Source organism: Streptomyces sp. LaBMicrA B280, from assembly GCF_049222185.1.
Classification (GTDB): Bacteria; Actinomycetota; Actinomycetes; order Streptomycetales; family Streptomycetaceae; genus Streptomyces; species Streptomyces murinus.
Genome location: NZ_JBMJCT010000062.1, coordinates 54,057 through 110,553, shown reverse-complemented (window position 1 = coordinate 110,553; position 56,497 = coordinate 54,057). Strand labels below are relative to the sequence as shown.

At 71.9% G+C, this 56,497-nt stretch carries 49 protein-coding genes, 2 tRNA genes and 2 pseudogenes (2 of these 53 only partly in view); 33 read left to right on the top strand and 20 right to left on the bottom strand.

Annotated elements, in window-relative coordinates; all coding sequences use genetic code 11:
* Positions 1–705 carry the 3' portion of a phosphatase gene (locus tag ACLF5H_RS33535; RefSeq protein ID WP_421679785.1) on the top strand. The gene continues 90 nt to the left of window position 1, outside the view, so the window shows 705 of its 795 coding nt (coding positions 91–795); its start codon lies beyond the left edge, outside the window; it ends in the stop codon at positions 703–705.
* A 128-nt stretch (positions 706–833) separates the two neighbouring features.
* On the opposite strand, the gene ACLF5H_RS33530 is transcribed toward ACLF5H_RS33535, so the two are convergent.
* The 5 genes from ACLF5H_RS33530 to ACLF5H_RS33510 form a co-directional block, all read right to left on the bottom strand.
* Entirely contained in the window at positions 834–1,217 is a 384-nt protein-coding gene (locus ACLF5H_RS33530) for a hypothetical protein (RefSeq protein WP_421679784.1), read from the bottom strand.
* A 306-nt stretch (positions 1,218–1,523) separates the two neighbouring features.
* A complete protein-coding gene (gene tesB / locus ACLF5H_RS33525) occupies positions 1,524–2,390 on the bottom strand; it encodes an acyl-CoA thioesterase II (protein WP_086808468.1) in 867 nt (288 codons plus the stop codon).
* A gap of 36 nt (positions 2,391–2,426) precedes the next feature.
* On the bottom strand, positions 2,427–3,584 hold the full coding sequence (locus ACLF5H_RS33520; RefSeq protein WP_421679783.1) for an acyl-CoA dehydrogenase family protein: 1,158 nt from the start codon (positions 3,582–3,584) through the stop codon (positions 2,427–2,429).
* Positions 3,585–3,732: 148 nt separating this feature from the next.
* Positions 3,733–4,308: a Uma2 family endonuclease gene (locus ACLF5H_RS33515; RefSeq protein WP_421679782.1), complete on the bottom strand. Its 576-nt coding sequence runs from the start codon at positions 4,306–4,308 to the stop codon at positions 3,733–3,735.
* Positions 4,309–4,330: 22 nt separating this feature from the next.
* Positions 4,331–4,924 carry a TetR/AcrR family transcriptional regulator gene (locus ACLF5H_RS33510; RefSeq protein ID WP_421679781.1) on the bottom strand — a complete coding sequence of 198 codons (594 nt, stop codon included), beginning with the start codon at positions 4,922–4,924 and terminating at the stop codon, positions 4,331–4,333.
* A 97-nt stretch (positions 4,925–5,021) separates the two neighbouring features.
* Between ACLF5H_RS33510 and ACLF5H_RS33505 the strand changes: the two genes are divergently transcribed.
* The 4 genes from ACLF5H_RS33505 to ACLF5H_RS33490 are packed head-to-tail and all read left to right on the top strand — an operon-like array spanning position 5,022 to position 10,670.
* Entirely contained in the window at positions 5,022–6,638 is a 1,617-nt protein-coding gene (locus ACLF5H_RS33505) for a carboxyl transferase domain-containing protein (RefSeq protein WP_421679780.1), read from the top strand.
* A gap of 11 nt (positions 6,639–6,649) precedes the next feature.
* Positions 6,650–8,563, top strand: coding sequence for a biotin carboxylase N-terminal domain-containing protein (locus ACLF5H_RS33500; RefSeq protein ID WP_421679779.1), 1,914 nt, complete (start codon positions 6,650–6,652; stop codon positions 8,561–8,563).
* Positions 8,564–8,580: 17 nt separating this feature from the next.
* The gene (locus tag ACLF5H_RS33495; protein ID WP_421679936.1) at positions 8,581–9,504 is read left to right on the top strand and encodes a hydroxymethylglutaryl-CoA lyase; all 924 of its coding nucleotides are present in this window, start codon (positions 8,581–8,583) and stop codon (positions 9,502–9,504) included.
* 5 nt (positions 9,505–9,509) lie between these two features.
* Positions 9,510–10,670, top strand: coding sequence for an acyl-CoA dehydrogenase family protein (locus tag ACLF5H_RS33490; protein WP_421679778.1), 1,161 nt, complete (start codon positions 9,510–9,512; stop codon positions 10,668–10,670).
* 61 nt (positions 10,671–10,731) lie between these two features.
* On the opposite strand, the gene ACLF5H_RS33485 is transcribed toward ACLF5H_RS33490, so the two are convergent.
* Positions 10,732–11,190, bottom strand: coding sequence for a hypothetical protein (locus ACLF5H_RS33485; RefSeq protein WP_421679777.1), 459 nt, complete (start codon positions 11,188–11,190; stop codon positions 10,732–10,734).
* 139 nt (positions 11,191–11,329) lie between these two features.
* Here ACLF5H_RS33485 and ACLF5H_RS33480 point away from each other — a divergent pair, with 139 nt between their 5' ends.
* The 6 genes from ACLF5H_RS33480 to ACLF5H_RS33455 all read left to right on the top strand — a co-directional run bounded on the left by ACLF5H_RS33480 (position 11,330) and on the right by ACLF5H_RS33455 (position 18,371).
* Positions 11,330–12,376 carry an ABC transporter substrate-binding protein gene (locus tag ACLF5H_RS33480; RefSeq protein ID WP_421679776.1) on the top strand — a complete coding sequence of 349 codons (1,047 nt, stop codon included), beginning with the start codon at positions 11,330–11,332 and terminating at the stop codon, positions 12,374–12,376.
* A 33-nt stretch (positions 12,377–12,409) separates the two neighbouring features.
* Positions 12,410–13,255 (top strand): siderophore-interacting protein, encoded by an 846-nt coding sequence (locus tag ACLF5H_RS33475; RefSeq protein ID WP_421679775.1) that lies wholly within the window; start codon positions 12,410–12,412, stop codon positions 13,253–13,255.
* Between the two features lie 110 nt (positions 13,256–13,365).
* On the top strand, positions 13,366–14,808 hold the full coding sequence (gene desA, locus ACLF5H_RS33470; RefSeq protein WP_421679774.1) for a lysine decarboxylase DesA: 1,443 nt from the start codon (positions 13,366–13,368) through the stop codon (positions 14,806–14,808).
* On the top strand, positions 14,792–16,075 hold the full coding sequence (locus ACLF5H_RS33465) for a lysine N(6)-hydroxylase/L-ornithine N(5)-oxygenase family protein (protein ID WP_421679773.1): 1,284 nt from the start codon (positions 14,792–14,794) through the stop codon (positions 16,073–16,075). The genes desA and ACLF5H_RS33465 overlap by 17 nt, the downstream gene beginning before the upstream one ends.
* Entirely contained in the window at positions 16,072–16,605 is a 534-nt protein-coding gene (locus tag ACLF5H_RS33460) for a GNAT family N-acetyltransferase (RefSeq protein ID WP_421679772.1), read from the top strand. Before ACLF5H_RS33465 ends, ACLF5H_RS33460 begins: the two co-directional genes overlap by 4 nt.
* Positions 16,602–18,371, top strand: a complete 1,770-nt coding sequence (locus tag ACLF5H_RS33455; RefSeq protein WP_421679771.1) for an IucA/IucC family protein — start codon at positions 16,602–16,604, stop codon at positions 18,369–18,371. The genes ACLF5H_RS33460 and ACLF5H_RS33455 overlap by 4 nt, the downstream gene beginning before the upstream one ends.
* 64 nt (positions 18,372–18,435) lie before the next feature.
* Here ACLF5H_RS33455 and ACLF5H_RS33450 read toward each other — a convergent pair whose 3' ends face one another.
* The gene (locus tag ACLF5H_RS33450) at positions 18,436–20,037 is read right to left on the bottom strand and encodes a beta-N-acetylhexosaminidase (RefSeq protein WP_421679770.1); all 1,602 of its coding nucleotides are present in this window, start codon (positions 20,035–20,037) and stop codon (positions 18,436–18,438) included.
* Between the two features lie 54 nt (positions 20,038–20,091).
* Between ACLF5H_RS33450 and ACLF5H_RS33445 the strand changes: the two are divergent.
* Positions 20,092–20,205: pseudogene (locus tag ACLF5H_RS33445) on the top strand (Tat pathway signal sequence domain protein); the annotation flags it as partial.
* A gap of 133 nt (positions 20,206–20,338) precedes the next feature.
* Complete coding sequence (locus ACLF5H_RS33440; RefSeq protein WP_421679769.1) at positions 20,339–21,952, top strand: MFS transporter; 1,614 nt, start codon at positions 20,339–20,341, stop codon at positions 21,950–21,952.
* On the opposite strand, the gene ACLF5H_RS33435 is transcribed toward ACLF5H_RS33440, so the two are convergent.
* Entirely contained in the window at positions 21,939–22,730 is a 792-nt protein-coding gene (locus tag ACLF5H_RS33435) for a helix-turn-helix domain-containing protein (protein ID WP_421679768.1), read from the bottom strand. The two genes, ACLF5H_RS33440 and ACLF5H_RS33435, sit on opposite strands and share 14 nt — an antisense overlap.
* Before the next feature lie 75 nt (positions 22,731–22,805).
* Here ACLF5H_RS33435 and ACLF5H_RS33430 point away from each other — a divergent pair, with 75 nt between their 5' ends.
* The 5 genes from ACLF5H_RS33430 (at position 22,806) to glmS (ending at position 27,963) form a co-directional block, all read left to right on the top strand.
* Positions 22,806–23,459 carry a TetR/AcrR family transcriptional regulator gene (locus tag ACLF5H_RS33430; RefSeq protein ID WP_421679767.1) on the top strand — a complete coding sequence of 218 codons (654 nt, stop codon included), beginning with the start codon at positions 22,806–22,808 and terminating at the stop codon, positions 23,457–23,459.
* A gap of 31 nt (positions 23,460–23,490) precedes the next feature.
* On the top strand, positions 23,491–24,243 hold the full coding sequence (locus ACLF5H_RS33425) for a VC0807 family protein (protein ID WP_421679766.1): 753 nt from the start codon (positions 23,491–23,493) through the stop codon (positions 24,241–24,243).
* Positions 24,244–24,254: 11 nt separating this feature from the next.
* Positions 24,255–25,751, top strand: coding sequence for an FAD-dependent monooxygenase (locus ACLF5H_RS33420; RefSeq protein WP_421679765.1), 1,497 nt, complete (start codon positions 24,255–24,257; stop codon positions 25,749–25,751).
* 124 nt (positions 25,752–25,875) lie between these two features.
* Positions 25,876–26,133, top strand: coding sequence for a hypothetical protein (locus ACLF5H_RS33415; RefSeq protein WP_421679764.1), 258 nt, complete (start codon positions 25,876–25,878; stop codon positions 26,131–26,133).
* A 12-nt stretch (positions 26,134–26,145) separates the two neighbouring features.
* Positions 26,146–27,963, top strand: coding sequence for a glutamine--fructose-6-phosphate transaminase (isomerizing) (glmS, locus tag ACLF5H_RS33410; RefSeq protein ID WP_421679763.1), 1,818 nt, complete (start codon positions 26,146–26,148; stop codon positions 27,961–27,963).
* 142 nt (positions 27,964–28,105) lie between these two features.
* Here glmS and ACLF5H_RS33405 read toward each other — a convergent pair.
* The 4 genes from ACLF5H_RS33405 to ACLF5H_RS33390 all read right to left on the bottom strand — a co-directional run bounded on the left by ACLF5H_RS33405 (position 28,106) and on the right by ACLF5H_RS33390 (position 31,134).
* Positions 28,106–28,178: transfer RNA gene (locus tag ACLF5H_RS33405), tRNA-His, on the bottom strand.
* A gap of 174 nt (positions 28,179–28,352) precedes the next feature.
* Positions 28,353–28,958 carry an oligoribonuclease gene (gene orn / locus ACLF5H_RS33400; RefSeq protein ID WP_182775760.1) on the bottom strand — a complete coding sequence of 202 codons (606 nt, stop codon included), beginning with the start codon at positions 28,956–28,958 and terminating at the stop codon, positions 28,353–28,355.
* A gap of 154 nt (positions 28,959–29,112) precedes the next feature.
* The gene (locus ACLF5H_RS33395; protein WP_421679762.1) at positions 29,113–30,339 is read right to left on the bottom strand and encodes a helix-turn-helix domain-containing protein; all 1,227 of its coding nucleotides are present in this window, start codon (positions 30,337–30,339) and stop codon (positions 29,113–29,115) included.
* Between the two features lie 456 nt (positions 30,340–30,795).
* A complete protein-coding gene (locus ACLF5H_RS33390) occupies positions 30,796–31,134 on the bottom strand; it encodes a hypothetical protein (RefSeq protein ID WP_421679761.1) in 339 nt (112 codons plus the stop codon).
* A gap of 365 nt (positions 31,135–31,499) precedes the next feature.
* Between ACLF5H_RS33390 and ACLF5H_RS33385 the strand changes: the two genes are divergently transcribed.
* Positions 31,500–32,027, top strand: coding sequence for a universal stress protein (locus ACLF5H_RS33385; RefSeq protein ID WP_421679760.1), 528 nt, complete (start codon positions 31,500–31,502; stop codon positions 32,025–32,027).
* A 121-nt stretch (positions 32,028–32,148) separates the two neighbouring features.
* Here the strand turns inward: ACLF5H_RS33385 and ACLF5H_RS33380 are convergent, their stop codons facing one another.
* Positions 32,149–33,204, bottom strand: coding sequence for a LacI family DNA-binding transcriptional regulator (locus ACLF5H_RS33380; protein ID WP_421679759.1), 1,056 nt, complete (start codon positions 33,202–33,204; stop codon positions 32,149–32,151).
* Positions 33,205–33,552: 348 nt separating this feature from the next.
* On the opposite strand from ACLF5H_RS33380, the gene ACLF5H_RS33375 reads away from it, so the two are divergent.
* The 4 genes from ACLF5H_RS33375 (at position 33,553) to ACLF5H_RS33360 (ending at position 38,396) form a co-directional block, all read left to right on the top strand.
* Positions 33,553–34,878 (top strand): ABC transporter substrate-binding protein, encoded by a 1,326-nt coding sequence (locus ACLF5H_RS33375; RefSeq protein ID WP_421679758.1) that lies wholly within the window; start codon positions 33,553–33,555, stop codon positions 34,876–34,878.
* A complete protein-coding gene (locus tag ACLF5H_RS33370) occupies positions 34,875–35,924 on the top strand; it encodes a carbohydrate ABC transporter permease (protein ID WP_421679757.1) in 1,050 nt (349 codons plus the stop codon). Before ACLF5H_RS33375 ends, ACLF5H_RS33370 begins: the two co-directional genes overlap by 4 nt.
* Positions 35,921–36,814: a carbohydrate ABC transporter permease gene (locus tag ACLF5H_RS33365; RefSeq protein WP_421679756.1), complete on the top strand. Its 894-nt coding sequence runs from the start codon at positions 35,921–35,923 to the stop codon at positions 36,812–36,814. Before ACLF5H_RS33370 ends, ACLF5H_RS33365 begins: the two co-directional genes overlap by 4 nt.
* A 154-nt stretch (positions 36,815–36,968) precedes the next feature.
* Entirely contained in the window at positions 36,969–38,396 is a 1,428-nt protein-coding gene (locus ACLF5H_RS33360) for a GH1 family beta-glucosidase (protein WP_421679755.1), read from the top strand.
* A gap of 71 nt (positions 38,397–38,467) precedes the next feature.
* Here ACLF5H_RS33360 and ACLF5H_RS33355 read toward each other — a convergent pair whose 3' ends face one another.
* From ACLF5H_RS33355 to ACLF5H_RS33345, 3 genes are all read right to left on the bottom strand, one after another.
* Entirely contained in the window at positions 38,468–39,916 is a 1,449-nt protein-coding gene (locus ACLF5H_RS33355; protein WP_421679754.1) for a cellulose binding domain-containing protein, read from the bottom strand.
* Between the two features lie 111 nt (positions 39,917–40,027).
* On the bottom strand, positions 40,028–41,431 hold the full coding sequence (locus ACLF5H_RS33350) for an ATP-binding protein (RefSeq protein ID WP_421679753.1): 1,404 nt from the start codon (positions 41,429–41,431) through the stop codon (positions 40,028–40,030).
* Positions 41,428–42,135, bottom strand: a complete 708-nt coding sequence (locus ACLF5H_RS33345; RefSeq protein WP_421679752.1) for a response regulator transcription factor — start codon at positions 42,133–42,135, stop codon at positions 41,428–41,430. The genes ACLF5H_RS33350 and ACLF5H_RS33345 overlap by 4 nt, the downstream gene beginning before the upstream one ends.
* Positions 42,136–42,245: 110 nt before the next feature.
* On the opposite strand from ACLF5H_RS33345, the gene ACLF5H_RS33340 reads away from it, so the two are divergent.
* Positions 42,246–42,779, top strand: a complete 534-nt coding sequence (locus ACLF5H_RS33340) for a hypothetical protein (RefSeq protein WP_421679751.1) — start codon at positions 42,246–42,248, stop codon at positions 42,777–42,779.
* 70 nt (positions 42,780–42,849) lie between these two features.
* On the opposite strand, the gene ACLF5H_RS33335 is transcribed toward ACLF5H_RS33340, so the two are convergent.
* Together ACLF5H_RS33335 and ACLF5H_RS33330 are read right to left on the bottom strand one after the other, a co-directional pair.
* Positions 42,850–43,719, bottom strand: a complete 870-nt coding sequence (locus ACLF5H_RS33335) for a spermidine synthase (RefSeq protein WP_421679750.1) — start codon at positions 43,717–43,719, stop codon at positions 42,850–42,852.
* 34 nt (positions 43,720–43,753) lie between these two features.
* Entirely contained in the window at positions 43,754–44,161 is a 408-nt protein-coding gene (locus tag ACLF5H_RS33330) for a hypothetical protein (protein ID WP_421679749.1), read from the bottom strand.
* A 266-nt stretch (positions 44,162–44,427) separates the two neighbouring features.
* On the opposite strand from ACLF5H_RS33330, the pseudogene ACLF5H_RS33325 reads away from it, so the two are divergent.
* Positions 44,428–45,854 (top strand): annotated as a pseudogene (locus tag ACLF5H_RS33325) (hypothetical protein).
* Between the two features lie 32 nt (positions 45,855–45,886).
* On the opposite strand, the gene ACLF5H_RS33320 reads toward ACLF5H_RS33325, so the two are convergent.
* Positions 45,887–46,483: a histidine phosphatase family protein gene (locus ACLF5H_RS33320; protein WP_421679748.1), complete on the bottom strand. Its 597-nt coding sequence runs from the start codon at positions 46,481–46,483 to the stop codon at positions 45,887–45,889.
* Positions 46,484–46,720: 237 nt separating this feature from the next.
* Here ACLF5H_RS33320 and ACLF5H_RS33315 point away from each other — a divergent pair, with 237 nt between their 5' ends.
* The 7 genes from ACLF5H_RS33315 (at position 46,721) to ACLF5H_RS33285 (ending at position 53,214) form a co-directional block, all read left to right on the top strand.
* On the top strand, positions 46,721–47,653 hold the full coding sequence (locus ACLF5H_RS33315; RefSeq protein WP_421679747.1) for a phosphatase PAP2 family protein: 933 nt from the start codon (positions 46,721–46,723) through the stop codon (positions 47,651–47,653).
* The gene (locus ACLF5H_RS33310) at positions 47,550–48,746 is read left to right on the top strand and encodes a hypothetical protein (protein WP_421679746.1); all 1,197 of its coding nucleotides are present in this window, start codon (positions 47,550–47,552) and stop codon (positions 48,744–48,746) included. The genes ACLF5H_RS33315 and ACLF5H_RS33310 overlap by 104 nt, the downstream gene beginning before the upstream one ends.
* Positions 48,737–50,326, top strand: coding sequence for a hypothetical protein (locus ACLF5H_RS33305; protein ID WP_421679745.1), 1,590 nt, complete (start codon positions 48,737–48,739; stop codon positions 50,324–50,326). The genes ACLF5H_RS33310 and ACLF5H_RS33305 overlap by 10 nt, the downstream gene beginning before the upstream one ends.
* Positions 50,323–51,660, top strand: a complete 1,338-nt coding sequence (locus tag ACLF5H_RS33300; RefSeq protein WP_421679744.1) for an AAA domain-containing protein — start codon at positions 50,323–50,325, stop codon at positions 51,658–51,660. The genes ACLF5H_RS33305 and ACLF5H_RS33300 overlap by 4 nt, the downstream gene beginning before the upstream one ends.
* Positions 51,661–52,114: 454 nt before the next feature.
* Positions 52,115–52,483: a hypothetical protein gene (locus ACLF5H_RS33295; RefSeq protein WP_421679743.1), complete on the top strand. Its 369-nt coding sequence runs from the start codon at positions 52,115–52,117 to the stop codon at positions 52,481–52,483.
* 124 nt (positions 52,484–52,607) lie between these two features.
* Positions 52,608–53,150 carry a hypothetical protein gene (locus ACLF5H_RS33290; protein WP_421679742.1) on the top strand — a complete coding sequence of 181 codons (543 nt, stop codon included), beginning with the start codon at positions 52,608–52,610 and terminating at the stop codon, positions 53,148–53,150.
* Positions 53,141–53,214: transfer RNA gene (locus tag ACLF5H_RS33285), tRNA-Lys, on the top strand. The genes ACLF5H_RS33290 and ACLF5H_RS33285 overlap by 10 nt, the downstream gene beginning before the upstream one ends.
* Before the next feature lie 142 nt (positions 53,215–53,356).
* Here the strand turns inward: ACLF5H_RS33285 and ACLF5H_RS33280 are convergent.
* Positions 53,357–54,616 carry a M6 family metalloprotease domain-containing protein gene (locus tag ACLF5H_RS33280; RefSeq protein WP_421679741.1) on the bottom strand — a complete coding sequence of 420 codons (1,260 nt, stop codon included), beginning with the start codon at positions 54,614–54,616 and terminating at the stop codon, positions 53,357–53,359.
* Between the two features lie 322 nt (positions 54,617–54,938).
* On the opposite strand from ACLF5H_RS33280, the gene ACLF5H_RS33275 reads away from it, so the two are divergent.
* Positions 54,939–56,497: the 5' portion of a putative bifunctional diguanylate cyclase/phosphodiesterase gene (locus ACLF5H_RS33275; protein WP_421679740.1), read on the top strand. The gene runs 244 nt beyond the window's last position; the window shows 1,559 of its 1,803 coding nt (coding positions 1–1,559); it begins with the start codon at positions 54,939–54,941; the stop codon falls past the right edge of the window.

Below are 56,497 nucleotides of genomic sequence, written 5' to 3'. Positions count from 1 at the left end.
AACAACCTCTCCCACTACCGGCTGCTGGCCAACAGCGACCGCAACTTCTGGCTCGGCCTGGAGCTGGGCGACCGCTGGGCGGACGAGCAGGACGTGCTCGCGGTGATGGCCGAGCGGGTGGGGGTCAACGACGACCCCGAGTACCGGTACGGCCAGGACACCATCGACCCGGAACTGACCGTGGACGGCCTGGACCGGCTCGCGGCGCGGCTGCGCAAGGCGGCCGAGGGGCGCGAGCGGGTGCTGTTCGCGACCGGTCACCCGGGCGGGCTGCTGGATGTGCACCGGGCGACGGCCGCCGCGCTGCGCGCCGCCGGATGCGAGATCGTCGTCATCCCGGACGGACTTCAGACGGACGAGGGATACGTCATGCAGTTCGCGGACGTGGCGGTCCTGGAGCACGGCGCCACGCTGTGGCACACGCACTCCGGGGAGCCGATGCGGGCCATCCTCACCGCACTTGAGCAGGCGGGACGGCCGCTGCCCGACCTGGTGGTCGCCGACCACGGCTGGGCGGGATACGCCGCGCAGCACGGCCTGGACTCGGTCGGCTACGCCGACTGCAACGACCCGGCGCTGTTCCTCGCCGAGTCGGAGGGCACCCTCCAGGTCGCCGTGCCGCTGGACGACCATGTGGTCAGCCCGCGCCACTACGACCTGATGACCGCGTATCTGCTGGCCGCGGCGGGTCTGACCGAGGACTGAACGAGGCCGGTCCGGACGAGGGCCGTCCGGACTCCGGATGAGACCGGTCCGAACGAGGCCGGGAACAAAGGGATGTGCGGCCCCGCGCGCGGGGCCGCACATCGTGTCACATCGGGTCGGGACCCGGCTCAGCGACCGTGGCCTCCACCACCGTGGCCGCCACCGCCGTGGCCTCCGCCACCGTGGCCGCCACCGCCGTGGCCGCCGCCGTAGCCTCCATGGCCACCGCCGTAGCCGCCGTGGCCGCCGTAGCCGCCATAGCCACCGTGGCCGTAGCCGCCGTAGCCGCCGTAGCCCCAGTCGTCATCGTCGTTGCCCCACCAGCCGCCGTGTCCTCCGCGACCGTGGTCACCGTGGCCGCCGTGGCCGCCGCCCCAGTCACTGCTGTAGGAGCTGTGAACGTTGGACGGGCTCGCCGAGGCGGTGCCCGCCGCGCCGATCGCGGCTCCGCCTGCCAGCAGCAGGCCGGTGGCGGACATCGCGACGAGGCGCCGCGTGCGTGTTGCTCGCATGGGAATTACCTTCCATCGTCTCTCGCGGCCCCCCAGGGGGACACGGCGAGGTGGATGGCCGCCGCCGCACGGAACGCGGCGCGGTCTTCGGATGTCACCGCGAGATCAATGTGTGGCACACGGTACGTCTGTACGGTCGACGCCTGCGGCCCACCCGGACGCTGGCGCGTCATCAGGTGCCGCGGCTGAGGTCAGAGGTGTCCCGAAACCTCGCCGGCCGCTCATACCGTGCATTCGCGGCTTTCACTCACTGAGCCTAGTACCCCACACGTCACTTGGCACCTCAGGAAACCATTCCACGTCCGGCTACCGCGGGACGCGGACGACGCCCTCCTGGATGACGGTGATGGCCAGCTGTCCGTCCTGGGTGTATATGCGGGCCTGGCCGAGGCCGCGGCCGCCGTGCGCGGAGGGCGACTCCTGGTCGTACAGCAGCCATTCGTCGGCGCGGAAGGGGCGGTGGAACCACATGGCGTGGTCCAGGGACGCGCCCACCACGTCACCGACCGCCCAGCCGCCGCGGCCGTGCGCGAGCAGCACGGAGTCGAGCAGGGTCATGTCGGAGACATAGGTGGCGAGGACGACGTGCAGCAGGGGGTCGTCGTCCAGCTTGCCGTTGGTGCGGAACCACACCTGGCTGTGCGGCTCGCGCGGCTCGCCGAAGCGGCCGTACGGCGGCTCGTCCACGTATCTGAGGTCGACCGCCTCGCGTGCCTCCAGGAAGCGCTCCACCACGTCGGGCGCGAGATGGCCGTAGCCGCGCAGCCGCTCGTGGGAGGTGGGCAGGGTCGCCGGGTCGGGCGCCGAGGGCATCGGCGCCTGGTGTTCGAGCCCCTCCTCGTACGTCTGGAACGACGCCGAGAGATGGAAGATCGGCTTGCCGTGCTGGACGGCGACCACGCGGCGGGTGGTGAAGGACCGGCCGTCGCGGATGCGGTCGACGGTGTAGACGATGGGCGCGCCGGGGTCGCCGGGGCGCAGGAAGTAGGCGTGCAGGGAGTGGGCGGGACGGTCCGCGGGGACCGTGCGCCCGGCGGCGACCAGCGCCTGCGCCGCGACCTGCCCGCCGAAGACGCGGGGGACGACGGCGGAGCGGGACCGGCCGCGGAAGATGTCCTCCTCGATCTGTTCGAGGTCGAGCAGATCGAGGAGGTCCTGGAGTGCCTGGCTCATGGCGATCAGTTGTACCGGGCGGTGATTGCCGGGTCCTTACAGACCCATGTCCTTGGCGATGATCGTCTTCATGATCTCGCTGGTGCCGCCGTAGATGCGGTTGACGCGGTTGTCCGCGTACAGGCGGGCGATCGGGTACTCGTTCATGTACCCGTAGCCGCCGTGCAGCTGGAGGCAGCGGTCGATGACGCGGTGCGCGACCTCGGTGCAGAACAGCTTGGCGGAGGCGGCCTCGGCGGGGGTCAGCTCGCCGGCGTCCAGGGCCTCGGTCGCGCGGTCGGCGACGGCCTCGGCGGCGTCCACCTCGGCCTGGCAGGAGGCCAGCTCGAACTTGGTGTTCTGGAAGTGCGCGACCGGCTTGCCGAAGACGGTGCGCTCCTGGACGTACTGCTTGGCGAACCGGACGGCGGCCTTGGCCTGCGCGTAGGCGCCGAACGCGATGCCCCAGCGCTCGGAGGCCAGGTTGTGGCCGAGGTAAGAGAAGCCCTTGTTCTCCTCGCCCAGCAGGTCCTCGACGGGGACCTTGACGTCCACGAAGGCCAGCTCGGCGGTGTCGGAGGTCTTCAGGCCGAGCTTGTCCAGCTTGCGGCCGACGGAGTAGCCCTCGGACTTGGTGTCCACCGCGAACAGGGAGATGCCGTGGCGGCGGTCCTCGGCGGTGGGCGCGGCGGTGCGGGCGCACACGATCACCCGGTCGGCGTGGACGCCGCCGGTGATGAAGGTCTTGGCGCCGTTGAGGACGTAGTGGGTGCCGTCCTCGCTCAGCTTGGCGGTGGACTTCATGCCCGCGAGGTCGGAACCGGTGCCCGGCTCCGTCATCGCGATGGCCCACATCTCCTCGCCGGTGACGAACTTCGGCAGGTAGCGCTTCTTCTGCTCTTCCGTGGCCAGCATCTTGATGTACGGCAGGGCGAGCAGCACATGCACGCCGGAGCCGCCGAACTGGACGCCCGCGCGGGCGGTCTCCTCGTAGAGGACGGCCTCGAACTTGTGGCTGTCCATGCCCGCGCCGCCGAACTCCTCGGGGACGTTGATGCCGAAGATGCCCAGCTCACCGAGCTTGTAGTAGAAGTCGCGGGGCGCCTGCCCCGCCGCGAACCACTCGTCGTACACCGGTACGACCTCGGCCTCGATGAAGGCGCGCAGGGTCTCCCGGAACGCCTCGTGATCCTCGTTGAACACCGTACGGCGCACGCCGTCCACCTCCACGTACCTCGGGCATGCCGGGAAAGGGCATGTCTAAGCGCTTGCTCAGCTTCGAAGATACCGGCGGGTACGGGAGGCGTCCAGGGTGAGTTGCGCCACGAGGCGAGCGGCACCCGGACAGAGGGGCCGGTTCCGGTCAGTCGCCCGCCTTGCCGTAACGCCGGAAGGCGGAGGTCTCGACCGTCCAGGACCCGAAGGGCACGGAGTCCCCGTAGATGTACGAGTCCTTGCGGGCATAGCGGCCCTTGCACGGGTCGGAGTGGACCTCGATGGTGCCGGTGCGGGGGTCGACGATCAGATAGTGCGCGATGCCCATGGCCGGGTAGTCGGCCAGCTTCTCGATGTAGTCGTTGGTGGGGTTGGACGGCGAGACGATCTCCACCACGGCGAGGACCTGGGTCGCGTCGACGGCGATGCCCTCCTCGTCCAGGACCGCCTCGGGGACGACCATCGCGTCGGGGAGCCGCATGCGGCCGAGCGCCGGGTGTTCGGTCGCCGGGCCGCTCGCGCAGACGTGGCCCGGATGTGTGGTGCGGAGCTGCGCGTCCAGCTGTGCGCGGATCCGGCAGACCGTCCCCGCGTGTCGCTTCGGCCGGCGCCGCATGGCCAGCACAGGGCCCGACGGGCCGATCTCCACGCGCCAGGCCCCTTCGAGGCGCTCGGCACGGGCGTCGAGCTCCTCGGCGATCACGCGCATCCTGGCGTAGTCCACAGCCCGATGCTAGTGGCCCGCGTCACTCCCCCGCCGCCGCGAACGCCCCCCTCGCCATCCGGTGCAGCAGCTCCGACGTCGCCCCCCGGCCGGGGAGGGTGCCCGCTCGGCCCAGGTGGGGGGTGGAGTTGAGGAGGCCGAAGACGGAGTGGACGGCGGAGCGGGCGGTGGGCTCGGTCAGGGTGGGGTAGACCTCGCGGACCACGCCCACCCAGAGCTCCACGTACTGCCGCTGGAGCTGGCGCACCAGCTTGCGGTCGCTGTCGCGCAGCCGGTCCAGCTCGCGGTCGTGCAGGGTGATCAGCGGCCGGTCGTCCAGGGCGAAGTCGATATGGCCCTCGATCAGGGAGTCCAGGACCGCGGTGGCGCGGGCGTCCCCGTCGGCCTCCGCGAGCCGCCGCCTGGCCCCGGTGAGCAGCTGGCCGCTGATGCCCACGAGCAGCTCGGCGAGCATCGCGTCCTTGCCGGGGAAGTGCCGGTACAGGCCGGGGCCGCTGATGCCGACGGCCGCCCCTATCTCGTCCACGCCGACGCCGTGGAAGCCGCGCTCGGCGAAGAGGCGGGCGGCCTCCCTGAGGATCTGCTCGCGGCGGGTCGGGGCGTCGGTTCTGGCCATGAAGACGATTCTAGACAGCGCGGTTAGCGGTCGTTAACCTGAAGGAAATGGTTAACGCTCATTAACCGGTTCGAGCACCGGGTGAGGGGACCGCAGGATGCAGGAGGCACCGGAACTCCGGAGCGCGGCCGAGCCCGCGTCGGAGGCCTGGCGGGCCAATGAAGGGGCCCATCTCGCACTGGTCGAGGAGCTGCGCGGCAAGCTCGCCGCGGCGGCGCTCGGCGGCGGGGAGCGGGCGCGGGCCCGGCACACCGCGCGCGGCAAGCTGCTGCCGAGGGACAGGGTCGACACACTCCTCGATCCGGGCTCACCGTTCCTTGAGCTGGCCCCGCTCGCGGCCGACGGGCTGTACGACGGGCAGGCGCCGGCCGCCGGGGTGATCGCCGGGATCGGCCGGGTCAGCGGGCGCGAGTGCGTGATCGTCGCCAATGACGCGACCGTCAAGGGCGGCACGTACTACCCGATGACGGTGAAGAAGCATCTGCGCGCCCAGGAGGTGGCCCTCGACAACCGGCTGCCCTGCGTCTACCTGGTCGACTCCGGCGGCGCCTTCCTGCCGATGCAGGACGAGGTCTTCCCGGACCGCGAGCACTTCGGGCGGATCTTCTACAACCAGGCCCGTATGTCCGGCGCCGGCATCCCGCAGATCGCGGCCGTCCTCGGCTCCTGCACGGCGGGCGGCGCGTACGTCCCGGCGATGAGCGACGAAGCGGTCATCGTCCGCGACCAGGGCACCATCTTCCTGGGCGGCCCCCCGCTGGTGAAGGCGGCCACCGGCGAGGTGGTCACGGCGGAGGAGCTGGGCGGCGGCGAGGTCCACTCCCGGATCTCCGGCGTCACCGACCACCTCGCGGAGGACGACGCGCACGCCCTGCGCATCGTCCGGAACATCGTCGCCACCCTCCCGGCCCGGCAGTCGCCGCCCTGGGAGGTCACCCCGGCGATCGAGCCGAAGGTGGACCCGGCCGGGCTGTACGGCGCGGTGCCGGTCGACTCCCGCACGCCGTACGACGTCCGGGAGATCATCGCCCGGGTGGTCGACGGCTCCCGGTTCGCCGAGTTCAAGAGCGAATACGGCCAGACACTCATCACCGGTTTCGCGCGCATCCACGGGCACCCGGTCGGGATCGTCGCCAACAACGGCATCCTGTTCGCCGAGTCCGCCCAGAAGGGCGCGCACTTCATCGAGCTGTGCGACCAGCGCGGCATCCCGCTGGTGTTCCTCCAGAACATCTCCGGCTTCATGGTCGGCAAGGACTACGAGGCGGGCGGCATCGCCAAGCACGGCGCCAAGATGGTGACCGCGGTGGCCTGCACCCGGGTGCCCAAGCTGACGGTCGTGGTCGGCGGTTCGTACGGCGCGGGCAACTACTCGATGTGCGGCCGGGCCTACTCCCCCCGCTTCCTGTGGATGTGGCCGAACGCCAAGATCTCCGTCATGGGCGGCGAGCAGGCCGCCAGCGTCCTCGCCACGGTCAAGCGCGACCAGCTGGAGGGCCGCGGCGAGAGCTGGTCCGCCGAGGACGAGGAGACGTTCAAGGCGCCGATCCGCGCGCAGTACGAGACCCAGGGCAACGCCTACTACGCGACCGCCCGGCTGTGGGACGACGGTGTGATCGACCCGATGGAGACCCGTCAGGTGCTCGGACTCGCCCTGACGGCCTGCGCCAACGCGCCACTGGGAGAGCCCCAGTTCGGCGTCTTCCGGATGTGAGGAGGGGAATCGTGTTCGACACAGTGCTGGTCGCCAACCGGGGCGAGATCGCGGTACGGGTCATCCGTACGCTCCGCGAGCTGGGCGTGCGCTCGGTGGCGGTCTTCTCCGACGCCGACGCGGGAGCGCGGCACGTCCGGGAGGCCGACACGGCGGTCCGGATCGGCCCGCCGCCCGCGGCCGAGAGCTATCTGTCGGTGGAGCGGCTGCTGGAGGCCGCGGCCCGCACCGGCGCGCAGGCCGTCCACCCGGGCTACGGCTTCCTCGCCGAGAACGCCGCCTTCGCGCGCGCCTGCGAGGAGGCGGGCCTGGTCTTCATCGGCCCCTCGGCCGACGCCATCGCGCTGATGGGCGACAAGATCCGCGCCAAGGAGACGGTGGCGGCCGCCGGAGTGCCGGTGGTCCCCGGCGGCCGTGACCCCGAACTCGCCGAAGCGGCCCGTGCATTGGGCCCGCCGGTGCTGCTGAAGCCGTCGGCCGGCGGTGGCGGCAAGGGCATGCGCCTGGTGCGGGACCTCGCCGTCCTGGACGAGGAGATCGCCGCCGCCCGCCGCGAGGCCCGCGCCTCCTTCGGTGACGACACCCTGCTGGTGGAGCGGTGGATCGACCGGCCCCGGCACATCGAGATCCAGGTGCTGGCCGACGGCCACGGCAATGTCGTGCACCTCGGCGAGCGCGAGTGCTCGCTCCAGCGCCGCCACCAGAAGATCATCGAGGAGGCGCCGAGCGTCCTCCTGGACGAGGCCACGCGCGCGGCGATGGGCGAGGCGGCCGTGCAGGCGGCCCGCTCCTGCGGCTACCGGGGCGCGGGCACGGTGGAGTTCATCGTGCCGGGCAGCGACCCCTCGCAGTACTACTTCATGGAGATGAACACCCGGCTCCAGGTCGAGCACCCCGTCACCGAGCTGGTGACCGGGCTCGACCTCGTGGAGTGGCAGCTGCGGGTGGCCGCGGGCGAGCCGCTGGGCTTCACCCAGGACGACGTGACGCTGACCGGCCACGCCGTCGAGGCCCGTATCTGCGCCGAGGACCCGGCCCGCGGCTTCCTGCCCTCCGGGGGCACGGTCCTGCTGCTGGACGAGCCGGGGGGCGACGGCGTGCGCACCGACTCCGGGCTCAGCGAGGGCACCGAGGTCGGCAGCCTGTACGACCCGATGCTCTCCAAGGTGATCGCGTACGGCCCCGACCGCGCGACCGCGCTGCGCAGGCTCCGGGCGGCGCTGGCCGGGACGGTCACGCTGGGCGTGCAGACGAACGCGGGCTTCCTGCGCCGGCTGCTCGGCCATCCGGCCGTGGTGGCGGGCGAGTTGGACACCGGTCTGGTGGAGCGGGTGGTGGACGACCTGGTCACCACGGACGTGCCCGAGGAGGTGTACGAGGCGGCGGCGGCCGTACGACTGGAGGAGCTGAAGCCCACCGGCGAGGGCTGGACCGATCCCTTCTCGGTGCCGAGCGGCTGGCGGCTCGGCGGCACTCCGAAGCCGCCCGCCTTCCATCTGAAGGCCCAGGACCCGGTGACGTACACCCCGCGCGGCACCGCCACCGTCACCGGCGACACCGTCGCCGTCACCCTCGACGGGCTGCGGCACACCTTCCGCCGTGCCGGTGACTGGATCGGCCGGGACGGCGACGCCTGGCAGGTGCGCGACCACGACCCGGTGGCCGACTCGCTGTCCCGGGCGGCGCACGCGGGCGCCGACTCGCTGACCGCGCCGATGCCCGGCACGGTGACCGTCGTCAAGGCAGCCGTCGGGGACGAAGTGGCCGCCGGGCAGAGCCTGCTGGTGGTGGAGGCGATGAAGATGGAGCACGTCGTCTCCGCCCCGCACGCGGGCACCGTCGCCGAGCTGGACGTCACACCGGGCAGCACGGTCGCCATGGACCAGGTGCTGGCCGTCATCGCGCCGAAGGAGGAGACGGAGTGAGCGCCGAGCGGCTGCCCATGGTCGTACCGGCCTCGGACCTGCCCGCCCGGGTACGGATCTACGAGGTCGGCGCGCGCGACGGGCTGCAGAACGAGAAGGGTGCCGTACCGACCGAGGTGAAGGCGGAGTTCATCCGCCGCCTCGCAAAGGCGGGCCTGACCACGATCGAGGCGACGAGCTTCGTGCACCCCAAGTGGGTGCCCCAACTCGCCGACGCGGAGGAGCTGTTCCCGCGGGTGCGCGAGCTGCCCGGGGTCGAGCTGCCCGTCCTCGTGCCCAACCAGCGCGGCCTGGACCGGGCGCTGGCCCTCGGCGCGGAGCGGATCGCGGTGTTCGCCAGCGCCACCGAGTCCTTCGCCAAGGCCAACCTCAACCGCACGGTGGACGAGTCCCTCGCGGTGTTCGAGCCGGTGGTGCGCCAGGCCAAGGACGCGGGCGCGCGGGTGCGCGGCTATGTCTCCATGTGCTTCGGCGACCCCTGGGAAGGCGCGGTCCCGCTGCATCAGGTGGCCCGCGTCTGCACCGCCCTGCGGAACATGGGCTGCGACGAGCTGAGCCTCGGCGACACCATCGGCGTGGCCACCCCCGGGCATGTCCAGGAACTCCTGAACCTGCTCAACGAGGAGGGCGTGCCGACCAACGAGATCGGCGTGCACTTCCACGACACCTACGGCCAGGCGCTCGCGAACACCTACGCGGCCCTGGAGCACGGCGTGACGACGGTCGACGCGTCCGCCGGCGGGCTCGGCGGCTGCCCCTACGCCAAGTCCGCCACCGGCAACCTCGCCACCGAGGACCTGGTCTGGATGCTGCACGGCCTCGGCATCGAGACCGGCGTCGACCTCGGCCGGCTGACCGCCACCAGCGTGTGGATGGCCGCCCATCTGGACCGGCCCAGCCCCTCCCGTACCGTCCGCGCTCTCTCCCACAAGGACCAGTGATCAGCATGGACCACCGCCTCAGCCCCGAGCTGGAGGAACTCCGCCGTACGGTGGAGGAGTTCGCGCACGATGTCGTGGCGCCGAAGATCGGCGACTTCTACGAGCGGCACGAGTTCCCGTACGAGATCGTCCGTGAGATGGGCCGGATGGGTCTGTTCGGGCTGCCGTTCCCGGAGGAGTACGGCGGCATGGGCGGCGACTATCTGGCGCTCGGTATCGCCCTGGAGGAGCTGGCCCGGGTGGACTCCTCGGTGGCGATCACCCTGGAGGCCGGTGTCTCGCTCGGCGCGATGCCGATCCACCTCTTCGGCACCGAGGAGCAGAAGCGCGAGTGGCTGCCCCGGCTGTGCGCGGGCGAGATCCTCGGCGGCTTCGGTCTGACCGAGCCGGACTGCGGCTCGGACGCGGGCGGTACGCGGACGACGGCCCGGCTCGACCCCGACACCGGCGAATGGGTGATCAACGGCACCAAGTGCTTCATCACCAACTCGGGTACGGACATCACCGGGCTGGTCACGGTCACCGCGGTCACCGGCCGCAAGCCCGACGGCAAGCCGCTGATCTCCTCCATCCTCGTGCCGTCCGGCACCCCGGGCTTCACGGTGGCCGCGCCGTACTCCAAGGTGGGCTGGAACGCCTCCGACACCCGTGAACTCTCCTTCGTGGACGTCCGCGTGCCCGCCGCCAACCTGGTCGGCCAGGAGGGCCGGGGCTACGCCCAGTTCCTGCGCATCCTGGACGAGGGCCGCATCGCCATCGCCGCCCTCGCGACGGGTCTGGCGCAGGGCTGTGTGGACGAGTCGGTGAAGTACGCCAAGGAGCGGCACGCCTTCGGCCGTCCGATCGGCGCCAACCAGGCGATCCAGTTCAAGATCGCCGACATGGAGATGAAGGCGTACACCGCCCGTCTCGCCTGGCGGGACGCCGCCTACCGGCTGGTCGCGGGCGAGCCCTTCAAGAAGGAAGCGGCGATGGCCAAGCTGTACTCGTCGACGATCGCGGTCGACAACGCCCGCGAGGCCACCCAGGTCCATGGCGGCTACGGCTTCATGAACGAGTACCCGGTGGCCCGGATGTGGCGCGACTCCAAGATCCTGGAGATCGGCGAGGGCACGAGCGAGGTCCAGCGGATGCTCATCGCACGGGAGTTGGGGCTGGCGGGCTGAGCCCGCCGGGACACCGATCGACGGGCACGTCCACGGCAGTCACCGGTGGACGTGCCCGGATTCATGTGCGGCGGGTGAAGCGTACGCCGAGGGCGCAGGGGTCGTCGGCGTCATCGGTGGCGCAGAGGGTCTTGCCCCCGTCCACGAACGCGAGGGTGATGGTGCACCGCCCCTGCGGGGGCCCGTCGAAGGCGAGTCCGATCTCGGAGCCGGAGACGGCGCTGTCGGACGTTCCGTACAGTCCGTCCTGCTCCGCGAAGAACGCCCAGTTGCCGGTGGCCTTCCCACCCGGGCAATGGTCCGCGGCCAGTTTCTCCGCATCGAGGCCGCCGGAAGCGAAGGTGCGATCGGCCGCGAAGGACAACCGCTCGCCGTCCCCCGCCCGCCAGGTGCCGACCACCCGGTCCGCAGACACCTTCGCCGTCTTCTCGACACCCTGCGAACCGCACGACATGACGCACAGCAGAGGCAGGGCGAGCGGAGCGATCCGGCGCAGGGGACGCCACGAGGAATTGAACACGCCGTCACCTTAAGGTCCCCGGGAACGGGCCGGGTGAGTCCGGCCGAGGCCACCCCTAGGGAGACGGCAAAGGTTAGGCTAACCTAAGCCTCGCACTTGTCCGGCGGGCGCTGCGCCCCGTTCGAAAGCGGTTCTCTCCATGTCCCATGCCCGTGCCATCCACCTCTCCCGCCGCGGCCTGCTCGCCGCGGGCGGCGCCGTAGGACTCGGCGTCGCGCTCGCGGCCTGCGGGGACGACAAGGGCAAAGCCAAGGACACCGGCAGCGGGTCGAGCGCGGCGAAGTCGGGCCCCTGGTCGTTCAAGGACGACCGCGGCAAGACCGTGAAGCTGGACAAGGTCCCCGCGAACATCGTCGCCTTCACCGGCGTCGGCGCCGCGCTCTACGACTACGGCGTCCAGGTCAAGGGCGTCTTCGGCCCCACCACGACCACCGGCGGCAAGCCCGACGTCCAGGCCGGCGACATGGACGTCAGCAAGGTGACCGTCCTCGGCAACGCCTGGGGCCAGTTCAACGTCGAGAAGTACGCCGCCCTCGCCCCCGACGTGCTGATCACCACGATGTTCGACGGCGCCGGCACCCTCTGGTACGTCCCCGAGCAGTCCACCAAGCAGATCGCCGAACTCGCGCCCAGCGTCGGCATCTCCGTGTACGACCGGCAGATCACCCAGCCGCTCCAGCGGATGTGGGACCTCGCCGAGTCGCTCGGCGCGGACATGAAGGCCGCCAAGGTCACCGACGCGAAGAAGCGGTTCGAGGCCGCCGCCGCCCGGCTGCGGGCCGCCGCCAAGGCCAAGCCGCACCTCAAGGTGATGGCCGGCAGCGCGAGCGACCAGCTCTTCTACGTCTCGGGCACACATCTCTCCATAGACCTGGAGTACTTCAAGGCCCTCGGCGTGAACTTCGTGGAGCCGCCGGAGAGCGCGAAGAAGCAGGGCGGCGGCTGGTACGAGTCGCTGAGCTGGGAGAACGTCGACAAGTACCAGGCCGACATCATCATGATGGACGACCGCTCGTCGGCGATCCAGCCCGCGGACATCGCCAAGCCGACGTGGAAGAAGCTGCCGGCGGTCAAGGCGGGACAGGTCATCGCCCGCTCCCCCGAGCCGATCCTCTCCTACGACAAGTGCGTGCCGCTGCTGACGAGTCTCGCCGAGGCCCTGGAGAAGGCGAAGAAGGTCAGCTAGCAGCAGCCCCCACCCCTTCCGACAGGAGCCCCCATGGCCACGGCCGCCGTCGAACCCTTCACGCTGTTCTCCCTCCAGGTCACCCGCACCAGAAGGCTCGGGCCTTCCCTGGTGCGGGTCACCTTCGACGGGGCCGAGCTGAGGGGCTTCCACTCCGACGGACGGGATCAGTCGCTCTCCCTGTTCCTGCCGCACCCCGGGCAGCGGGAGCCGGTCGTGCCGCTCGACCTCGGCGAGAGCTGGTGGCAGGAGTACCGCGAACTCCCGGAGGACGTACGGGCCGTGATGCGCTCGTACACCCTGCGGGAGCTGCGGCGGGAGCCGGACGAGATCGACATCGACTTCGCCCTGCACGGGGTCGGACCCGGCGCCGCCACTCCCGCGGGACCCGCCTCCCAGTGGGCCGCGCGGGCCGTCCCCGGGGACCGGGTGCTGGTCCTCGGGCCGGTGCTCGCCGACAACCGGGCCATCCGGTTCCGCCCGCCCGAGGACACCGACCTCGTGGTGATGTGGGGCGACGAGACCGCCGTACCCGCCGCGACCGCGATCCTCGAATCCCTCCCGGCGGGCACCCGGGTGCGCGCCTGGCTCCAGGTGCCGCACGCCGGTGACATCCAGGACGTGCGCACGGACGCCGACGCGGAGATCACCTGGCTGGTGCGCGGCGACGGCGCCCCCGAGCCGCTCGCCGCCCTCCAGGACGCCCGGCTCCCCGACGCGGCGCACCCGTACGTCTGGATCGCCGGTGAGTCCGGTCAGGTGAAGGCGCTGCGGCGGCACTTCGTCAGGGACCTCGGGGTCGACCGGCGCAGGGTGACCTTCGTCGGGTACTGGCGGCGCGGGCTGACCGAGGAACAGCTGCGGGCGACCGGCGAATAGTCACCCGCCCTTCCGCGGGAGTTCCCCGCACACGTGTGTCCCGGTCCAAGAAACTTAGGTTAGGCTAACCTAAGTTAAATCCCCACGGACTTCCCCACGGAGGACCCCCCATGCGCTCCCACCTGCTCAATGGCCTCACCGCGGAGCACTACCGCCGTTCCGTGACCGAAGGAGTCGAGCGGGTGGCGGCCAAACTCGCCGCCACCGAGCGCCCGTTCACCGGCGTCGCCGTGGACGAACTGTCCCCCCGCGTCGACGCCATCGACCTCGACCGCCCGCTCGGCGACACCGCCGCCGTCCTCGACGAGCTGGAGGACGTCTATCTGAAGGACGCGGTCTACTTCCACCACCCGCGCTACCTCGCCCACCTCAACTGCCCGGTCGTCATCCCGGCCGTGCTCGGCGAGGCGGTGCTCTCCGCGGTCAACTCCTCGCTGGACACCTGGGACCAGTCGGCCGGCGGCACGCTCATCGAGCGCAAGCTGATCGACTGGACGACCGCGCGGATCGGCCTCGGCCCCGCCGCCGACGGCGTGTTCACCTCCGGCGGCAGCCAGTCCAACCTCCAGGCGCTGCTGCTGGCCCGCGAGGAGGCCAAGGGCGACGACCTCGGGAAACTGCGGATCTTCGCCTCCGAGGCCGGCCACTTCAGCGTGCAGAAGTCGGCGAAACTGCTCGGGCTCGGCCCCGACGCGGTCGTCACCGTCCCCGTCGACCGCGACAAGCGGATGCAGACCCTCGCGCTGGCCCGTGAGTTGGAGCGCTGCCGCGCCGAGGGCCTGGTGCCCATGGCGGTCGTCGCCACCGCCGGGACCACCGACTTCGGCTCCATCGACCCGCTGCCCGAGATCGCCGAACTCTGCGACCGCCACGGCGCCTGGATGCATGTGGACGCGGCCTACGGCTGCGGGCTGCTCGCCTCGCGCAAGTACCGGCACCGCATCGACGGCATCGAGCGCGCCGACTCGGTCACCGTGGACTACCACAAGTCCTTCTTCCAGCCGGTGAGTTCGTCCGCCCTGCTGGTGCGCGACGGGGCCACGCTGCGGCACGCCACCTACCACGCCGAGTACCTCAACCCGCGCCGTGCGGTGCGCGAGCGCATCCCCAACCAGGTCGACAAGTCCCTCCAGACCACCCGCCGCTTCGACGCCCTCAAGCTGTGGCTGACGCTGCGCGTCATGGGCGCGGACGGCATCGGCGAACTCTTCGACGAGGTCTGCGACCTGGCCGTCCAGGGCTGGCATCTGCTCGCCGCCGACCCGCGCTACGACGTCGTGGTCGAGCCGTCCCTGTCCACGCTCGTCTTCCGCTACATACCGGCCGCCGTCACCGACCCGGCCGAGATCGACCGCGCCAACCTCCATGCCCGCAAGGCCCTGTTCGCCTCCGGCGACGCCGTGGTCGCGGGCACCAAGGTGGGCGGCCGCCACTATCTGAAGTTCACCCTGCTCAACCCCGAGACGACGCCGTCCGACATCGCCGCCGTCCTCGATCTCATCGCCGGCCACGCCGAGCAGTACCTGGGAGAGTCCCTTGACCGCGCTTCCTGAATCCAGCCGCATCCACGACCTCGTGGGCATCGGGCTCGGCCCCTTCAACCTCGGCCTCGCCTGCCTGACCGAGCCGATCGCCGAACTGGACGCCGTCTTCCTGGAGTCGAAGCCCGACTTCGAGTGGCACGCCGGGATGTTCCTGGACGGCGCCCACCTCCAGACCCCGTTCATGTCGGACCTGGTCACCCTCGCCGACCCCACCTCGCCGTACTCCTTCCTCAACTACCTGAAGGAGAAGGGCCGGCTGTACTCCTTCTACATCCGGGAGAACTTCTATCCGCTGCGGGTGGAGTACGACGACTACTGCCGCTGGGCCGCCGGCAAGCTGAGCTGCGTCCGCTTCGGCACGACCGTCACCGAGGTGTCGTACGAGGACGACCTCTACCTCGTGAGGACCGCGGCCGGTGAACTCCTGCGCGCCCGGCACCTCGTGCTCGGCACGGGCACGGTGCCCTACCTCCCCGAGCCCTGCCGGGACCTGGGCGGGGACCTCCTGCACACCTCCCAGTACATGCACCGCAAGGAAGAGTTGCAGGGGAAGAAGTCCATCACGGTGGTCGGCAGCGGGCAGAGCGCGGCCGAGATCTACTACGAGCTGCTGTCCGAGATCGACGTCCACGGCTACCAGCTCAACTGGGTCACCCGCTCCCCGCGGTTCTTCCCGCTGGAGTACACCAAGCTGACCCTGGAGATGACCTCCCCGGACTACATCGACTACTTCCGCGCGCTGCCCGAGGAGACCCGCTACCGGCTGGAGAAGCAGCAGAAGGGCCTGTTCAAGGGCATCAACTCGGACCTCATCGACGCGATCTTCGACCTGCTGTACCAGAAGAACGTGACGAGCGGGGACCGGCCGGTGCCCACCCGGCTGCTCACCAACTCCTCGCTGCACAGCGCGCGTCACGAGGAGGGGGCGTACACCCTCGGCTTCCGCCAGGACGAGCAGGGCAAGGACTTCGAGATCCGCACCGAGGGCCTGGTGCTGGCCACCGGCTACCACTACGCGCCCCCGGCCTTCCTCGCCCCGCTGCGCGAGCGGCTGCGCTTCGACGGCCACGGCCGCTTCGACGTCGCCCGCAACTACGCCATTGACGTCACCGGGCGCGGTGTCTTCCTCCAGAACGCCGGCGTCCACACCCACAGCATCACCAGCCCCGACCTGGGCATGGGCCCCTACCGCAACGCGAGCATCATCCGCGAGGTGCTCGGCAGCGAGTACTACCCGGTCGAGAAGTCCATCGCCTTCCAGGAGTTCGCCGTATGACCGACCTGACCTTCGCCTTCCGGCCCGTCGACCCGATCGAGGACGCCGAGCTGCTGCACTCCTGGGTCACCCACCCGAAGGCCGCCTTCTGGATGATGCAGGGCGCGAGACTGGAGGACGTCGAGCGGACCTACATGGAGATAGCCGCCGACGAGCACCAGCACGCGCTGCTCGGACTCCGGGACGGCGCCCCCGCCTTCCTCATGGAGAAGTACGACCCCGCCCACCGGGAACTGGTCGGCCTCTACGAGCCGCGGCCGGGCGATGTCGGGATGCACTTCCTGACCCCCGCGACCGACACCCCCGAGCACGGGTTCACCAAGGCCGTCATCACCGCCGTCATGGCCCACCTCTTCGAGGACCCGGCCGTCGAGCGCGTCGTCGTGGAGCCGGATGTGCGCAACAAGGCGGTGCACGCGCTGAACGCGGCCGTCGGGTTCGTGGCCGAGCGCGAGATCCAGAAGCCGGAGAAAGAGGCCCTGTTGAGCTTCTGCACCCGCGAGCAGTTCACCAAGGCGGTGACCGCATGACCCCCGCCGAGTCCGTGGCCCATCTGTCCCCCGAGCGCTGGGCGCAGGCCAACCGGCTGCTGATCCGCAAGGCGCTCGCCGAGTTCGCGCACGAGCGCCTGATCACCCCCGAGGAGGACGGCGAGGGCTATGTCGTGCGCGGCGACGACAAGCTCACCGCCTACCGGTTCACCGCCGTGCGCCGCGCCCTGGACCACTGGGAGGTCGACGCCGGCTCGATCACCCGGCACCGCGACGGCGAGGAACTCCCGCTCGCCGCGCTGGACTTCTTCATCGAGCTGAAGAGTTCCCTCGGCCTGAGCGACGCCATCCTGCCCGTGTACCTGGAGGAGATCTCCTCCACCCTCTCCGGCACCTGCTACAAGCTCGCCAAGCACCAGGTCACGTCGGCCGAGCTGGCGTCGAGCGGCTTCCAGGCGATCGAGACCGGGATGACCGAGGGCCACCCCTGCTTCGTCGCGAACAACGGGCGGCTCGGCTTCGGGGTCCACGAGTACCTGTCGTACGCCCCGGAGACCGCGCACCCGGTCCGGCTGGTGTGGCTGGCCGCGCACCGCTCCCGCGCCGCCTTCACCGCGGGCACCGGCATCGAGTACGAAGGCTTCATCCGGGCGGAGCTGGGCGAGGAGACCGTCGAGCGGTTCGGGCGGACGCTGACCGCGCAGGGCCTCGACCCGGCCGACTACCTGCTCATCCCCGTCCACCCCTGGCAGTGGTGGAACAAGCTGTCCGTCACCTTCGCGGCGGAAGTGGCCCGCAGGCACCTCGTGCCGCTCGGCGAGGGCGACGACGAGTACCTCGCCCAGCAGTCCATCCGGACCTTCTTCAACACCAGCGCCCCGCACAAGCACTATGTGAAGACGGCCCTGTCCGTGCTCAACATGGGCTTCATGCGCGGGCTCTCGGCCGCCTACATGGAGGCCACCCCCGCCATCAACGACTGGCTCGCCCAGCTGATCGAGAACGACCCGGTGCTCAAGGGCAGCGGCCTGACGATCATCCGCGAGCGGGCCGCCGTCGGCTACCGGCATCTGGAGTACGAGCGGGCCACCGACCGCTACTCCCCCTACCGCAAGATGCTGGCCGCGCTGTGGCGGGAGAGCCCGGTGCCCTCCCTCGCGGACGGCGAGACGCTCGCCACCATGGCCTCCCTGCTGCATGTCGACCACGAGGGCGCGTCCGTCGCCGGGGTCCTGATCGAGCGGTCGGGGCTCGCGCCCGCCGAGTGGCTGCGCCGGTACCTGCGGGCGTACTACACCCCGCTGCTGCACAGCCTCTACGCCTACGACCTGGCGTTCATGCCGCACGGCGAGAACACCATCCTGGTGCTGCGGGACGGGGTCGTGCAGCGGGCCGTCTACAAGGACATCGCCGAGGAGATCGTGGTGATGGACCCGGACGCCGTGCTGCCGCCGGAGGTCGCCCGGATCCGGGCCGACATCCCGGAGGACCAGAAGCTGCTGTCGATCTTCACCGATGTCTTCGACTGCTTCTTCCGCTTCCTCGCCGCGAACCTCGCCGCCGAGGGCGTCCTCACCGAGGACGAGTTCTGGCGGACGGTCGCGGAGATCTCCCGCGAGTACCAGGAGGCGAACCCCCGACTCGCCGACCGGTTCCGGCAGTACGACCTGTTCGCGCCCGAGTTCGCGCTGTCCTGCCTCAACCGGCTCCAGCTGCGCGACAACCGGCAGATGGTGGACCTCGCGGATCCCTCCGGGGCGCTCCAGCTGGTGGGCACGCTGCGCAATCCGCTGGCCGGCCGCTGACGCCGGACACCGACGGACGGGCGCCCCGGAGTACGGTCCTCCGGGGCGTCCGTTCACCTTCTTCTCAGCCGCTGGGCCAAGGCACCTGCGGCGAGTGGTAGTACCCGATGCCGAGGGCGTCCCAGCGTGGGCCCTGGGCGGCCAGCCGTACCTTGTAGCTGTCCCAGTCATGGGTGGCGGCGGGCGACCAGCCCAGCTCGGCCGCGCCGGGCAGCCGGGGGAAGGCCATGTAGTCGATGTCGGCCGAGGTCTTCAGCGTCTCCGACCACAGGGGCGCCTCCACCCCCTTGACCGCCGACGCGGGCACGCCCGCCAGATAGGCGCCCGGATCCCAGTCGTACGACCGGCGCACCTCGACCAGCCCGGCCCAACTGAGCCCCAGCGGGGTGTCCTTCGTGTACTTCATGTCGAGATAGACCCGGTCGGCCGGGGACAGGATCAGCCCCGTGCCGTTGCGGGCGGCCTGCGCCACCTGCTCCTTCTCGGCCGCACTGGTGCTGTCCAGCCCCCAGTACTGGGCGAGGGCGCCCTGCGCGGGGTGGGCGCCGGTGAGCTGATGCCAGCCGATGATCTTCTTGCCGTACTTGGCGACGATCGGCTGGACGCGGTCCATGAAGGTCACATAGTCGGCGTGGCTGGTGGAGTGCGCCTCGTCGCCGCCGATGTGCAGATAGCGGCCCGGGGTGAGCGCGGCCAGCTCCTTGATGACGTCGTTCACGAAGGTGTACGTGACGTCCTTGGACACGCACAGCGAGCTGAAGCCGACCTCGGTGCCCGTGTAGCGCGGGGGTGCCACGCCGTCGCAGTTGAGCTTCGCGTAGGAGGCGAGGGCCGCGTTGGTGTGGCCGGGCAGGTCGATCTCGGGCACGACCTCCACATAGCGGGAGGCCGCGTAGGAGACGAGGCGCCGGTACTCGGCCTGGGTGTAGAAGCCGCCCTTGCCGCCGCCGACCTCGCTCGCGCCGCCGTAACGCGCGAGCCTGGGCCAGGAGTTGACGGCGATGCGCCAGCCCTGGTCGTCGCTGAGGTGCAGATGCAGCTCATTGACCTTGTACAGCGCGAGTTCGTCGATGTACCGCTCCACCTGGGCGACGGTGAAGAAGTGCCGGGAGACGTCCAGCATGGCGCCCCGGTAGGCGTAGCGGGGACGGTCCTCGACGGTGCCGCCGGCGATCCGCCAGCTGCGGTGCTGGACAGTCCTCTTCTCGACGGCGGCCGGGAGGAGTTGGCGCAGCGTCTGCACGCCGTGGAAGAGACCGGCCGGGGCGCTCGCGGTGAGCGTGACACCGGCGGGGCCGCTGCGCAGCCGGTAGCCCTCGGCGCCGAAGTCCCCCTTCTCCAGGTGCAGTCGGATGCCCCCGCCGCCGCGCTCGGTGAGCGGCAGCGGATAGCCGGTGGAGGGCCGCAGGATGCCGGCGAGATAGGCGCCGACGCGCCGGACCTCGGCCGAGCCGTCCACCCGGACGGCGGTGGCGCGGGTGATGCGGTACGGCGCTCCGCCCGGGGTGACGGAGGCGGGGGCCGGGACCACCTGGTTCAGGGGGGTGACGGGGGCCTCGGGCGGTGCGGGCGCGGCGCCGAGGGTGAAGGCACCGGCCGCCGCGACAAGCAGCAGCGAACCGAGGACGCGGGCGGTTCGGGGAGTCGTACGGTCGTTCCGTGTCACATGCGCTCCCTTCGAATCTGGTCGTGACCACTCTCCCGCAGATCCGCCGAAACCATCCAGAAGGACGGCACCCGAGTCTTCGACGGTGACGCCCCGCGGCTCACCCCGGGCCGGGACAAGGGAGTCGGGCCGCTCCGCGTTCCCGCCGGGCTGTCCGCCGGGCTGTCCGCCGCGCGACATCGGTAGTCCCGGTGCGTTGTTTCCGTCAGGCCGGTCGGTCCCTAGCGTGATCGGTGCGGCGTGGACCGCGCACGGCGGTGCTTCTCCGCGACTCCTCGACACCTGTTCACAAGGGGGATCCATGTCCTTGACCCTGCCGACCGCACGCGGGGTGCCGCCCGTGGACGCAGCACGCCGATCGGGACTGGTGCTGCTGCTGGTCTGTGTCGCGATCTTCATGCTGATGCTCGACGCGACCGTCGTCACCGCCGCCCTCGCCGACATCCGATCGCGCTTCGACGCCTCCATCGACGGCCTCCAGTGGGTCGTGGACGCCTACTCGATCCCGCTGGCCGGCTTCATGCTGACCTTCGCCACGCTCGGCGACCGGCTCGGACGCAAGCGGATGTTCCTGTCCGGCATGGCCGTGTTCACCGGCGCGTCGCTGGCGTTGACGCTCGCGAGCAGTATTGTGCAGCTCGACGCCCTGCGCGCGGTCCAGGGCGTCGGCGCCGCGATGCTCTTCGCCACCGCGCTGCCGCTGCTGTCGGCCGCGTTCCCCGAGGCCGCGGCCCGGGCGAAGGCGATCGGCGTCTACGGCGCCGTGATGGCGGGAGCGACCGTACTCGGCCCGGTCATCGGGGGCGCGCTGGTGACGGAGTTCGGCTGGCGCTCGATCTTCACCGTCAACCTGCCCATCGGCACCGCGGTCCTGGTACTGGCCGCGCTGAAGATGCCCGAGCCGCCGCGGGCCCCCGGCCTCCGGACGGACGGACTCGGCTCGCTGCTGCTCACCGGCGGCCTGGTGACCGGGGTGTTCGCCGTGACCCGCAGCAGCGCGCTCGGCTGGACGTCGCCGACCGTGATCGGACTGCTCAGCGCGGCGGCCGTGCTCGTACTCGGCTTTCTGGCCTGGCAGATGAGAGGGGCCAAACACCCCTTGCTCGACCTCGCCATGGCACGGAAGCCCGGGTTCGTCGGCACCGCGATCGTGTCGGTCGGGCACATGGCCACGCTGATGGCCGCGACCACCTACCTCTCGCTCTTCCTCATGGGCACGCTCGACTGCACCCCGCTCCAGATGGGACTGCGGGTGATCCCGATCAGCGTCAGCGCGATGATCGCCGCGCCGCTGACCGCGGTCTTCGCGAAGAAGCTGCCGATCTCGGTCTCGCTGACGGCCACCATGGCGCTGGTCGCGGTGGGCATGTTCCTCCTCGGCGGCTTCGGCCACCACGACGGCTGGACCCACTTCCTGGCCGGGGAGGTGATCGGCGGGGCCGGCCTCGGCGCGATCACCGCGGCCAACCAGGCAGCGTCCCTGACCTTCGCCGCACCGGAGAACGCGGGCATGGCCAGTGCCACCTTCGGCACGCTGCGGCAGATCGGTATGGCGGTCGGCATCGCCGGGCTCGGCTCGATGTTCAGTCATGTGGCCGAGCACCAGGCCGCCTCGGGGATCGCGGCGCTCCCCGGCACGCGTGCGGTGCCGCGGGAGCTGCGGGAACAGTTCGTCCACCAGGTCGGGTCCGCGTCCGGTCACCAGGTGGTCGCGGCGCTGCCGCCGGGGCTGCGGGACAGCGCGCCGGCGCTGACCCGGGTCGCCGACCACGCGTCGGTCGACGCGCTCAACTCCATGCTGACCCTGGGTTCGGCCGTCGCCGCGGCCTCGGTGGTGCTCGCGCTGGCCGCCTTCGCGATCGACCGCCGCCGTGTCGGCCGACGGGCGTCCGCGCGGGAGTTCACGACGGGGTGAGTCCGGGCCCGGCGCCGCTCGCGCCGAAGTACGCGGCCGGAGTGGCGCCGATCTCCCGTCGGAACGCGGCGACGAACGCGCTCGGGCTCCCGTAGCCGACCGCGCGGGCGACCCGCGCGACCGGCTGCCCGGCACCCAGCAGCGGCAGCGCGGCGCTGAGCCGCTGGAAGGTACGCCAGCTGGTGAAGCTCACCCCGGTCTCGGCCCGGAACCGGCGCGACAGGGTGCGGGACGAGGCGCCGACCTCCCGGCCCCAGTCCGCCAAGTCCCTGCCGTCCGCCGGGTCCTGTCGTATCGCGAGGGCGATCCGCAGGGCCAGCGGGTCGGTGGGAAGGATCGTCGGGAGCGTGGTGACCGACAGGGGCTTCATCAGATCCCACAGCACCGCCGTGGCGCGGGCACGGCGGTCCGCGGCATCGGGGCCGTCGCCCAGCTCCACGAGGTGGGACAGCAACGGCCCGACCAGTCCGGTGGCGTCGAGCACGGTCGGCGCCTCCCAGCGCAGCGGGCACTCGTACGGCTCGAAGTACAGCGAGAGCATCGCGCAGGAGGAACCGGGGAGGATGGCGTGCTCCACGCCGCCGGGCAGCCACAGCGCGCGCGAGCGCTGCACGACCCATTGGGAGTCGTTCACCGCCATCGTCAGCAGTCCGGTCGGCACCCATGTGAGCTGGTGCTGGGGGTGGCTGTGCGTGGGCAGACCCGCCCCGGGCGTGAGCGGGATGACGATGCTCGCGCGCTTCTCGTAACTGATGCTGATGTGCCCCCGGTTGGTCACGGATCCCACTCTACTGGGGCCCTCCGTGCGGCAGTTGTCTTGCTCAGGCAAGCAAACACGGCTAAGGTCTTGCTCATGCAAGCAGGAAACAGCACGGGCAAGCAACGGGCTGGAGGGCGGGCCAAGTCCTTCACGGAGACGGGCCGCCGTGCCCAGATCGTCGCCGCGGCGATCGACGTCATCGCCGAGGTCGGCTACCAGCGGGCCTCGTTCATGAAGATCGCGCAGCGTGCGGGGCTGAGCAGCACGGGAATGATCTCCTACCACTTCGACGGCCGGGACGACCTGATGCGCGAGGTCGTCGCCGAGGCGATGCGGGTCGCGGACGTCTATATGCGGCCCCGCATCGAGGCCCACGAGCGCTACGCGGCCCGCCTGCGCGCCTCCATCGAGGGCAACCTCGATCTGCTCGCCGAGTACCCGAACCATCTGGCGGCGCTCGCCGAGGTCCTGGGCAACCTTCGCGGCGGCGACCCCGGCATGGTCGCGTTCACGCAGGGAATGGAGGCGGTCCTCGCCTTCCAGGTGGAGCAGATCCGCAAGGGGCAACAGGCGGGCGAGTTCTGCGACTTCGACCCGTGGGTGCTGATGCGGGCGATCCGCGCCGCCATCGACGACGTCGTGCGCCGCGCCCGCGACGAGCCCGACCTCGACGTACGCGCCGCGGGCCGCGAGCTCGCGGACCTCTTCGACCGCGCCACCAGTGCCAGCAGTGCCAGCTCACGATAATCACGGACACGACACACACGGGGGAATCGCCATGGCCACCCGCCAGGTACCACAGACCGACCCGAATCCGGCCGCTGAAACCGCCGGAACCGCCGCCACAGCCGCCACAGCGGCCACAGCGGCCACAGCGGCCGAAGCGGCTACGGCGGCCGAGGCCCGCCGCCGTACCACCGCGCTCCGCCGGCAGATCGGCGCGCAGCTGCTCTTCGAACTCGTCCTGCCGCTCGGCTCCTACTACGGTCTGCGTGCCGCCGGCACCGGCCAGTGGCTCGCGCTGGTCGCAAGCGGTCTGCTGCTGGTGCCGTGGATCGGCTACGGCATCGTGCGGCAGCGGCGGGTCAACGCGATGGCCCTGTTCTCGCTGAGCCTGGTGGCCCTCGCCACCGCGCTGTCCATGGTCACCGGCAGCCCGCGGGTGCTGAACCTCAGGGACAGCTGGGTCACCGCCGCGATCGGATGCTGGATCCTCGGCACTCTCCTCACCCGGCGCCCGTTCATCATGACCTCCTCGCGCGGCATCGTCATCGCCAAGGTCGGCGAGACCGGCCTCAGGGAGTGGGAGGCCCGCTGGGACACGGAACCGGCGTTCCGCCACCATCTGCGGACGCTCACGGCGGTGTGGGGCGCGGTGTTCCTGCTCGACGCGGTCCTGCGCGTCGTGCTCGTGTACACCATCTCGGTGGACGCCTTCCCGCTCACCAGCACCCTGCTCTGGCTGGCGATGCTCGGCGGCCTGATCGGGTTCCACAACTGGTACGTCACCCGCAACGGCCTGAAGGTATGAGGGAAGCGACGGTGGACACCGACATCGAGGTACTGATCGCGGGAGCGGGCCCGACCGGCCTGCTGCTCGCCAACGAACTGGGCCTGGCCGGAGTGCGCGCGGCCGTCGCGGAGCGACTGCCCCACCGGACCGGCCACTCCAAGGCGCTCAACCTGCAACCGCGCACCGCCGAGGTGCTGGACTGCCGAGGCTGGCTGGCACCGGTCCTGGACCGGTCGCTGACCCTCCTGCCCGCCGGCCACTTCGCCGGACTGCCGCTCGACTACAGCGCGCTGGACACGGCCTTCCCGCACCAGGTCGGCATCCCCCAGGCCCGCGTCGAGGAGTTCCTGGAGGACCACCTCGCCCGGTACGGCGTCCCCGTGCTGCGCGGACGAGAGCTGACGTCGCTGCGGCAGGACGCGGACGGGGTCACCGCCACCCTCCTCGGCCCCGACGGCACCGAGTCCACCTGCCGGGCCCGGTATCTGGTGGGCGCCGACGGCGGGCGCAGCACGGTGCGCCACCTCCTGGGCACGCCCTTCCCCGGGCGGGACGGCCGCGTCGGCATGGCCGTCGCCGACATCGAACTCGCCCCCGCCGACGGCGGATCGGACGGCCCCGGCGAGTCCTGGCAGCTGCCCGACCTCACCCCGGACCCCGAGGGCGTCGCCTTCCTGCTCCCGCTCGGCGACGGCGTGCACCGGCTGATCCTCGGCGGCCCCGAGCAGCAGGGCGTCGACCGCGACGCCCCCGTCACCGACGACGAGGTGCGCGCGGCGCTGGCCCGCTGCCCCGGCCCGCCCCGCGCACTGCGCGCCGTACGCTGGGCCTCCCGCTTCACCGACGCCTCCCGGCAGGCCGAGCGCTACGCCGAGGGCCGCGTCCTGCTGGCCGGTGACGCCGCCCACATCCACGCCCCCGCCGGAGGGCAGGGCCTCAACCTCGGCATGCAGGACGCCTTCAACCTCGGCTGGAAGCTGGCCGCCACGCTCCGGGGCCGGGCCCCGGACGGGCTGCTGGCCACCTATCACGCGGAGCGGCACCCCGTCGGCGCCCGGGTCCTGGCCAACACCCAGGCCCAGATGGTGCTGACGCTCCCCGACCCGGACGCCATGGTGGTACGCGACCTGCTCACCGACCTGCTCACCGTGCCCGAGGCGAACCGCCGCGTCGCCGCCATGATCGCCGGCACGGACATCCGCTATCCCATGCCCGGCGCGCCGGACCATCCGCTGCTGGGGGCGCGGGCGCCCGGCGTCCGGCTGCCGGACGGGCGCGGAGCCCTGCTGGCCGACGCCGCGTCAGCGGTCACCGCCGCGGCGAGCGCCTGGTCGGACCGCGTCGACCGCCTCGACCGCGGACCCCTGGCCGACGAGGGCGAAGCGCTGCTGGTCCGGCCCGACGGCTACGTCTGCTGGGCGGGCCCGGACGACGACCCGCACGAACTGCGCTCCGCCCTCACACGCTGGTTCGGCCCGCCCACGACCCCGGCCGCCGGCCCCCGTCCGGCCGACGAGTTCCGCTGATCGCCCCCTTGAGTGACGCAGAACACAGCGACCGAACAGGAGTTCAGCACCTCGCCCACCCCCTCGGTGCCCGATATCGGGCAGGATTCTTGCGAAACCCGCGCCGGTACCAGAGGATCTACGGGTGCACGACGAACTCGTAGATCATCTGACGCGATCCACGCCCCTCGGCAGGGGCGAGGCGCTGCGGGTGATCCAGGACGTGCTCGCCTATTTCGACGAGTCGACGGAGGATTTCGTCCGTCGCCGCCACCGCGAGCTCCAGGCCCAGGGCCTGGTGAACGCGGCGATCTTCGAACGGATCGAGGCGGACCTCAGATATCGAGCGGTGGCACCGCCCGAGCTGACGCTCAGGCAGCTGCGCCGCATGGTCTACGGCTAGGAATACCTGCATATGTGCGGAATTGTCGGTTACATCGGGAAGCGTGACGTCGCCCCCCTCCTCCTGGAGGGCCTCCAGCGGCTGGAGTACCGCGGGTACGACTCCGCGGGCATCGTGGTCACCTCCCCGAAGGCGTCCGGCCTGAAGATGGTCAAGGCCAAGGGCCGGGTGCGCGACCTGGAGGCCAAGGTCCCGGCGCGCTTCAAGGGCACCACCGGCATCGCCCACACCCGCTGGGCCACCCATGGCGCCCCCTCCGACGTGAACGCCCACCCGCACATGTCGGCCGACAACAAGGTCGCCGTCGTCCACAACGGCATCATCGACAACGCCGCCGACCTGCGCCGCAAGCTGGAGGCGGACGGCGTCGAGTTCCTCTCCGAGACCGACACCGAGGTCCTCACCCACCTCATCGCCCGCGCCACCGCCGACAAGCTGGAGGACAAGGTCCGCCAGGCCGTCCGGCTGATCGAGGGCACGTACGGCATCGCCGTGCTGCACGCCGACTTCCCCGACCGCATCGTGGTGGCCCGCAACGGCTCCCCGGTCGTGCTCGGCATCGGCGAGAAGGAGATGTTCGTCGCCTCGGACATCGCCGCGCTGGTCATGCACACCCGGCAGATAGTGACGCTGGACGACGGCGAGATGGCCACCCTCAAGGCCGACGACTTCCGCACCTACACCACCGAGGGCACGCGGACCACCGCCGAGCCCACCACGGTGGAGTGGGAGGCCGAGTCGTACGACATGGGCGGCCACGACACCTATATGCACAAGGAGATCTTCGAGCAGGCCGACGCGGTCGACCGCGTGCTGCGCGGCCGGATCGACGACCGCTTCTCCACCGTGCACCTCGGCGGCCTCAACCTGGACGCCCGCGAGGCCCGGCAGATCCGCCGGGTGAAGATCCTCGGCTGCGGCACCTCGTACCACGCGGGGCTCATCGGCGCCCAGATGATCGAGGAGCTGGCCCGCATCCCCGCGGACGCCGAGCCGGCCTCCGAGTTCCGCTACCGCAACGCGGTCGTGGACCCCGACACGCTGTACGTCGCGGTCTCCCAGTCCGGTGAGACGTACGACGTGCTCGCCGCGGTGCAGGAGCTCAAGCGCAAGGGCGCGCGGGTCTTCGGCGTCGTCAACGTGGTGGGTTCCGCGATCGCCCGCGAGGCGGACGCCGGGATCTACGTCCACGCGGGCCCCGAGGTCTGCGTCGTCTCGACCAAGTGCTTCACCAACACCACGGTCGCCTTCGCGCTGCTCGCGCTGCACCTGGGCCGCACCCGCGACCTCTCGGTGCGCGACGGCAAGCGGATCATCGAGGGCCTGCGCAGGCTGCCCGACCAGATCACCGAGATCCTCAAGCAGGAGGAGCAGATCAGGGAGCTGGCCGAGCTGTACGCCGACGCCCGCTCGATGCTCTTCATCGGCCGGGTCCGCGGCTACCCGGTGGCCCGCGAGGCTTCCCTCAAGCTCAAGGAGGTCTCGTACATCCACGCCGAGGCCTACCCCGCCTCCGAGCTGAAGCACGGCCCGCTGGCCCTGATCGAGCCCGCGCTGCCGACGGTCGCGATCATCCCGGACGACGACCTGCTGGAGAAGAACCGCGCCGCGCTGGAGGAGATCAAGGCCCGTGAGGGCAAGATCCTCGCCGTGGCCCACCAGCACCAGGAGAAGGCCGACCAGACGATCCTCGTCCCGAAGAACGAGGACGAACTCGACCCGATCCTGATGGGCATCCCCCTCCAGCTCCTCGCCTACCACACGGCGAAGGCCCTGGGCCGGGACATCGACAAGCCGAGGAACCTGGCGAAGTCGGTGACGGTCGAGTAGGACGAGCAGGAGACGTGGCGTAGGCGCCCCTGTCCCCCGGTGATCCCCGGGGGACAGGGGCGCCGCTCGTCCGCCTGCCGCCATCGGATACGCGAAGAGGCCGGTGACCGCATTTCTGCGATCACCGGCCTCTTCCGATGAGGGTGAGTGACGGGACTCGAACCCGCGGCATCCTGGACCACAACCAGGTGCTCTACCAGCTGAGCTACACCCACCATGACCGGCGCTTGGAAACTTGTCGTTTCCCCGACCGGCCGAGAAGAAGTCTACAGGGTCCGAGGGGGTGCTCGCGCACAGGTTTTCGCGCGGACCCCCAGCGGACCCCGAACGGCCTCCGGGCGGACCCGGGGCGGCCTGTTCCGTCGGCTACTTCGCCGCCGGCAGGTCGGCTACTTCGCCGCCGGCAGCACGTGCTTCGCCGCGATGGTCCGCGCCGTCTCCGAGTCCGGTCCCGGCTGCGGGACGAAGACGGCCTCGCGGTAGTAGCGCAGCTCGGCGATGGACTCGCGGATGTCGGCGAGCGCCCGGTGGTTGCCGTTCTTCTCCGGGCTGTTGAAGTACGCCCTCGGGTACCAGCGGCGGGCCAGCTCCTTGACCGAGGAGACGTCCACGATCCGGTAGTGCAGCCAGTCCTCCAGCGTCGGCATGTCCCGCAGCAGGAAGCCGCGGTCGGTGCCGACCGAGTTGCCGCACAGCGGAGCCTTGCCGGGCTCCTTCACATGCTCCTTGATGTACGCCAGGACCTGCTCCTCGGCGTCCTCAAGGGTCGTACCGTTCGGGAGCTCGGCGAGCAGCCCGGACGCGGTGTGCATCTGACGCACCACCTCCGGCATCGTCTCCAGCGCCCGCTCCGGCGGGCGGATGACGATGTCCACCCCCTCGCCGAGTACGTTCAGCTCGGAGTCGGTGACGAGGGCGGCAACCTCGATGAGAGCGTCGTCGGACAGCGAGAGGCCGGTCATCTCGCAGTCGATCCACACCATGCGATCGTTCATGCGACCACCCTAAGGCGGACCTCGCCTTTTGGATGCCCCGCGTCGTCCCGGAAGTCGGTGGAGCGGCGGGGACGAGGCAAGGGGGTACGAGGTCTGGACCCCGTACCCCCTCACCCGGCCTTCCGGCCCCGGCCTTCCGGCTCCGGACGTCCGCTCAGCTTCCGGAACGCGGCCCCGGAAGCAGCGACATCGCCCCGGCCGCCGCCGTGCGCCTGCTCTGCATCGGCACCCCGTTGTCCCGCTCGGCGTGCAGCACCGAGGGCATGGCGCCCAGCGGCCCCGGACCCGGCAGCCCCGCGGGCGGCAACGGCTGCCCGGCCGACTGCTGGAGCGCGGCCTCCGCCTCACCCGGCTTGTCGGCGCCGGGCCGACGGGCCCGGTACGCCGCCCGGTACGCGGCCGGGGAGGAGCCGAGCTGGCGGCGGAAGTGCCCGCGCAGCGCGACCGGCGAGCGGAACCCGCACCGGCCGGCCACCTCGTCCACCGAGTAGTCCGACGTCTCCAGGAGCCGCTGCGCCTGGAGCACCCGCTGGGTGATCAGCCACTGCAGCGGCGCGCTCCCGGTGAGCGAACGGAATCTGCGGTCGAACGTACGACGGCTCATGTACGCGCGTGCCGCCAGCGTCTCCACGTCGAACTGCTCGTGGAGGTGCTCCAGCGCCCAGGCGACGACCTCGGCGAGCGGGTCGGCGCCGATCTCCTCCGGTAAAGACCGATCGAGGTAGCGCTCCTGACCGCCCGATCGGCGCGGCGGGACCACGAGTCGGCGGGCCAGCGCGCCGGCCGCCTCATTGCCGTGGTCCGTCCGCACGATGTGCAGACAGAGATCGATTCCGGCCGCCGTACCCGCGGACGTCAGCACGTCGCCGTCGTCGACGAACAGCTCCCGCGGGTCGACGTGCACCGACGGATAGCGCTTGGCCAGCGTCGGCGCGTACATCCAGTGGGTGGTCGCCGGGCGGCCGTCGAGCAGTCCGGCGGCCGCGAGCACGAACGCGCCGGTGCACAGCCCTACGATGCGGGCGCCCTCTTCATGCGCCCGGCGCAGCGCGTCGAGCGCCTCCTCGGGCGGTGGCGCGGTGATCGAGCGCCAGGCCGGTACGACGACCGTTCCGGCGCGGGCGATCGCCTCCAGCCCATGCGGGGCGGTGAGTTCGAGACCGCCGGTGGTCCGCAGCGGACCTTCCTCGCCGCCGCACACCAGCAGTCGGTAGCGCGGCACCCCGGCGTCCTGGCGGTCGATGCCGAACACCGACAGCGGTATGGAACTCTCGAAGATGGGGCCGCCGCTGAACAGCAGCACCGCGACGATCTCCTTGCGGCGACGCCCGGACAGTTTCCGGACAGCGGCTTCCGGCGCGGCAGTGGAGTCGTGGCTCATACTGCTAAGCCCCCCTCGGTGGTCGCGGCTCCTCGGTTGTGTCGCTCCTGCACGTTTCCCCTCGGTCCTGCACGAGTCCCCCGCCGTAAAGACAGTCAAGATCGAAATCTACTGGGTCCCGCGGACGCACGGTGACCAGTTCCAAATGCGGCACATTGTCGACATGACAACTTGGCGTGAAGCATTCGATCACGAAGCGTTGCACTCGTGGGGCGTGCAGGGAAGTGCGCCTCGGGGCAGTGGCCAAACCGCGTAGGGTGCGCGGCGCCCTGTAGACCCTTTCCGTGCAGGTGGAACGGGGGTTGGGGGGTACCGGGGACCCCCCTTGGGCGATATCCAGAAGTTGGCTGAAAAGAAGCGCTTGGAAGCATGGAAACCGGTCAGTCGACCGGTGTCCGCTCCCGGGTGTGACGTCCACCTCTTTGCACGCCGCAACGCCCGCCGCCCCGGGCTCCGTTACGGCCCCCGCCCCGGCCGCCGTCCCGCCCGGCCCCCCGCGTCCCGGCGCGCCGTGATCCACGCCCCCGGCTCCGGCCGTGATCCACGCCCCCGGCTCCGGCCCGCACCCCGGCGTGCGCCGCGTCGCGCCCCGCGCTCCGAACGCCGCAGCAGAAGCCGGCACGCGCTCGTGACGGCCGCCAGGCCCAGCGCGGTGCCCGTGGCACCGGCGAGCGAGGTGCCGTACCAGAGCAGGACCACCGGGACGAGGACGCAGGTGAAGGCGGCCCAGCGGATCAGCTCGCCCGTGCTGTCCTGCGCGCCGGGCTCCTCGTGGCGGGACCGGGGTCCGGACATCTCGTACTCCCTGTGGCGAGCCGTGTCGGCCGGGTGGCGTCCGGTGGCGCCTGGTGGCTCCCCGTGGCGGTGGCTCACCCTCTTCAACGCCCGGCCGAGCGGTCGGTCACCGGCCGTGCGCCCGCGAACGCTGTGCAAAGCGCCTGTACGGGGCAGCGAGCATTGCGTAACGGGCGCGGCTCGTGCATGCTCCGGTGAACCCCTACGGATGTCGGGGTGCCGCTTACGGAGCGTGCAAGGGATCTGGGCTCGGGAGGCGTGCCGCCGTACCCTTGGGGGTATGGGGTGGGGAAGATGTTTCCCGGACACAGCTCCGCTGCACACCGTCGTCCCATCCCCTAAAGGATCACAACGCCGAGACAGCCATGGCCGGTCACGAATTCTTCGAACCCGCGGACCGCAAGCGACCGGTCGCCGATCCTACGGCGGCCGATCCCCAGGCGGCCGAAGAGTCATGTCATTCCTGCGACCCCGCCTTCCGGCACGGAGTCGTCGTCGGCTTCGACGGCTCCACCTCCAGTGAGCGCGCCCTCGCGTACGCGATCGGCATGGCGCACCGCTCCCACTCCGGTCTGATCATCGTGCATGTCGCCAACCGGTTGCCCACCACGGTATGGGCGGGCTGCGAGCCACCGGTCTTCGTGGACGTGCCGGATCACCGTACGGAGGTGCTCGGTCTAGAACTCGCCTGCGCGGACTATCTGTCCGAGGTGCCCTGGATCCTCGTCGAGCGTGGCGGTGACATCTGCCATGAACTGGAGGAGGTGGGGCGGGAGTACGAGGCGGACGCGATCGTCGTCGGCTCCACGCACGGGATCGTGGGCCGGATCTTCGGCTCCGTCGCGGGCCGCCTCGCCCGCCGGGCACGGCGGCCGGTGATCGTCATCCCCTGAGGGGTTCCCCCGAGAGCGCCCCCGGCCGACCGGTGACGGCCGGCGTCGTCACTCTCCAGGTGGACTCCGGGCATCCCGAGGTTCAAGCCTTGTACGAAGTGGGGCCACCGCAAGGCAGTCCCTACGACGACGCCCGCACCACCAGCTCCGTCGGCAGGACCGCGTGCCGTCGTTCGCCGCGGCGCAGGCCCGAGGGGCGTTTGGCGGATATCTCGGTCAGCAGGAGGTCGATCATGGCGCGGCCCATGTTGTCGATGGGCTGGCGGACGCTGGTCAGGGGCGGGTCCATGTGGCGGGCGATGGCGGAGTCGTCGTAGCCGACGAGGGCGACGTCGTCGGGGATGCGCAGCCCGGACTCGCGCAGGACCTGGCGGGCGCCCGCGGCCGTGACGTCGGAGCCGGCGAAGACGGCGTCCAGGTCGGGGCGGCGGGACAGCAGGGCGGACATCGCCTTGCGGCCGCCCTCCTCGGTGAAGTCGCCGGATTCTATGAGGAGTTCGTCCACCTCATGGCCCGCCGCGCGCAGGGCGTCGCGGTAGCCGTCGACGCGGCGGCGGGCGCCGTAGACGTCCAGGCGGCCGGTGATGTGGGCGACGCGGGTGCGGCCGCGTCCCAGCAGGTGCTCCACGGCCGCGCGGGCACCGCCGTAGTTGTCCGAGTCGACCGAGGTGAGCGTCTCCGTGGCCGAGCGCGGGCCGCTGACCACGGCCGGGATCTCCAGCTGGGAGAGCAGTTCGGGGAGCGGGTCGTCGGCGTGCACCGAGACCAGGAGGACGCCGTCGACGCGGTGGGCGGCCAAGTACTCGGCGAGGCGCCGCCGTTCCCGGTCGTTGCCCGCGAAGATCAGCAGCAACTGCCACTCCGTGTCGGCCAGTTCGGCGCCGACCCCGCGCAGCATGTCGGAGAAGTACGGCTCCGCGAAGAACCGGGTCTCCGGCTCGGGGACGACGAGCGCGATGGCGTCGGTGCGGTTGGCGGCCAGTGCGCGGGCCGCCGTATTGGGGACGTAGCCCAGCTCGGCGACGGCCGCCTCCACCGCGGCGCGGGTCGCGTCGCTGACCCGGGGCGAGCCGTTGATGACCCGGGAGACCGTGCCCCGGCCGACCCCCGCACGCGCGGCGACCTCCTCCAGCGTGGGTCGGCCCCCGCTCCGGCCCCGCACTCCGTGGCTCGCCATGCGCTCCGCCTCCCTCGCTTCCTCCGGCTGTCCGCTTCCTCCGGTTGGCTGGAATCTAACAGTCCCACCCGGGACCCCATCGGCCCCGTATGCCCCCGGCGCCCCGAACGCCCCACCCGTGCGGGCCAGTTAACGCTCCGATAACTGAACTCAACCCCCCGCGTCAGGTCCCTTGACACCCCGCTCCGAACCGACGACTCTTCAAGCCATCACTTGTGGGAGCGCTCCCACAGTACCTGACACCTACACAACCCGCACGTTCCCCGCCCGAGCCGCAGCGCGTGACGAACGGGCCCGATTCCATGCAGTCGGCCGGGGGGTCGGCACGTCAGGCAACAGGAGGACGCAATGCGCACGAACTTCCGCCGGTCCAGGCGGATGATGGCCCTGGCGGCCGTCGCCGCGCTGACCACGAGTTTGTTGGCCGGCTGCGCCAAGGACACCAAGGACGGCTCCTCGGACAACGCGGACGGCGGCAACGGCAAAGGCAAGATCACGCTGACCGTCGGGACCTACGGCGTCTTCGGCTACAAGCAGGCCGGCCTCTACGACGAGTACATGAAGCTGCACCCGGACATCAACATCAAGGAGAACGTCACCACCCGCACCGACGTCTACTGGCCGAAGGTGCTCACCCGCCTCCAGGCCGGCTCCGGCACCGATGACATTCAGGCCATCGAGATCGGCAACATCACCGAGGCCGTGCAGACCCAGGCCGACAAGTTCGTCGACATGAGCAAGTACGTCGACAAGTCCCAGTGGCTGGACTGGAAGAACGCCCAGGCCACGACCAAGGACGGCAAGCTGATCGGGCTCGGGACCGACATCGGCCCGATGGCGATCTGCTACCGCAAGGACCTGTTCCAGAAGGCGGGCCTGCCCACCGACCGGGACAAGCTCGCCCAGATGTGGAAGGGCGACTGGGCCAAGTACGTCGACGTCGGCAAGCAGTACATGCAGAAGGCGCCCAAGGGCACCAAGTACGTGGACTCGGCGGCCTCCGTGTACAACGCGGCCCTCGGTGGCGGCGCGGACCGCTACTACGACAAGGACGGCAACGTCATCTGGGACAAGTCGCAGGGCGTGAAGAAGGCATGGAACGTGGCGATGACCGTCGCCACCAGCAACATGTCGGCGAAGCTCAAGCAGTTCGACCCGACCTGGGACCAGGGCTACGCCAACGCCTCCTTCGCCACCGTCGCCTGCCCCGCCTGGATGGTCGGCTACATCGAGCAGAAGTCCGGTGACTCCGGCAAGGGCAACTGGGACGTGGCGGCGGCGCCCACCGCGTCCAACTGGGGCGGCTCCTGGATCGGTGTGCCGAACGCGGGCAAGCACCAGAAGGAGGCCATCGCGCTGGCCAAGTGGCTGACCGAGCCCGCGCAGCAGGAGAAGGTGTTCTCCAAGCAGGCGAGCTTCCCGTCGACCCCCTCGGCCTACCCGAACCTGAAGCCGGCCGCCGACACCACCGCCTACTTCTCGAACGCGCCGCTCACCCAGATCTTCTCCGACTCGGCGAAGACGATCCCGACGCAGATCTTCGGCATCAAGGACCAGCCGATGACCACCGCCATCACGGACGTCGGCATCCTCCAGGTCGAGCAGAAGGGCAAGACGCCGGCCCAGGGCTGGGACGCCGCGGCCAAGGAGATCAAGGACGTGCTCGGCCAGTGACCAGCTCCAACGAGGCTCTCGCGCACTCCGCGTCGAGCGCCGAGGCCGCGCCCGGCACCCCGCCGGGCGCGGCCGCGCCCGGCACCCCGCCGGGCGCGGCCCGGGGCGCTCACGGCCCCGGCGGGCCCCCGGCCGACTCCTGGCGCAGCCGGCTCTACCGCTGGGACATGAAGGGGTCGCCATACGCGTTCGTCGCCCCCTTCTTCATCCTGTTCGGGGCCTTCACCCTGGTCCCGCTGCTCTACACGGCCTGGTACTCACTGCACAATGTGCAGCTTTCCTCGCTGGACCACCAGACCTGGACCGGCCTGGACAACTACAAGAACCTGTTGTCCTCGGATTTCTTCTGGAACGCCCTGAAGAACACCTTCACCATCGGCGTGATCTCGACGGTGCCGCAGCTGCTGGCCGCGCTCGGGCTCGCCCATCTGCTGAACTACCGGCTGCGCGGCTCGACCGTGTGGCGCGTGGTGATGCTGACCCCGTACGCCACCTCGGTGGCCGCGGCGACCCTGGTGTTCACGCTGCTGTACTCGTGGGACGGCGGCATGGTCAACTGGCTGCTGCACTTCGTCGGGGTGGGGCCGGTCAACTGGCGTGAGTCCGACTGGGGTTCGCAGTTCGCGGTGTCCTCCATCGTGGTCTGGCGGTGGACCGGCTACAACGCGCTGATCTATCTCGCCGCCATGCAGGCGATACCCGTCGACCTGTACGAGTCGGCGTCGCTCGACGGCGCCAACCGCTGGCAGCAGTTCCGCCATGTCACCGTCCCGCAGCTGCGCCCGACGATCCTGTTCACGGTCGTGGTCTCCACCATCGGCGCCACCCAACTCTTCGGTGAGCCACTGCTGTTCGGCGGGGTCAGCGGGTCCAAGGGCGGCTCCGAGCACCAGTACCAGACGCTCGGTCTGTACATGTACGACCAGGGCTGGATCGTCGGCAACCTCGGCAAGGCGTCCGCGATCGCCTGGTCGATGTTCCTGATCCTGCTGATCATCGCCGCGGTCAATCTGCTGCTCACCCGACGGCTGAGGAAATCCCAATGACCACCAGTGAACTGACGCTGCCGCCGAAGGCGCGGCCCACGCGCACCCGGCGCCGGGTGCTGGGCGCCGGCAAGCAGCTGCACGCGGGCCCGGTGACGTACGTCGTGCTGGCCGTCTTCGCGCTGGTCTCGCTCGCCCCGCTGGTGTGGACGGCGATCGCGGCCTCCCGCACCGACCGGCGGCTCGCGCAGACCCCGCCGCCGCTGTGGTTCGGCGGCAATCTGTTCAGCAACCTCCAGGCGGCCTGGGACCAGGCCGGGCTCGGCACCGCGATGGTCAACTCGGTGTTCGTGGCGGGCAGCATCACGGTCAGCACGGTGCTGTTCGCGACGCTGGCCGGGTTCGCCTTCGCCAAGCTCCGGTTCCGCTTCTCCGGGCTGCTGTTGCTGCTGACCATCGGCACCATGATGATCCCGCCGCAACTGGCCGTCGTACCGCTGTACTTGTGGATGGCGGACCTCGGCTGGTCGAACCAGCTCCAGACGGTGATCCTGCCGAGCCTGGTGACCGCCTTCGGCACCTTCTTCATGCGGCAGTACCTGGTACAGGCGCTGCCCTCGGAGCTGGTGGAGGCGGCCCGGGTGGACGGGGCGAGCAGTCTGCGCATCGTCTGGCACGTCGTCTTCCCGGCCGCGCGGCCCGCGATGGCGGTGCTCGGCCTGCTGACCTTCGTGTTCGCCTGGAACGACTTCCTGTGGCCGATCATCGCCCTGAACCAGCAGAACCCGACCGTGCAGGTGGCCCTGAACTCGCTGGGCACCGGCTATGTCCCGGACCAGTCGGTGATCATGGCGGGCGCGCTGCTCGGCACCCTGCCGCTGCTGATCGCCTTCCTGCTGTTCGGCAAGCAGATCGTGGGCGGGATCATGCAGGGCGCGATCAAGGGTTGAGCCCGGTCGGCCGATCACCCCGTACGGGGCCGGGCCGTCGCCGCCCGGCCCCCTCGTCCGTCCGCCCCGGACCGCGCCGTGCCGCACCCCGGGGCCCGCCCGCCCGGTCCGCACCCCACCTCCGGTCCCTCCAACTCATCCTGGGAGCGCTTCCATGCCTGAACCCCTCACCCCCGTCACCTTCCCGACCGACTTCCTCTGGGGCTGTGCGACCTCGGCGTACCAGATCGAGGGCGCGGTGCGGGAGGGCGGCCGCACCCCCTCGATCTGGGACACGTTCAGCCATACCCCGGGCAGGACGGCGGGCGGTGACCACGGTGACATCGCCGTCGACCACTACCACCGCTACCGCGAGGACGTCGCGCTCATGGCCGACCTCGGCCTGAACGCCTACCGGTTCTCCGTCTCCTGGTCCCGGGTGCAGCCGACCGGCCGGGGCCCCGCGGTCCAGGTGGGCCTGGACTTCTACCGGCGGCTCGTGGACGACCTGCTGGAGCACAACATCCAGCCCGCCGTCACCCTCTACCACTGGGACCTGCCGCAGGAGCTGGAGGACGCGGGCGGCTGGCCGGAGCGGGAGACCGCGCTGCGCTTCGCGGAGTACGCCCAGCTCGTCGGGGACGCCCTGGGCGACCGGGTGGAGCACTGGATCACCCTCAACGAGCCCTGGTGCAGCGCCTTCCTGGGCTACGGCTCCGGGGTGCACGCCCCCGGCCGCACCGACCCGGCGGCCTCGCTGCGCGCCGCGCACCACCTCAACCTGGGCCACGGCCTCGCCGTCTCGGCGCTGCGCTCGGTGATGCCGACCCGCAACCAGATCGCGGTCAGCCTCAACTCCTCGGTGGTACGGCCGCTCTCGCAGGACCCGGCCGACCTCGCGGCGGTCCGGCGCATCGACGACCTGGCCAACGGCGTCTTCCACGGTCCGATGCTGCACGGCGCGTACCCCGCCTCGCTGTCGGCGGACACCGCCTCGGTCACCGACTGGTCGTTCGTGCGGGACGGCGACCTGGCCGCGGCCAAGGCGCCGCTGGACGCGCTGGGCCTGAACTACTACACCCCCGCGCTGGTCTCCGCCGCCCCCGGCAAGGTCGCGGGCCCGCGCGCGGACGGCCACGGCGCCAGCGCGCACTCCCCCTGGCCCGGCGCCGACGACGTGCTGTTCCACCAGACGCCGGGCGAGCGCACCGAGATGGGCTGGACCATCGACCCGAGCGGCCTGCACGAGCTGATCATGCGGTACTCCCGGGAGGCCCCGGGGCTGCGGCTGTACATCACGGAGAACGGCGCGGCCTACGACGACAAGCCGGACGCCGAGGGCCGGGTGCACGACCCCGAGCGCATCGCCTACCTGCGCGCCCACCTCGCCGAGGTCGAGCGCGCCATCACGGACGGGGCCGATGTGCGCGGCTACTACCTGTGGTCCCTGATGGACAACTTCGAGTGGGCGTACGGCTACGGCAAGCGGTTCGGCGCGGTGTACGTCGACTACGCGACCCTGGAGCGCACCCCGAAGTCGAGCGCCCACTGGTACGGCAGGGCGGCGCGGACCGGGGAGCTGCCGCCGGTCGACGCGGCGTGAGCTGACCGCGTGCGCGAGGGGCGCGGCATCCCGCTGCCGCGCCCCTCACACGTGCCCGCGCCTCACACGCCTCATTTGAAGGCGGCGAAGGCCTTCGAGAACGCCCACTTGTCCTGGGCGATAGAGCTGCACGTGGGGTCGGCGGAGGGCTTGGGGCCGCCGGGGCACTGCTGGTCGCGGGCGGCGGACCACATGGACAGCCCGCCCAGGCCCTTGGCCGCGGCGAAGCCCGCCAGCTGGGTGGCGTCGGAGACCGTGAAGGTCTCGGCGGAGACATCGTTGACCCCGATCATCGGGGTGACGGCGACGGTCTTCCAGGCGGCCGCGTCGGAGAGCCCGAGCACGCTCTTGACCTGGGCCTGGGTGGCGGTCGCGGCCTGCTCGGCGTAGCCGCCCATGTCGCCGCTGTACGAGGAGCCGTAGTCCATCGCCATGATGTTGACCAGGCCGGTCTTCACCCCGTTGGCCTTGGCGTTGGACAGCAGATTGACGCCGTCCTGGGTGAGGCCCTCGGGCATCACCGGGAGGGTGAAGGAGACGTCCAGGCCGGGGTGCTGGGCCTGGAGCTTGGCGATGGCCTGGGCGCGGCGGGTGTTGGCGGCCGTGTCGGGCAGCGCGCCGCCCTCCACGTCGAAGTCGACCTTGGTCAGCTTGAACGCGTCGATCGCCTTGCCGTACGCCGCCGCCAGCGCGTCCGCGGAGGAGCAGGTGGTGGCCAGCTCGGAGCCGGAGGCGCCGCCGAAGGAGACCCGGACGTCACCGCCCTTGGCGCGCAGGGCGCCGATCTGCGCGGCCACGGCGTCGCTGGTCACATCGGTGACGCCGCCCCACTTGGGGGTGCAGCCGCCGCCGTCGGTGATGAAGGCCAGGTTGTAGTTCTTCACCCCGGTGGCGTCGGCGGCGCCGAGGAGGTCGAAGGCCGGGTAGAGGGAGGTGTCCACGTAGGGCGCGAACCCGGCGGACGCGGCGGTGCCCGAGCCGGTGCTCGTGGTCGGCGTGGGGGTGGGGGTGGCCGTCCTGGTGGGCGTGGGGGTCGGGGTGGGGGTGGGGGTTCCGGTCTCGGTGGGGCGGCCGCTCGGTTCGGGGGCCGGACCGCCGTCGGTGGAGCAGGAGCTGTTGTCGATACGACAGCCCGTCGGGGCGCCGCCGCCCTCGACCACGAAGCCGACGGTCACCGACTTGCCGGGGGCGAGACCCGCGGTGTCCCAGCTCGCCGGGCGGACCGTGACATGGCTCCCGCTGACGCTCGACACGCCGTTCCACAGCGAGGACAGCTTCGCCCCGGCCGGCAGGTCGAACTCCAGGGTCCAGGTCTTCTCCTGCTGGGTGCTGTTGTTGGTGACGACGTACTGGCCGGTGTAGCCGGTGGACCAGTCGCTGGTCCTGGTGTACGCGGCGTTCACCCCGGCGGCGTTCGCCGTGCCCGTGAACAGGAGCGCGCCGCCGCCGACCACGGCCGCGGCGACGATGCCGCCTATCGCCTTGTTCCTGCCACTGATCCTGCGCCGGTGGGTGCTCATGCGCATGCCTGCCTTCGTTCGTCACGGGGGGTGTGGTGCGGCAGCACGCTAGCGAGCCGGAATCGGGCAAACCGCTTGATGCGGACGGTCGTCCCGGTCCTTAGGGTTCGCTTAAGGAAGGGATCGGGGCCGGTTAAAGGTCGGCACCAGTCGGCGTGCCCCGCGCCGTCGCACGGCACCCCGGTGTCCCCGCCGCCGCGGCCCCCGCGCGTCCCGCTGGAAGCGGATGCGTATCTCACTGCCGCCGAGCACCGAGGCGCCGATACGGACATCGCCGCCGGTGGACTCGGCGAGCCGGCGCACGATGTCGAGGCCGAGCCCGGTCGAGCCCGTGGTCCCCGAGCCCCGGCCGCGGGCCAGCGCCGCCTCGGGGTCGGGTATGCCGGGGCCCGCGTCGGAGACCAGCACGATCACCGCGTCCTCGCCCTGGTGCACGTCCACCGCGAAGGCGGTGCCCTCCGGGGTGTGCCGGAAGACATTGCCGAGCAGGGCGTCGAGGGCGGCGGCCAGGTCGGCGCGGGCCACGGGTATCCACACCGGGCGGTCCACCCCGGCCACCCGCCAGGTGCGGCCCTCGTCCTCGGCGAGCGCGGACCAGAACTCCATCCGCTCGCCCACCACTTCGGCCGCGTCGCACCCGGTGCCCGGTCCGGGCGCGGCCGTCTGGGGCTTGGCCTCACGTGCCGTGCGGATGATGATGTCCACCTCGCGCTCCAGCTGGGCGACGGCCGCGCGGGTCTGCTCGGCGGCCGGACCGGCGCCCAGCGAGGCCGCGTTCAGCCGCAGGACGGTCAGCGGGGTGCGCAGCCGGTGGGAGAGGTCGGCGGCCAGCTCCCGCTCCCCCGCGAGGAGCCGGACGACCTGGTCGGCCATGGAGTTGAACGCGACCGCCACGAGCCGCAGTTCGGTCGGGCCCTCCTCCGGCACCCGGGCGCCCAGCTCGCCCTCGCCCAGCTCCCGCGCGCCCTCGACCAGCCGGCGCGCGGGCCGCACCATGCGCACCCCGAGCCGGTCGGCGACGGCGACCGAGCCGACGATCAGCGCGAGCCCGACCCCGGCCAGCACCGCCCAGGCGGTGCCGACGCCATGGGTCACCTCGGACTCCGGGACGTACACCTCGACCACGGCGATCGCGCCGGAGCCGAGCGCCACCGGTTGCAGCAGGGCGAAGCCGCCGGTGACGGTGGCGGTGGAGGCCCGGCCGAGCCGTCGTACCGCCTGGACGTCATGGCCGGTGGCGCGGGAGGCGCCGATGTCGAGCGCGCCGCGGGCACCCTCGGCGGGCAGGTGGACGGCCATCCCGGAGTCGGCGCCCGCGGCGGCCACCACCCGCTCCAGCTGGTCCCGGTCGGTGGTGATGGACAGCGCGGGCGCCACGGCGGCGGCCTCCCGCTCGGCGCCCGCGAAGGCGCGGTCGCGGGCCATCTCCCGGACCACCAGGCCGAGCGGCACGGCGAAGGCGACGACGACCATGGTGGTGACCGCCAGGCAGACCTTGACCAGGGCCCACCTCATCGCACCGGCTCCGGGTCCGCCGGGGGTTCCAGCTTCACGCCGACACCCCGCAGCGTGTGCAGATAGCGCGGCCGGGCCGCCGTCTCCCCCAGTTTCCGGCGCAGCCAGGACAGATGGACGTCGATGGTCTGGTCGTCGCCGTACGACTGCCGCCAGACCTCGGCGAGCAGTTCCCTGCGGGGGACGACGACGCCGGGGCGAGCGGCGAGGAAGGCGAGCAGGTCGAACTCGCGGCGGGTGAGGTCGAGCCGGGTGCCGTCCAGCTCGGCCTGGCGGCGCAGCGGGTCCACGGTCAGACCGCCGACGCGCAGCACGGTGGAGGGCGGGACCTCGCCGCCGGTGGCGCGGGCCCGGCGCAGCACCGCCGCGATCCGGGCGGAGAGGTGGCCGACGGAGAACGGCTTGGTCAGGTAGTCGTCCGCCCCCGCGTTCAACAGCCGCACTATCTCCGCCTCGTCGTCCCGGGCGGTGGCGATGATGACCGGCACATCGGTGATGCCGCGCAGCATCTTCAGGGCCTCGGAGCCGTCCAGGTCCGGCAGTCCGAGGTCCAGGACGACCACGTCGAAACGGTGATGGGCGACCTCGCGCAGCGCCTCCAGTGCCGTACCGACGGAGCGCACGGTGTGCGAGGCGTCGGTCAACTGCCGGATGAGCGCGGAGCGTACGAACTGGTCGTCCTCGACCACGAGCAGACTTGCCATGCGCCGCACCGTACGCCATGCGCGAGAGCCCGGTGCGGGCCTGTGGACAACTCCGCGGCTGTGGACAACCGGTGCCGATCGGGTGTGTCCGGTGGGGCAGGATGGACGCGATGCGCAGAGGACTCGTACACGTACTGGCCTGGCTGCTCGCGACGGGCGCGGCGGTCACGCTGTCGTGGTGGGGCGTGCACACGGTGATGGCGGGGACGGCGTACGCCCCGCCGCGCGCGCTGCCGGTCGTCGGAGCGGGCGCCCCGACGACGAGGGCGACATCGGCCACGGCCCCGGACGCCCCGCCGTCGCACCGGCCGTCCCGATCGCACCCCGCGTCCCCGTCCCCGTCGTCCTCCCCCTCCTCCCCCGCGGCGACCGCGGGCCGCTCCCCGGGCCCCTCCGCGCCCCGCCCCTCCGCCACCGCCTCCGGCGAGGTCAAGGCGTACGACACCGACGGCGGCCGTGCGGTGTTCGAGCTGGGCGCGGCCGATGCCACGCTCGTCTCGGCGACGCCGGGGGCCGGCTGGTCGATGCAGGTGTGGAAGACGGGGACGTGGATCCGGGTGGAGTTCAGCCGGGGCACGGACCGGGTGTCGGTGTTCTGCACCTGGCACGACGGCCCGCCGCACGTGGAGATCGGCACCTACTGAGGCGGACCGCCGGGTTCCGGTGGGCCGCTGAGTCTCAGTGGAGCACCGGGGTTCAGTGGAGCACCGGGATTCAGCGGAACACCGAGGGCGGCGGCGCCGGGGAGTCCACGGCCGCCGCGTCCGTGACCGGCCGCGCGCCGCCGGTGAAGTCGGTGAGCTGACGGCCGTGTTCGACCCGGGCGGTGTGCGGGTCACCGGCCGCGCGCCGGGTGAGTTCGGACAGCGGCAGCGGCAGGTCGGAGGCGACCAGGATCGCGTTGCCGAAGCGTTTGCCGCGCAGTAGGGCCGCGTCGGCGATCAGCGCGAGTTCGGTGAACCGGGCGGCCGCGGTGGCGATCTGGCCGCGCAGATGGGTGAGCGGCGGGCCGTCGGCGAGGTTGGCGGCGTAGATCCCGGACGGTTTCAGGGCGCGGCGCACCTCGTCGAGGAACTCGGTGGAGGTGAGGTGGGCGGGGGTGCGGGCGCCGCTGAAGACATCGGCGACGATCAGATCGGCCCAGCCGTCGGGCACCTTGCCGAGTCCCGCACGGGCGTCCGCAGAGCGCACCCGGATCCGGGCGTTCGGATCCAACGGCAGCTCCCGCCGCACCAGTTGCACAAGGCTCGCGTCCCGCTCCACGACCTGCTGGGTGGACCGGGGCCGGGTGGCGGCGACATAGCGGGCGAGGGTGAGGGCGCCGCCGCCCAGATGGACGGCGTGCACGGGCTTGCCGGGCGGCGCGGCGAGGTCGATGACATGGCCGAGGCGGCGCTGGTACTCGAAGGAGAGATACCCGGGGTCGTCCAGGTCGACGTGCGACTGTGGCGCCCCGTCGATCAGCAGCGTCCAGGCCCGGCTGCGGTCAGGGTCGGGGACGAGTCGCGCGAGACCGCCGTCGACGGCTTCTTCTACGGCGGCGGTGGCGGCCGCTGCCCGCCGCGGGTTCCTTGACCTGCCCATCCGCCCATTTTCTCAGGTCCCCGCGGTAAACGTTTCAGCAGCATTTGTCGGCGGCCTCGATCAGGCGCGCCGCCTCGCCGAGGGCCTCGCGCAGGACGGCCGGGTCGGTGGCGAGGTCGGCGTCGTCACCGGGGGGCAGCAGCCAGTCGGCGCCCGCGACCGGGGGGTCCGGGGCGAGCCGCAGACCGCGCCCGTTGGTCTCCGTGCAGGTGCTGCCCGGCACGTCCCAGCCGGCCGCGGTGCCCGCGGGCACCAGGAAGCCGAGGGTGTCCCGGTCGTCGTCGTGCAGCACCGGTCCGACCGCGTCCGCGGCCGCGCGCCGCAGGATGTCGACCGCTTCCAGGCCCTGCCGGGCCGGTACGGTCACCAGGTCGCACACCGTGTCGCCCGGGGCGGGCGGCGACGGCGAGGTACACGGTTCACTGCTCTGGCTGGTCTCCATGCCCGCCTCCACCACACAGCACTGTCGCGGTCAACACGTTCAACGCGCCACCGTGTCAACGGCTACGGCACAAGTGCGCCGCAAAGGATGGCACTTCATGGCAGATCACGGATGAGATATCCGCTTTTGTGGCCAAACCCAGCGTGGCGGGACCCTCACAGCCGGTACGTTCTTGCTCGCCGGAACCAGGGCACCACTCGGGCGCCATGTCCCGAACCCGCCCCGGCACCGGCATGGTTCGACGGTTCGCACGAGAGGACCCGGCCATGGCGTCGTCTACCGTGACCTCGTCACAGCCCGAACGGCCATCCCGGCCGAACCTCGCCTTCCGGCGGCTGCGCGGCCGGCGCTCACCGGCCGAGTTCGCGGCGCTGGTGCGGCGGGCCGCGCGGGAGATCGGTGAGCGGGTGAGCTGTGACGCGCGCTACGTCGGGCGGGTCGAGGCGGGTGAGATCCGCTGCCCGAACTACGCCTACGAGCGGGTGTTCCTGCATATGTTCCCCGGTCGTACGCTCGCCGACCTCGGCTTCGCGCCCCGCTCGTCCGTCCGCGGCCGCGCGGCGCGCACCGTCCCCCGGGCGCGCACCGCGGGCGGTGTGGAGGAGGCCGTCACCGGGTACCCGGGCGAGCCGCAGGACCAGCACGACGCGCATGACCCGTATGACCCGCACGAGGTGTGCGGCCCCCCGGGGCCGTACCCGTACGACCATCCGAACCACGAGGAGAGCGACGTGCTGCGTCGCGCATTCATGACCGGCGGGGCCACCGTGGCCGCCGCCGCGCTGGGCCCGCTGGGGCCCACCCCGGACACCGTGCCCGCGCCCCGCCGCTCGCGCCGGCCCGGGAGCACCGAGGCGACGGCCCTGGAGGACGCGGTCCGCCGGATCCGGCTGCTGGACGACCGGCACGGCGCGGACGGCCTCTACCGGCGCGCGGCGGCTCCCCTGCGCGCGGCGTACGCGCTGCTGGACGCGGGCGCGACCCGGCGGGCCACCGTCGAGCGGCTGCACACGGGCGCGGGTGAACTCGCCATCTCCGTGGGCTGGCTGGCGCACGACTCCGGCCGCTTCGACGACGCGCGCTCGCACTACGCGGAGGCGTTGGCCACGGCCCGGATGACCGGGGACGAGGGGCTGGAGGCGCACGCCTTCTGCAACACCGCGTTCCTGGCGCGGGACGCGGGGCGGCCCCGGGAGGCGGTGCGCGCCGCGCAGGCCGCGCAGCGGGCGGCCCCTGGGCGGGGCTGGCCGACCGCACCGGCTGCGCGCGGGCGCTCGCCCGGGCGCAGGCCCTGTTCGCGCGGGGGCGCTGCGCGGCCGACCCCGAGTGGATGAGCTTCTACGGCGAGGCCGAGCTGGAGGGGCTGGAGGCGCAGTGCTGGTCCATGCTGGGCGACTGGCCGCGGGCGTCCCGGCACGCCCAGCGGGCGGCGGACCTCCAGGACCCCCACTTCACCCGGAACATCGCCCTGTACACGGCGGAACTCGCCGACGATCTGGCCCGCGAGGGTCGTCCCGACGAGGCGGCGGAGGCGGGGGCGCGGGTGCTGTCGCTGCTCGACCAGGTGCAGTCGTCCCGGATCCAGACGATGCTGGCCGGGACGGCGCGGGTGCTGCTGCCGCATCGGCGGGCCGCGGGGGTCTCCGACTTCCTCGACCGGCACAAGGCGTACCCGAGGGTGGCGGGGGCGTAGCGGCAGGTCCCTAGCCCGCCAGGTGGCGCACGTCAGCCCGCCAGGTGGCCCACGTCGTTCCAGCTCTCCAGTGCCGGTTCGCCGTACGCCCAGCCCAGGACCGAGAGCGAGGTCGGGTTGAGGCGGATGCGCGCGGCGAAGTCCAGGGGGAAGCCCAGCCAGCGCGCGGCCAGGGAGCGCAGGATGTGGCCGTGGGCGAAGAGGAGGACATCGCGGTCGGCGGCGCGGGCCCAGCTGACGACCTCGTCCGCGCGGGCGGTGACCTCGGCGACGCTCTCCCCTTCGGGGACGCCGTCGCGCCAGATCAGCCAGCCGGGGCGGATCGCCTGGATCTCGGCCGGGGTGAGGCCCTCGTACGCGCCGTAGTCCCACTCCATCAGCGCGTCCCAGGTCTCGGCCCGCTCCCCGAACCCGGCCAGCGCACAGGTCTCCGCGGCGCGCACGAGCGGGCTGGTGCGGACCTCCACACCGGGCAGTCCGTCCAGCGGCGCCCGGTGCAGGCGTTCCCCGAGCAGCTTCGCGCCGTGCCGGCCCTCCGCCAGGAGCGGCACATCGGTCCTGCCGGTGTGCTTGCCGGACAGCGACCAAGCCGTCTGTCCGTGCCGGGCCAGCAGGATGCGCGGTGCCATGGGGGACCTTTCCGGGAGGCGGACGCCCACAGGACGTCACAGGAACAACAAGAGTCGGTCCCTCCATCATCGCTCACCCCCTCGGGGGCAACCCCGCGCCCGGTCTCGGCGTCTTTGTGGGCCGGAGCCGCCCACACCGGACGACTCGGGAGCACCCGCGTGGGCAGTAGAAGGACACCGTAAAGTGGCACGGTCGCCCGCCGGGCGGCCGTACCGCAGAAGGGGGAGGGCGATCGGATGGCGCAGACCGAGACACCGGGCACCGAGGTGGCGCCCCGCACCCGGTTGCGCTGGTGGACCGAGCTGCCGCTGCTCCTGCTGGTCTACGGCTGTTACTCGGCCGGCCGCCTCCTGGTGCGCGGTGACGTCGACGACGCCGTGGACCACGGCCTGGCGCTGCTGCGCGCCGAGAAGCTGCTCCACCTGAACGCCGAGCACCCTCTCAACCGCCTGTTCACCCGCGAGCCCTGGCTCGGGATACCCGCGGACTTCTGGTACGCCTCGCTGCACTACCTGGTCACGCCCGCGATCCTCATCTGGCTGTTCCGCAACCGCGCGGAGCACTACCGGCGGGCCCGCGCCTGGCTGATGACGTCCACGTTCATCGGACTGATCGGCTTCACCCTGGTGCCGACCTGCCCGCCCCGGCTACTCGCCGCGAACGAGGGCTTCGTGGACACCATGGCCCACTACAGCTCGTACGGCTGGTGGGGCGGCGACGCCAGCGCCCCGCGCGGCCTCGGGGGCATGACCAACCAGTACGCGGCGATGCCGAGCCTGCACGTCGGCTGGGCGCTGTGGTGCGGGGTGATGCTGTGGCGGCACGGCGGCACCCGGCTCACCAAGGTGCTGGCCGTGCTCTATCCGCTGGGCACCGCGCTGGTCGTCATGGGCACCGCCAACCACTACCTCCTGGACGCGCTCGCCGGCATCGCCGTGATGGGCGTCGGCCACCTGCTCGCGCCGCGCGTGCTGCGGGCCGTCGACCTGGTCCGGGCCCGGCTGTTCAAGGGCTTCGGGGCCGGGGGTTCCCCGATTGTCAGTGGCGGATGCCAGACTTCCGCGGGTGAGCGAATTCCACGGCAGCGCGAGTCGCGGCCCGGCGCCGCAGCCGAGCCGGACCCCTCCCCCACGGACGCGGGCGACGGGGCTCCGGCACCGGCTCGCTGAGCTGCGCGGCGCCGACGTACCGGCGAAGGCCCTGGACGCGCGCGCCCTCGCGGCGCTGGCCGCGAACCCCGGGTGCCGCAGACGGGCGATCCTGGACGGCGCCGGAGTGGACAAGGCCAAGCTGGCGAGCGCGCTCGGGGCGCCCTCCGGTTTCGGCCAGTCGCAGTTCGCGCTGACCCGGGGCAACGCGTTCGAGGCGAAGGTGAAGGCCGACGGCGGCGCCGAGCTGCTGCGCCTCGCGCACACCCGGCTCGACCCGGGCGCCGAGGCCCCGGCGGCCGCCGCGGTGCCCGATCTGACCGCCCAGGGCCCCGAGGGTCGTACGGCCCGTACGGCACTCGCGCTGCGCGAGGCCACCCGCGCGGGCGGCTGGACGCTGCTCGACCACCCGATGCTCGCCCTGGACGTGGCGGGCTCGCTCGCGTTCCTGGAGCCGGACGCGGTGGTGGTGCACCCGGACGGCAGCTGGTCCGTGGTGGAGATCAAGTCCTTCCCGATGCTGGACGGTTCGGCGGACCCGGCGAAGGTGGGCGCCGCCGCCCGGCAGGCCGCGGTGTACGTGCTCGCCCTGGAGGACGTCGCCGCCCGCCTCGACCCCGCCCCGCGGGTGCGCCACCGGGTGCTGCTGGTGTGCCCCAAGGACTTCTCGAACCTGCCCGCCGGCTCCGCCGTCGACGTGCGCAAGCAGCGGGCGGTCACCGCGCGGCAGCTCGCCCGGCTCACCCGGATCGAGGAGATCGCCGACGCGCTGCCCGAGGGCACCTGTTTCGCGCCCGACCGGGACCCCGAGGAGCTGACCGCCGCGGTGGCGGCGGTCCCGGCGACGTACGCGCCCGACTGCCTGTCCACCTGCGAACTGGCCTTCCACTGCCGGGAGCGGGCCCGCGCGGCCGGCGCGGTCACCCGTCTCGGCCGCCCGCTGCGCGCCGAACTGGGCGGCCTGACCACGGTCGAGGACGTCCTCGCGGCGGCCCACGGCGAGCTGGGCGACCCGGACGATCCGGCGGTCGCGGCCCTGCGCAGGGCGGCCGCCCTGCGCGCGGAGGCGTTCCAGGAGGCCCGGGCGCGGGAGGTGGCGGCCGTATGTCGCTGATCGACACCCTCGCCCGGCTGGAGGCCGTTGGCAGCGGGCGGGCCCAGCCCCTCGCGACCGTGCGGCACCGGCACCTGTCCGCCCGTCCCCTGGTGTTCGTGCCGCTCACCACCGCGGGCGAGGCCGGCGCCCCGCTCGGCGCGCTGGTCGGCACCGACCGGGACGCGCCCCGGCTGCTGGTCGTGCCGCAGCCCCGGGACCGCGATCTGCGCTTCACGTTCCTCGCCGAGCTGGCCGATGTGATCCTGCCGTACATCGACTCCCACGCCACCGAGGTGGAGGCCGCCGAGCGCACCGAGACCGACCCGGAGACCGGCAAGCGGGTCAAGGTCGAGACGGAGCTGTGCGCGGACGCGCCCCAGCTGATCGTGCCGAGCCGCGCGGGCCTGGCGTTCGTCCGGCTGCTGGGCCGCTCCATGCGGTTCCGCCGCACCGCCGAACAGGACCCGGAGGCGCCCTATCCGGCGCCGCCCCGGGTGCCGCTGCTCGGGCGCTGGCTCACCCACTACGGGGAGCGGTCCCGGGTCCCCGGCTCCGCGCTGCTGCTCGCCCTCACCGATGTGCTCTCCCGGCACTGGGCGACCGGCCAGTCCGGCCTGGAGGACCAGCATCTGGGCGCGCTGCTGGCCTGGCTCGACCCCCCGGCGGGCAGCAGCGGCGCCGAGGCCGCGCGGGCGGCCGAGCTGGACCGGGACCCGGCCGGACAGCTGCGGTGCCCGCCCGCCGGACCGGCCACCGACCCGGCGTTCGACAACAAGCTGCTGGCCCCGGCGATCGAGCGGTACGACCGGGCGCGCACCGCGCTCGCCGCCGCCGAGGACCCGCTGGAGGCCGACGACCGGCTGGCCGCGCTCACCCGGGCCGAGCGGGAGATCCACGAGCTGATCGAGAGCCAGGCCCGGCCCACCTGGGACGCGGTGTGGCGGGGCCTGGACCTGCTGCGGGCGCTGCCGGAGGGCGGGCGGGCCGAGGAGCGCTGGATCCGGGACCGCTGGTCGTTCACCGGGCACCGGGACCGGGTGCTGGCCGGGGAGCCGCCGCAGCCGCGCCGGGACGACGCGGTGACGGCGGCGAACAAACTGGCCACCCGGGAGCGGGAACAGGCCCGGCTGGAGGCGCAGGAGGCGCTGGACGATCCGCTGGTGATGGCGGGGCGGCGGCTGGCCGGGGAGGCGTTCGCGGGCGAGGTGACCGAGGTCGTCATGGCGTACGGCGAGGGCAAGCGGCCGAGCCCGCGCCCGCTGGTGACGGTCCGCACCGACGACCGGCCGCAGCTGCTGGAGCGGGCGAAGGTGTACCGCTCGCTGGGTGGCCGCCCGCAGTCGGCGGAGTTCGTGGAGCGGGCGGCGGAGGACGCGGTCGTGCTGCGGATCCTCGACAAGATGGGCCGCGGCAGGGAGCCGGAGCCGGGTTCGGTGCCGGAGAAGGGCGACCGGGTCTGCTTCACCCTCTTCGAGCACGAACAGCGCGGCGGGGCGAAGCTGCCCGACCCGGAGGAGACCCCGTGGACACACGGCGGGCCGCCCGGCGAGAGCGCTGCGGAGGCCGCCGATCCGATCACCGAGGAGGATGTGCTGTGACGACCGTCGACGTCGACCCCGGGGCCGCCGCCGCCCGCGCCACGGACGCGATCCTCCGCGACACGCTGAGCGCCGCCGAGCGTGGCGTGGTGGTCGACTCGCCGCCCGGCGCGGGCAAGTCGACCCTGGTGGTGCGGGCGGCACTCGAACTCGCGGACGCGGGACGCCCGTTGATGGTGGTGGCGCAGACCAACGCCCAGGTGGACGACCTGGTGCTGCGCCTCGCCGAGAAGAACCCCGAGCTGCCGGTGGGCCGGCTGCACAGCAGCGACGCCGAGGCGTACGACAAGGCGCTGGACGGGCTGCCCCAGGTGCGTACGTCGGCGAAGGCGGCCGACCTCGCCGGGCTGCCGGTGGTGCTGTCCACGGCCGCCAAGTGGGCGCATGTGAAGGTGGACGAGCCCTGGCGGCACGCGATCGTGGACGAGGCGTACCAGATGCGCTCCGACGCGCTGCTCGCGGTGGCCGGCCTGTTCGAGCGGGCGCTGTTCGTGGGCGACCCCGGCCAGCTGGACCCGTTCGCGATCGTCGGCAGCGAGCAGTGGGCGGGGCTGTCGTACGACCCCTCGGCCTCCGCCGTCAGCACGCTGCTCGCCCACAACCCCGGGCTGCCGCAGCACCGGCTGCCGGTCTCCTGGCGGCTGCCCGCGTCCGCGGCGCCCCTGGTCTCGGACGCGTTCTACCCGTACACCCCGTTCCGCAGCGGCACCGGGCCCGGTGATCGCCGGCTCACCTTCGCCGTGCCCTCGGACGGCTCGGGCCCCGACCGGGTGATCGACGAGGCGGCCGCCACCGGCTGGGGCCTGCTGGAGCTGCCCGCCCGGCACACCCCGCGCACGGACCCGGAGGCGGTGCGCGCGGTCGCCGCGGTCGTCCGCCGCCTGCTGGACCGGGGCGGCGCGGCTCACTCGGAACGCGCACCCGACCCGGCCCCCCTGACCGCCGCCCGGATCGCCGTCGGCACCGCCCATCGCGACCAGGCGGCCGCGGTGCGCTCCGCGCTGGCCGACCTGGGCGTCTTCGAGGTGACCGTCGACACGGCGAACCGGCTCCAGGGCCGCGAGTACGACGTCACGGTCGTCCTGCACCCGCTCTCCGGCCGCCCCGACGCCACCGCCTTCCACCTGGAGACCGGCCGCCTGTGCGTCCTCGCCTCCCGGCACCGGCACGCCTGCGTCGTGGTCTGCCGCGAGGGCGTGCGCGACCTCCTGGACGACTACCCCTCCACCGAACCGGTCCAACTGGGCACGCTGGTCAAGTTCCCCGACGGCTGGGAGGCGAACCACGCGGTGCTGGCACACCTGGCCGAACACCAGGTGCGCTGGCGGCCATGACCGACACCCCGAAACCCCGCCGACAGGCACCACCCCCGCCGGACGCAGTCCGGCACGCCGCCGAAGGCGGCCAATGAAACAGCCCCGACGGCTGGGAGGCGAACCACGCGGTGCTGGCACACCTGGCAGAACACCAGGTGCGCTGGCGGCCATGACCGACACCCCTGAAACCCCGCCGACAGGCACCACCCCCGCCGGACGCAGTCCGGCACGCCGCCGGAGGCGGCCGATGAAACAGCCCCGATGGCAGGGAGGCGAACCACGCGGTGCAGGCACACCTGACGGAACACCGGGTGCGCTGGCAGCCATGACCCACGCCCCGGAGCCGGGGCGGGGGCGGGCTCCCCGGAACGTGACGGCGGCAGCGCCCTTGCGCGCACGCGAGACAATGGACGGTGGCCCGGCAGACCCGCGGGGTCCGGTCGTCAGAGCCGTACGAGGAGGAGATGAAGACATGGCGGAGCCCACGCCGCGTCACCACGAACCGCGGCTACGCCCCGCGCCCCTGATCTTCGAGCCCGCGGAAGCGGCCGCCGATCCCGAGCACTTCTTCCAGCTGGAGTCCATCGAGGATCCCCGGGCGCTGCTGTCCCGGGCGACGGAGCTGACCCAGGCGTTCCGCGCCGCCGCCGACCGGGCCGTGGAGTTCCAGGCCATCGCCGCGGCCCAGCTCGCCGATCCGCGCCGGTTCGACCGGCTGACCGCCGCCGACATCGCCGAGCGCGCGGAGTGGACCGAGGACTATGCCAAGAAGATGGTCGAGTTCGGCCGGGATCTGATGCGCGGGAACAGCGAGGGCCGTACCACCGCCGATCCCGTGTGATAACCCGACGTGACCCTCATCTGGCATATGCCAGGCGGGCAAGATACTCCCCTCCCCCTCCCCCTGTCCCGGTTTTCCGCAACTCAGCAGAACCGGTTGCTCACTGCCGGTAGATCTGATCCGCATGAGCGGTACTCCGAACGTCACCCGCGTCACCTCCGACGGCGCCGCCTGGCTCGCCTCGGCCGGGCCGTACCCGCGGCGCGCGCCCGCCCCGGCCGTCCTGCCCTGCGGCACCGTCTTCGACGTGGTGAGCGCCCCGGTCGTCTTCGGACGCCGGATGCTGGACCGGCTCTGGGACGACGGCCCCGGCTCCGGCCCGGTCGCGATGTCCCGTGGCCGGATGCTGCTGTTCTGCGCCCCCGGCACCGCCCACCGGCTGCCCTCGCTGCTGGCCTGGGAGGAATGGGGCTCGCACCGGGCGGCCGCCGTACCGCCCCTGCTCTGCCACGGCACCGGCGACGCGGTGACCGTCCCCGCGCCGGACGGCGGCCCCGCGGCCGACCCCCGCTGGCTGGTCGCCCCGGACGCGCGTCATCCCTGGTTACCGGGCCCGGAGGTGCTGCTGTGGGCGGCGGTGCGGGCGGCCAGGGCGGCGGTGCGGATATCGATTTTTCCTCCCCCCGATCCGGATGCTAAGGTCTACGACGTCAGCAGGCGCCGCTAGCTCAGTTGGTTAGAGCAGCTGACTCTTAATCAGCGGGTCCGGGGTTCGAGTCCCTGGCGGCGCACGCGATAGCGATGGCGAGTTCTGACCGCAAAAAACGCGGTTCGGACTCGCCATCGCTGTTTTTGCGCGGCCTCGCCGCGCGAGGCGGGGGCTTCGCCACCCACACCCCCACCAGGTTGGCCCAGTGGACGTCGGCCGGGAGATCAGCCCCTGATCCGCTGCGTGATCCGCACCGTCCACGCCCCCGAGGCCGTCCTGCCCTCCGCCTCGACCTTCACGCCCTCCCCCGGGACGGTGAAGCTCTCCCCCAGGGCGACCGGGGCGTCGGCCAGGGGCGGGTAGACGGAGTCGTCGGGGCAGGCCGAGGTGTCCGGATGGGCGTCGACGACCTCGATGGGCCCGCCGCCCGACTCCGCGCCGCTGCGCACCCGGTAGACGAGGATGCCCTCACGGCAGGTCGCCCGGTCGTTGCCGGCGGCGGTACGCGCCTCGAAGGCGAGCGCGCTGTCGGGGCCGGTGCGCACCACCGCCAGCTTCACCCCGTCGCCGAGCCCGAAGGCGGGCGCCCCGCCGGTGCCCTGCACGGGGACGCCCGGCCCCGCGGCGAGGGGCTCCAGGGTGATCCGGGTCGGACCCGCGCCGCGTACGCACGTCACCTGGCGCGGATCCAGCCACCCCAGCCGCCACTTGTGCCAGGCGAACAGGTCGGGTGAGAGCCCGAACTGGCTGCCCATCAGGTCCCAGTCGCCGACGTACGTGTCCCAGTCGCCCTTGCCGTCGGCCGGACGGTGGTAGAGGTCCGGCAGATCGAAGACATGGCCGCTCTCATGGGCGAGAACCAGCCGATCCGGCGGATGCTTCTCGAACACCGTGACGACCCGTCGCACGTCCGTGCCGTCCACATGGAGGGGCGTATCGAGGTTGACGACTTTGGTGGCGTCGGAGTCCACACCGGGCGCGTCCGGATCGGCGACGAGGTACACCACCTGGTAGCGAGAGAAATCCACCTCCTTGTCGGCCACTTTGAAGGCGTCGTTCAGATATGCGGCCCGGTCCTCGGCGGCCCAGTCCCGCCGTATGGCGTACGCCGTCGAAGGGCGGGGCATACGCAGCCAGTGCGTCAGTGGATGCGGGTGCAGGGTGAATCTCCCGTAGGAGGCCTGCTCGAAGTAGCGGCTGGTCTCCGGGAAGTGGTCGGCGGTCAGTTCGGCCGGGGTGGTGCGCGGGGTGCCGTCCGGGAAGGACAGGAAGATCATCACCGCGTCCAGCGCCCGGGTGGGGCGCGTGTAGTCGGAGTCCCAGCTGTCGACGCCCTCGGAGTGGTGGGCCTCGGTGCGGTGCAGGGCGCACGGGGCGGTGGAGAAGGGCTCGGCGACCGACGGGCCGGTGAAGATCGAGGTCGCGGCCAGCGCCGACAGTGTGGTGCACACGGCGGCGGTGCTGCGCAGCAGGGGCACGGACATGACCTCCGGACGCGATGGGACAGACCCGCACCCAGGTTGCTGCGTTTCGCCACTCAATGCCCTGTTTGTCTGCACCAGAAGGGTGAGCGCTCCCCATTTGGGCGCCGGCGCACTACGGCGCTCGACACCCCCGATTCACTCACGGAACGTCACAACTGGTCGATGGCCTCAATAACCCGTCCAGGTGCGGGCAGAAACGATCTGTCAGAAAGTCTGTCCGGTCCGGGACACTGGACGATGGCTGGAAGGGCCCGGGGCCAGCCTCTATGATCGGCACACTTTCCGGCACGGACAGAGATCGAGTGCACTGCGGGAGCGAGCGGTGAGCGGAACGTCCGAAGGGCCGACGCCCGCGGCAGACCTCGACCGGTCAGCCGTCACAGACAGTGATCACATCACCTACGACCGTGTCTTTGGTGCGGCGCCGCTCGCCATGGCCGTCGTGGATCGCGAGGGATTCGTCCTGCGCGCGAACCCGGCCTTCGGCGAGCTGCTCGGCATCGACTGCGACACACTCCGCGGCCGGTCCGCCGCCGATCTGGTGGACCTGACCGCCGACGCCCGTTCCTGGCACGCCTATCGAGAGGTGCTGTGCGGGCGGCAGGCCAGGCTGCGCTGCACCCGCAGACTGAAGCATCCCGGGGGCAACTCGGTGTGGGTGCAGCTCACCGTGGTCCCGCTGACCGACGGCGAGCCGGGCGTGCTGCTGTCGGTCGCCGACATCAGCGCCCGCCGTGAACTCCAGGCGCGGCTACGGCACTTGCAGATGCACGACCCGGTGACCCGGCTGCCCAACCGCACCCTGTTCTTCGAGCGCCTCTCGGCCGCGCTGGAGGCGGAGTCGTACGAGCAGAGCGGCACCGGCCGGATCGGGCTGTGCTATCTGGACCTCGACGGGTTCAAGGCGGTCAACGACACGCTCGGCCATCGCGTCGGGGACCGGCTGCTCGCGGCCGTGGCCGAGCGGCTGACCAGGGTCGCCGACGAGGCCGGGTACGCGCGCGCCGCGACCCCTCTGGTGGCCCGCCTCGGCGGGGACGAGTTCGCGCTGCTGGTGGAGGACTCCACCGGCACCGAACAGCTCGCCGATCTGGCCGAGTCGGCGCTGGAGACCCTCCAGGAGCCCTTCGACCTGGCCGGGCAGCGGCTGTCGCTGACGGCGTCCATCGGGGTCGTGGAGCGCCATGCGGCGGGCACCACGGCGACCGGTCTGATGCAGGCGGCGGATACGACGCTCTACTGGGCGAAGGCCGACGGCAAGGGCCGCTGGACGCTGTTCGACCCCGAGCGCAACGCGCACCGGATGACCCGGCAGGCGCTGTCCTCCACGCTGCGGCCCGCCATCGAGCGGGGCGAATTCGCCCTGGAGTACCAGCCGTTGGTGGGCATGGAGGACGGTCGGCTGTCCGGGGTGGAGGCGCTGGTGCGCTGGCACCACCCGCAGTTCGGCACGCTGACGCCGAATCGGTTCATCGGGCTGGCCGAGGAGGACGGCTCGATCGTGCAGCTCGGCCGCTGGGCGCTGGTCACCGCGTGCCGGCAGGCCCGCCGCTGGCAGTTGGCGCATCCCGGCGAGCCGCCGATCTTCGTCAGCGTGAACGTGGCGGTGCGCCAGGTGTGGGACTCCGACCTGGTGGCCGATGTGGCCCAGACCCTGGCGGACACCGGACTGGCCCCGCATCTGCTCCAGTTGGAGCTGACCGAGTCCGCGGTGATGGGCTCGGCGGGCCGCCCGCTCCAGGCGTTGCAGGCCCTCAGCGACATGGGGGTGCGCATCGCCATCGACGACTTCGGCACCGGCTACTCCAACCTCGCCTATCTCAGCCGGCTCCCGGTCTCGGCACTGAAGCTGGACGGCTCCTTCGTCCGCGGCTTCCAGTA

Excerpts from the sequence above, each read along its gene's own strand:
- ACLF5H_RS33530 (WP_421679784.1), bottom strand. The coding sequence starts at position 1,217 with ATGCGAGCAACACGCACGCGGCGCCTCGTCGCGATGTCCGCCACCGGC.
- tesB (WP_086808468.1), bottom strand. The coding sequence starts at position 2,390 with ATGAGCCAGGCACTCCAGGACCTCCTCGATCTGCTCGACCTCGAACAG.
- ACLF5H_RS33510 (WP_421679781.1), bottom strand. The coding sequence starts at position 4,924 with ATGGCCAGAACCGACGCCCCGACCCGCCGCGAGCAGATCCTCAGGGAG.
- ACLF5H_RS33505 (WP_421679780.1), top strand. The coding sequence starts at position 5,022 with ATGCAGGAGGCACCGGAACTCCGGAGCGCGGCCGAGCCCGCGTCGGAG.
- ACLF5H_RS33495 (WP_421679936.1), top strand. The coding sequence starts at position 8,581 with ATGGTCGTACCGGCCTCGGACCTGCCCGCCCGGGTACGGATCTACGAG.
- ACLF5H_RS33490 (WP_421679778.1), top strand. The coding sequence starts at position 9,510 with ATGGACCACCGCCTCAGCCCCGAGCTGGAGGAACTCCGCCGTACGGTG.
- ACLF5H_RS33480 (WP_421679776.1), top strand. The coding sequence starts at position 11,330 with ATGTCCCATGCCCGTGCCATCCACCTCTCCCGCCGCGGCCTGCTCGCC.
- ACLF5H_RS33475 (WP_421679775.1), top strand. The coding sequence starts at position 12,410 with ATGGCCACGGCCGCCGTCGAACCCTTCACGCTGTTCTCCCTCCAGGTC.
- desA (WP_421679774.1), top strand. The coding sequence starts at position 13,366 with ATGCGCTCCCACCTGCTCAATGGCCTCACCGCGGAGCACTACCGCCGT.
- ACLF5H_RS33460 (WP_421679772.1), top strand. The coding sequence starts at position 16,072 with ATGACCGACCTGACCTTCGCCTTCCGGCCCGTCGACCCGATCGAGGAC.
- ACLF5H_RS33455 (WP_421679771.1), top strand. The coding sequence starts at position 16,602 with ATGACCCCCGCCGAGTCCGTGGCCCATCTGTCCCCCGAGCGCTGGGCG.
- ACLF5H_RS33440 (WP_421679769.1), top strand. The coding sequence starts at position 20,339 with ATGTCCTTGACCCTGCCGACCGCACGCGGGGTGCCGCCCGTGGACGCA.
- ACLF5H_RS33430 (WP_421679767.1), top strand. The coding sequence starts at position 22,806 with ATGCAAGCAGGAAACAGCACGGGCAAGCAACGGGCTGGAGGGCGGGCC.
- ACLF5H_RS33425 (WP_421679766.1), top strand. The coding sequence starts at position 23,491 with ATGGCCACCCGCCAGGTACCACAGACCGACCCGAATCCGGCCGCTGAA.
- glmS (WP_421679763.1), top strand. The coding sequence starts at position 26,146 with ATGTGCGGAATTGTCGGTTACATCGGGAAGCGTGACGTCGCCCCCCTC.
- orn (WP_182775760.1), bottom strand. The coding sequence starts at position 28,958 with ATGAACGATCGCATGGTGTGGATCGACTGCGAGATGACCGGCCTCTCG.
- ACLF5H_RS33395 (WP_421679762.1), bottom strand. The coding sequence starts at position 30,339 with ATGAGCCACGACTCCACTGCCGCGCCGGAAGCCGCTGTCCGGAAACTG.
- ACLF5H_RS33390 (WP_421679761.1), bottom strand. The coding sequence starts at position 31,134 with ATGTCCGGACCCCGGTCCCGCCACGAGGAGCCCGGCGCGCAGGACAGC.
- ACLF5H_RS33385 (WP_421679760.1), top strand. The coding sequence starts at position 31,500 with ATGGCCGGTCACGAATTCTTCGAACCCGCGGACCGCAAGCGACCGGTC.
- ACLF5H_RS33380 (WP_421679759.1), bottom strand. The coding sequence starts at position 33,204 with ATGGCGAGCCACGGAGTGCGGGGCCGGAGCGGGGGCCGACCCACGCTG.
- ACLF5H_RS33375 (WP_421679758.1), top strand. The coding sequence starts at position 33,553 with ATGCGCACGAACTTCCGCCGGTCCAGGCGGATGATGGCCCTGGCGGCC.
- ACLF5H_RS33365 (WP_421679756.1), top strand. The coding sequence starts at position 35,921 with ATGACCACCAGTGAACTGACGCTGCCGCCGAAGGCGCGGCCCACGCGC.
- ACLF5H_RS33360 (WP_421679755.1), top strand. The coding sequence starts at position 36,969 with ATGCCTGAACCCCTCACCCCCGTCACCTTCCCGACCGACTTCCTCTGG.
- ACLF5H_RS33355 (WP_421679754.1), bottom strand. The coding sequence starts at position 39,916 with ATGAGCACCCACCGGCGCAGGATCAGTGGCAGGAACAAGGCGATAGGC.
- ACLF5H_RS33350 (WP_421679753.1), bottom strand. The coding sequence starts at position 41,431 with ATGAGGTGGGCCCTGGTCAAGGTCTGCCTGGCGGTCACCACCATGGTC.
- ACLF5H_RS33345 (WP_421679752.1), bottom strand. The coding sequence starts at position 42,135 with ATGGCAAGTCTGCTCGTGGTCGAGGACGACCAGTTCGTACGCTCCGCG.
- ACLF5H_RS33340 (WP_421679751.1), top strand. The coding sequence starts at position 42,246 with ATGCGCAGAGGACTCGTACACGTACTGGCCTGGCTGCTCGCGACGGGC.
- ACLF5H_RS33335 (WP_421679750.1), bottom strand. The coding sequence starts at position 43,719 with ATGGGCAGGTCAAGGAACCCGCGGCGGGCAGCGGCCGCCACCGCCGCC.
- ACLF5H_RS33330 (WP_421679749.1), bottom strand. The coding sequence starts at position 44,161 with ATGGAGACCAGCCAGAGCAGTGAACCGTGTACCTCGCCGTCGCCGCCC.
- ACLF5H_RS33320 (WP_421679748.1), bottom strand. The coding sequence starts at position 46,483 with ATGGCACCGCGCATCCTGCTGGCCCGGCACGGACAGACGGCTTGGTCG.
- ACLF5H_RS33315 (WP_421679747.1), top strand. The coding sequence starts at position 46,721 with ATGGCGCAGACCGAGACACCGGGCACCGAGGTGGCGCCCCGCACCCGG.
- ACLF5H_RS33305 (WP_421679745.1), top strand. The coding sequence starts at position 48,737 with ATGTCGCTGATCGACACCCTCGCCCGGCTGGAGGCCGTTGGCAGCGGG.
- ACLF5H_RS33295 (WP_421679743.1), top strand. The coding sequence starts at position 52,115 with ATGGCGGAGCCCACGCCGCGTCACCACGAACCGCGGCTACGCCCCGCG.
- ACLF5H_RS33290 (WP_421679742.1), top strand. The coding sequence starts at position 52,608 with ATGAGCGGTACTCCGAACGTCACCCGCGTCACCTCCGACGGCGCCGCC.
- ACLF5H_RS33280 (WP_421679741.1), bottom strand. The coding sequence starts at position 54,616 with ATGTCCGTGCCCCTGCTGCGCAGCACCGCCGCCGTGTGCACCACACTG.